Source organism: Streptomyces sp. NPDC046308 (genome assembly GCF_055588065.1).
This window is the reverse complement of the sequence record NZ_JBVJFB010000002.1, coordinates 1,335,354-1,377,820: the sequence shown is the minus strand read 5'-3', so window position 1 is coordinate 1,377,820 and position 42,467 is coordinate 1,335,354. Positions and strand designations below refer to the sequence as shown.

Below are 42,467 nucleotides of genomic sequence, written 5' to 3'. Positions count from 1 at the left end.
GCGCCCCCCCCCCCCCCCCCCCCCCCCCCCCCCCCCCCCCCCCCCCCCCCCCCCTCCCACCCCCCCCCCCCCCCCCCCCCCCCCCCCCCTCCCCCTCCCCCTCCCCCCCCCCCCCCCCCCCCCCCCCCCCCCCCCGCCCCCGTTCCGCCGGGTGCCCTGCCGGGCGGGCGGGCGGGCGTGCGGCCGGGTGGCCGGGGGGCTGCCCTGCCGGGTGGGGTGGGGGCGGTTCCGGCGGGGCCGGGTGCGCGCCGGGGCGTCTCCTCGGGCGCCGAACGTGGCGGGGTGTCGGAGAACTGGGCGGAAGTGCGTTCGGCGCCCTGCGGGGATCGCCCCGGCACACACCCGACCCCGCCGAGACCGGCCGGGCGCGGGCCGCTTCGGGTGCTCCCGCCTGGGCGCTTTGCCACGATCGCCCCGGCTGCCGGCGGGGATCGCCCGGCACGCACCCGACCTCGGCGGAAGCGCCCGAGGGGGGGGCGGGCGGGCCGCTTTGGCTGCTCGCGCCTCGGCGCCCTGGGGCCCGGGCGCGTCGGAGTCGACCTGGGGGGTGGGGGTGGTCGGGTGGCCCCTACGCTTGGTGCGACTGCTGTCGATGCTCGAAGAGGCGACTGAAGATGAGCACGTACGGATCCTTCCCCGGCTCGCGGCCCCGCCGGCTGCGCACCACCCCGGCGATGCGGCGGATGGTCGCGGAGAACCGGCTGCACCCGTCGGACCTGATCCTCCCCGCGTTCGTACGGGAGGGCATCAGCGAGCCCCTGGCGATCTCGGCGATGCCCGGTGTCGTCCAGCACACGCGGGACACGCTGCGGAAGGCCGCCGTGGAGGCGGTCGAGGCGGGGGTCGCGGGGATCATGCTGTTCGGCGTCCCGGCCGACGAGAACAAGGACGCGCTGGGCACGGCGGGCACGGAGCCGGACGGGATCCTGCAGGTCGCGATCCGCGACGTGAAGGCCGAGGTCGGGGACGACCTGGTGATCATGTCGGACCTGTGCCTGGACGAGTACACCGACCACGGGCACTGCGGCGTGCTGGACGAGCACGGGCGGGTGGACAACGACGCGACGCTGGAGCGGTACGCCGAGATGGCGCAGGTCCAGGCCGACGCGGGCGTCCACGTGGTGGGCCCGAGCGGGATGATGGACGGCCAGGTCGGGGTCATCCGCGACGCGCTGGACGAGACCGGGCACGAGGACGTGTCCATCCTCGCGTACACGGCGAAGTACTCGTCGGCCTTCTACGGCCCCTTCCGGGAGGCCGTCGCCTCCTCGCTCCAGGGTGACCGCAAGACGTACCAGCAGGACCCGGCGAACGCCCGGGAGTCCCTGCGGGAGCTGGCCCTCGACCTGGAGGAGGGCGCGGACATGGTCATGGTCAAGCCGGCCGGCCCCTACCTCGACATCCTGTACCGGGTCGCGCAGGCGGTCGACGTCCCGGTGGCGGCGTACCAGATCAGCGGCGAGTTCGCGATGATCGAGGCGGCCGCGGAGAAGGGCTGGATCGAGCGGGACCGGGCCATCCTGGAGACCCTGCTGGGCATCAAGCGGGCGGGCGCCGACACGATCCTGACCTACTGGGCGACCGAGGTCGCCGGCTGGCTGCGCAACGCCTGACCCGCTCTACGGCCAGTCGACGAGGCCGTTGAAGACGACGAAGTCGAGGACGACCGCCGCCGGGGCGATGACGGCCAGCCACACCCTGGCGGCGGCGTGGCGCCGCTGCCAGGGCAGGGCCCATGCGGCGAGCAACAGGACCAGGACCGCGGCCAGGCCGGATCCGAACACGGGGAAGGCGATGCCGTACGAGGCGTCGAACCGGTCGCTCGCCGCCTCACCGCAGGAGTCGCACGCCATCGGCGACAGTCCGACGAAGAAGAACGCGGCCGCCGCGAGCGGCAGCGTGAGCAGGGTGGAGACGAGCGGCGCGACGAACGCACGGGGGTGGCGGGCGGTGTCCGGGGTCATGGATCCAGTGAACTCCTTGCGAAGACATGGAACATGAGTGCGCATACTCAGGTGACCTCGGTGCTCCACCTGCGAAAATCCTGAGTGTACGTACGTAGTTGGCGTGGCAGCGCCGAAGAGGGGGTGGACATGACGGACGGCGATCTGAGGGTCTCGAAGGACGGCCTCACCAAACTCGCGGACGACCTCGACGAGATGCAGGGTCATCTGGAGCGTCAGATCCGGAACATGGACCGCGTGGTCGACAGCATCGCGGCGGGCTGGCAAGGGCCCACGGCAACGGCGTACCGCGCCCTGCACCGGGGGGCCGCCGAGGACGCGGTCCGGATCCGGCAGGTGCTCGCCCTCCTCGAACGGGCGACCAGGGCTTCGCGTGACGGGTTCACGGCCCAGGAGCTGGAGGTCCTGGCCGCGTTCAGACGCGTCCAGAGCCAGGAGGACGTGACCGCGTCCGCCGCGGAGCTGACCGTGCCGGACCAGCCGGCCGCCCCGCACAGCCGTCTGCAGGACATCTGAGAGCAGCGAGGGACCGCACCACCATGTCGGACGACGACCGGATAACTGTCGATTTCGCCACCCTGCAGCGCCTGTCGGGGGATCTGGAGGACATCCTCAAGGACCTCAACGAGAAGCTGGAGCTGCTGTACGAGCGCTCCAAGAAGGCCGTTCTGAGCTGGGACGGCGAGGCCCGGCAGGCCTTCATCGACGAGCTGGACAAGTGGGACCGCTCGGCCCAGGACCTCAAGGCCGCGCAGGCCTGGCTGCACGAGGTCGTGGTCAAGGGTCACCTCAACTACGCCGCGGCGAACAGGTCCGTGCTCCAGGGCTGGGGAGGCGGCGCCTGATGGCCGGACCCACTCCGGGCCCCACCCCGGCGCAGCCGCCCGCCGCCGCCGGCGGCGGCAACATCGACGTCAAGCCGTCGAGCCTGTGGACCGTCTCCGGACGGGTCGCCAGTCAGCAGGACCCCATGATGCGCGGTGGGAACACGCTCGTGCAGGAGCTGCAGAAGTACCCGGACGCCGGCGGGGCGGGCACCGAGGCCGAGAAGTTCGCGGCGGCCTACAAGAAGATAGGCAACCGCTGGCTGGAGGTGCTGGGCAAGAGCGTGGTCAGCATCGGCGGTGTCGCCGTCGGCTTCACGGAGACCGCCAACGCCTACACCAAGGCCGATGCGGCGGCCCACCCCAAGCCCGGGCAGGCCCCGGAGCAGCGCCCGCTCCCCACGGTCATCGACAAGGACCCCAAGTTCGCCAGCGTTCCCGACATCAAGTGGGGTGACGACGACGGCGGTGACGACCTGATCCGCGGCGCGATGGAGGGCATACCGGAGATCGTCCGGGACGTCCTGCAGCCCGTCGCGAAGCACGTCTTCCGTGTCGGCAAGGTGGCGGACGTGCACCCCTTCCCGCAGCAGCACTACCTCAACTCGCACTGCCACAGCTGGATGAACGCCTCGGTCGTCCCGAGCAACACGGCGGCCGAGCTGACGATGATCATTGGCACGATCACCAACCACCAGAAGGCGGACTGGGAAGCGGCCATGCGGACGTTCTGCAGTGCGCTGTGGGGCGCGACGGACTGGGGGCAGTCCGGTCCGGCCCGGCACGGCTACCAGTGGGCGCATACCGCCGGTCCGCACGGGGCGAAGGCGCCCACGGGCAGTCAGCCGGTGATGAGCGTCCTGAACGACGTGGCGATCAAGATCAGCGACTGTCTGCGGGAGTACGCGGAAGCCGCCGTCGAGCTGAACCACGACGTCTTCGAAGAGCTCAAGCGGGCCATGAAGCAGGCTGCCATGAGCATCATCGAGGACTTGGAGAAGGCCAAGGAGAAGCCCAGCGTCAAGAGCATCGTCGGCGCGGTCACCAGCGTGGCCAGCGGGGTCGGCGGGGCCGCCGGGCTCCTGCTGAAGTTCGACGTCAACACGGTCCTGAAGCTGGACAAGGCCAAGCTCAACCGGATCGTGGACAAGTACACGGGCATCGTGGACGGCCTCACGACACGCATGAACGAGCTTGAGGGCGTCCTGGACGAAGCGCACCGGAGCGCCCCGAAGTTCGAGGCCGGCGTCGCCCGCGCCCACGGCTTCGGCGCCCGCTCGCTCAACGACTTCAAGCACGAGCAGCAGTGGACCGTCCCGGGGGCGAACGGCAACATGGCCTTCGACCTCGCGGCCAACGAGTACCTCGGCGGCGGCCACACCTTGGACAAGCACGTGGGCAAGACCGACGAGCAGCTGGCGCAGCGCCTGCGCGACCAGTCCCAGCCGGCCGCCACGTGGCCCGAGAACAGCAGGCCCACCATCGGCGGTTCGTCGAGCTTCAAGACGATGGCGGACGCGCAGCGGCTCACCGAGCAGAACATGCGGCTGACGCAGTCCGAGATCGACGCCTGGCTCGCCTCCAACCCGCAGGACGGCCAGAACAAGGCCTTCGTGAGCAAGACGCCCAACGGCGAGGCCAGCGGCAGCTACGTGTCCAAGCAGCCCACGCCCAACCAGGACGGGTCCCCCGGCACGATCCCGGGGACGGGCTACAAGGACCACGGCCTCAATGCGAAGGCGATCGACGTCCAGTACGTCAAGACCGTGCTCAAGTACGATTCCAGCCTCGATCCGCCGTACATCATCTACACGTCGATGCCCGCGCCCCGCCCGACCCCGTAGGGACCCTGATGAACGCCCCCGACAGCACCACCTGGGAAGCGGCGGTCCGGGACCTCTACGAGGACGGGTTCGCGTTCGTCGCCACCGGTCCGCGCGAGCGCGAGGACTGGCGGGCCGACGTGCTCGCCGTGATGGAACGGGCCGTCCCCGATCCGCGCGGATGGGCGGGGATCGACCCGATCGCGCACGAACGCACTGCGGAGCACCCCGCCGTCCCGTTCTGCCGCCCGGCCTTCAGGGACGATCCGCCCCGCCCGCTCACCCCGGCCGACATCGGGGAACGGACGCACGAGATCGACCGTGCGAGCGCCGAGAACCTCCTCCTCGCGCTCACCGACGGCGGCTGCACCCTGCGGAACCTCGAAAGGTTCACCGAGAGCTTCGACGAGCTGCAGAACATGGCCCGCACCATCCTCGCCCGCTACGGGGACACATTCACCGGCTACACCAACGTCACCGTCGGCGCGCGCAAGGACGACACGCTGGACTTTGGAGCGTCCCACTGGGGCTACACCCCGATGACCTACTACGTGGAGGACGCCGGCCTGGTCATCGTCTCCGACACCGAGGTCGGGCTGTTCTGGACATTCGACTGCTGAGCCCTAGAGAGGAAACCGTGCCGACGCAATCCACCGACGCCGCCACCTGGGACGCCGCGCTGCTGCGGCTCCTGGAGGACGTCTTCACCTTCGCCAGGAGCGGCCCCCGGTCGCACGAGGACTGGGCCGAGGACGTCCTCGCCGTCATGGAGCGGTCCGTCGCCGATCCGCGGGGCTGGTCCGCCCTGGATCCGGAGACGTTCGAGGAGGGACGGGAGGCCGGCTTCCCCTCCTACCCGTTCCGTGCGATGTCCGCCGAGGACCTGCGCGCGGGGCTCCGGCCGATCACGGCCGGCGCCGCCGTCGACCTGCTCGCCTCGTTCGCGCAGGAGTGGTTCTTCGAGGGCTTCCCGGTCCGGTCCCGGGAGGACCGGGACGCGGTGCTCGCGGACGCCCGGACCGTGCTTGACCGGTTCGGCGCCGATGCGGCGTTCTGGACCTCCTCCGACCTCGCCCGCGGCTGCGACGCTCCCGACTTCCTGGCACGGGACCTCGAAGGCGGGCACCCCTTCACCGACTACATGATGGACCTCGGCCTGATCGCGGTGTCGGCGGACGAGGTCGGCGTCTTCTGGTCGTTCAACGCGAATTGAGACAATGATCCGATGCTGACCCGATCCTCCACCTACCCCGACCGGGAGGCCGCGCAGTGGGCCACCCAGCAGGTGGTGACCGCCAACGAGCAGGTCATCCACCGCTGGCTCGCCCAGGGGACGCGGGCGCGCCTCACCCTCGAGGCCGCCTGGCCGTCCCGTGAGGAGCCCGTCGGCCGGGTGCAGCTGGAGGCGATGCTGCTCGCCGGCCAGGGACCCGTCGACGTCCGCGCCGCCCGCGTCGTCCTGCGCCGTGAGCCCGCCAGCCCGTACGGATTCGTCGTCCTGACGACCGTCCCGTTCTACCCGTAGAGGCGACCGACCGTGTCCATGAAGCCCCTCGAACACGACCGGCGCTACGGCGAGCTCGACCAGGTGCTGCGCGCCTACCTCGGCCAGCCCGCCGACGACACGGCGGAGCAGCGCAGCCGTGCGCTGGACGCCTACCTGCGCCACACCTGGCACACCCGCCCCTGGGCCATCGCGGAGGCCGAGCGCCAGCTGCGCGAGTACGGCAGCAACCCTCCGGGGCGCCTGCGGATCGACCTCGGCGAGTTCTACGCCGTCCCCGACGTCGGGATCCCGCAGTCCGCGATCGGCGACTGGCTGTTCGTGCTCGCCGACCACCTCAAGCAGAGCATCGAGGACGGCGAGGTGCCGCCCCCGGCGAACCCGCAGACCCACTGGGAGTGGCACGCACGCTTCCCGGAGACCGCGCAGCTGCTGGGCGGCTGGTTCTCGCAGGACATCGTCGACGAGTTCCCCGACCACGAGGCCGCGGTCGCGGACTACGCCGCCACCACCGACCCGCAGATCGTCGCTCGCCTCGTCGGCGAGCTCCACGAACTGATCGCGCTCCCGATGGACGAGGGCGACTACGCCCTGGCCGCCGCGGAGCTCGGCATGGAGGTCAACCCGCCCGAGCCGTTCTCGTACGGGGCGTGGTTCCGGACGGTGGCGGCGGCCCTGACCGCCGGCTGACGGCCGGGGGCCGGCGGGCTCCCGGCTCGCGCCGGCCCTGCCGCGGGCGCACCCTGGAGGGAAGGGTGACCCCCTGGAGGTGATGCACCATGGCCACGCTCGTCGGGTGGCATGTGGAGCTCGAATTCACCGAGGAGGGCCACCGCACCAGTGCGGCGGCCCTGGTCAGACTCGGGGACGGCTCCGAGATCAAGGCGCGGGGCTACGCCCTGCGTCACCCCTCCGACCCGGAGCAGCTGAGGGTCGGGGAAGAGATCGCGGGTGCTCGCGCGCTCATGGATCTCGCGTCGCAGATGCTGCAGAAGGCCCACGCCGAGATCGACGAGGCGACGGGCCGGCATTCCTACCCGCTCAACAGCTGAGCGGGTACGCGCCGTCGGCGTGCCGAGGGGCTTCTCCGGGTGAGGAGCCCCTCAGCGCGTCCTGCCGCGGAACAGGACCGCCGACAGGACCACGGCCGCGGCCGTGATGCCCGCGCACCAGGTCAGGGCCACCCAGGGCGCGTCCCCGGCGGGCTGTGCCAGGAGCAGGGCGCGCAGGGATTCGATCACGGGGGTCAGCGGCTGGTGGTCGGCGAAGCCGTGCAGCCAGCCGGGCATGGTGTCGATGGGGACGAAGGCGCTGGACGGGTACGGCAGGAACATCATCAGGAAGGTGAAGCCGCCCGCCGCCTCCGGGGACTTGGCGAGCAGGCCCAGTGCGGCGGCCAGCCAGGAGATCGCCGTGATGTACGCCAGCAGCAGGCCGGCCGCGGCGAGGAAGGCGGCCGGGCCCGCCTGGGGCCGGAAGCCGATCGCGAGGGCCACGGCGAGGACCAGGGTGGTGGAGAGCAGGTTGCGCAGGACCGAGGCCGTGACGTGTCCGGCGAGGATCGGGACGCCGCCGATGTCGAGGGAGCGGAAGCGGTCGATGACGCCGTTCGTCATGTCCTCGGCGACGCTGACGGCGGTGCTCGCCGCGCCGAAGCCCGCGCAGAGCAGCATGGCGCCGGGGACCACGTACGTCACGTACGTCGTGCCGGTGTCGATGGCCCCGCCGAAGAAGTAGACGAAGATCAGCATCAGCATGACGGGCAGCATCAGGGCGGCGATCAGCGCGTCGGGCCGGCGGCTGCTGATGCGCAGGCTGCGGCCGGCCAGGGCGAGGGCGCTCACGGGCACGGCGGTCATCGGTCGGCTCCCGTCAGGGTGAGGAACACGTCGTCGAGGGTGGCGCTGCGGACCGTGAAGCGGTCCACGGCGGTGCGGTCCGGGTCGAGTTCGTCGAGCAGGCTCCGGACGTGGGCGGCGGTGCCGTCGGTGGGCAGGCCGAGGGTGAGTGCGTCGGGGTCGAGGTGGACGGCGCGCGGGGCGAGGGCCTCGTAGGCGGCGCCGGTGGCGAGGGTCAGGTCCAGGCGGTGTCCGGCGACGCGCGCCTTCAGTTCGGCCGGGGTGCCCTCGGCGGCGATGCGGCCGCCGGAGAGGACGGCGACGCGGTCGGCGAGCCTGTCGGCCTCCTCCAGGTACTGGGTGGTCAGCAGCACGGTGGTGCCGTCGGCGCGCAGTTCCCGTACGAGGTCCCACAGGTCCTGGCGGCTGCGCGGGTCGAGGCCGTTGGTCGGCTCGTCGAGGAAGACGACCTCGGGGCGGGAGACGAGGCTCGCTGCGAGGTCGAGGCGCCTTCGCATGCCGCCCGAATACGTCTTCGCGGTGCGGCCGGCGGCCTCGGCGAGGCCGAAGCGGGCGAGCAGCTCGTCGGCGCGGGCGCGGGCCGTACGTGGGGAGAGCCCGGCGAGCCGGCCCATCATGCGCAGGGTCTCGCTGCCGGTCAGGAGCTCGTCGAGGGCGGCGAACTGGCCGGTGAGGGAGATCCGTTCGCGGACGCGGGCCCGTGCGGTGTCCGTGTCGTGTCCGGCGACGCGGACGGTCCCGGCGTCGGCGGCGGTGAGGGTGGCGAGGATCCGGACGGTGGTGGTCTTTCCGGCGCCGTTGGGCCCGAGGAGGGCGAGGACGCTGCCGCGCGGGACGGCGAGGTCGATGCCGTCGAGGACGCGGAGGTCGCCGTAGGCCTTGGTCAGACCGGTGGCGTGGATGCCGAGGTCGCCTGGGGCGTGCGTGGTCATGGGGATGTGCTCCCTTCCCGACTGCTTCTGCGTATGCCATACGCTCTTCTGCGTAAGTAATACACAGAACTAGGATGGGGGTCAATCGAGGAGCGGGCGGACATGGCGGACGAGGACTGCGGGACAGGGCTCCCGGCGAGCCTGGAAATGGCCTGGGGCCTACGCGAACGCCCCGCCAAGGGGCCGCGCCCCACGCTCACCCTGCCGAAGATCGTGGAGGCGGCGGTGGCGCTGGCCGCCGCCGAGGGAGTAGACGCCGTCTCCATGGGCCGCGTGGCCAAGGAACTGGGCGTCTCGACCATGTCCCTCTACCGGTACGTCGCCGCGAAGGAGGAGCTCTACGTCCTGATGGCGGACGCGGGCGTCGGCGCCCCGCCGCCGCTGCCGCCCGAGGCCGAGGGGTGGGGCTGGCGTGAGCTGCTGACGCACTGGGCGTACGCGCAGCGGGCCGTCCTGATGGCCAACTCCTGGATCCTGCGCATCCCGATCACCGCCGCGCCCGTCTCCCCGAACCAGCTCGCCTGGATGGACCGGGGCCTCGCCTCTATGGCCGGCACGGGCCTGAACGAGAGCGAGAAGCTGTCGACGATCATCCTCATCGGAGGCCTCGTACGGAACGAGGCCACGATGGCCGCCGACATGATGGACGCCATCGTGAAGTCCGGGGTCGCCCCGGAGCAGGCGCTCGGCCAGTACGTCCGCACGCTGCGGCTCATGACCGGACCGGACAGCCACCCCGCGGTGACGCGGCTGCTGGCCTCGGACGCGTTCGGCGGCTCCGGCGAGCCGGACTTCCAGTTCCGCTTCGGCCTGGACCGCATCCTGGACGGGCTGACTCCGCTGGCGGCGGCTCCGGGGCGGTCAGACGGGCGGCAGTAGATCACTCTCGCTGACGGTGTACGTCAGCGGAGGGTAGAGGAAGTCCGTTTCCTCGTTCTCGCGGCGCCGTAGGCGGTAGAACTCGCGCCTCTGCTCGTCGTCGGCCGCTGTGAGGCGCGCTCCCTGCGGGAGGTACGCGTGTCCGTCGCGAAACCGGACGAGGGTCTTCGACGTCCGGAACGTCACGCCCAACCACTGGTTGTCCGCCGCCGGGACGGGCGCGTCCAGCACGATCTTGTGCTTGAACCGCCGATTCGAGTCGACGGAGAACGCGACGACACTGTGGTGGGTGAGAGGGATCTCGAACGTGTCGACGCCGGACTCTTTCGACTCGAACATCAGCTTCCGCGGTGGACCCGCTTCGGGATGCCGGTAGCAGGAGAACACGGCGATGAAGGACTCGGCGGCCAGATCCAGAGCCTGGTCGGAATGGCCGCCCATGGTCCGGTAGGCATTGGTGTAGCTCTCGATGAGAGCGTTGTTGAAGCCGACCGGTATCGCCGCATGTTCCTGGATCTGCTGCGCCAGCCGCTCGTGCACCGTGCGGAAACGTTGCGCCGGGCTGCCGTATCGAGTGGTGGTCCGTACGAGAGGCACACCCCCCGACTCGTCGATCCTGGCGAGCACGGCACCTTGCCGGCCCTTTCCCACGTCTTCCAGACGAACCGAGGCGGACAGCTCCGCGAAGAGATCCGGTGCGGCCGGCAACGAGTACGAGATGATCTCGTCGGAGATCCTAGATCCGGGGGGCAACGTAGTCTCCCGTGTTCATGCTGAAGAGGAATGCGTCGCCGTAGTCGATGAAGGACGAGGTCCTGTTCTCCTCGGCGTACAGCCTGCGCAGCTCGTCCATGCCCTCCGGCGTGGGCGGCCCCAGCTTCACCAGGTCCCCGGCCGCTTTGAGGAACGTCTGGCCGTCCTTGTGAACGGCCTCGGCGCTCGAACAGCGCACCACGTACCCCAGGCGGGTCGGGAGGGTTTCGGCGTCCAGCGTCGAAGGCCGGATCTCGTGGGTGTACAGACGGTTGGTGGACAGCGGCATGAAGAACACGGAGCCGGGATAGAGCGTCAGGTCGAACTGCGGGGGGAGTTCTACCCCCTCGCCTTCCCCGATGGGCTCCTTGAGGCGGAAGCGGAGTCTGGTCAGCCCGCTGGCGCGCTTCACGCCGTAGTCGAAGGCGTCTTCGGCCAGCGGGCGCAGCTTTTCGAGCCCGTCGTAGAAGGTGCAGAAGGCCATGACGCCGTTGACGGGCATGTCCTTGGTCTTGTCGGCATGCGCCGAAATCCTGGCCTTGGACTGCTTGCGGTCGGCCGTGGCAAGGGTGTTGTGGTAGATCTGCGCGAGAACGTGGTTCAGCGGTGCGTGGCCCCGGAAGACGGTGGCGGCCTCGCGATTCAGCGCCTCGACGATGCGGGTGTCGGTCGCGCGGAAGCCCTCGGTCGGCCCCGAGAGGTTCGTGGAGCACCGCAGCAGGCGGAAATGCAGCTCGTCGCCGTTCTGCTCGACGGGCGTCAGATAGATGCCGCTGCGGTGGGCCGTTCCGGGCTTGGTGGACTCCGTCAGGGACTGGAAGGCGTGCTCCGCGCGGATCCGTCCGAAGTGATCGGCGTCGAGGTCGAAGAAGCGCCGGTAGTACACGCCTGCGCCGTGCACCCGGACGGGAACGCGGCCGACACCGACGGGGGCCCAGGGCGTGTCGGCGTAACCACGCGACAGCTCCCGGACGACGAACACCCGCCCAGCCGAGTCCAGTTGGCCGCTGTGGAGTGTGGCTACGTCGCCACACAGGTAGACGGTCTTGCGCGCAAGGTCGGGTGCACCGGAGGCGAGGTCCTGCGGCGTGATCACGGACCCGAAGAAGTCCCTGACCAGGTCGTGGTCGTGCAGCGTCGACGGCGCGACCAGTACGTTGCTCGCATCATCGATGCGGGCTTCCGTCATCGAGCCAGCCAGCCGGTGAGCGCCGCCCAGCTCGCCGGGGCGAGGCCCAGGACGGGGCCGTCCTGGACCTTCGAGTCCCGCACGTGCACCTGGCTCACGCCTTGGGCGACCTCTACGCACTGGTCGCCGTCGGGGCTGCTGTAGCTGGACTTGAACCACTTCAGTGTGGTGCTCATAGCTCTCCTAGCATGCGCTCCAGCAGGCCCTTTGTTTCAACAGGGTTGAGGGCCTGGGTTCGCAGCATGGCATACCGCTGCGCCAGGATGCTGACGTCGTCGGGGTCGGTGACGAGCTTGCTGCCACGCTGACCTTCGAAGTAGCCGCGGTGCACGTGTTCAGGTGTTTCCAGCATGGTGAATGAGCCGGAGAGGGCCGGATGGTACGTCTGGCCGAGCGGCAGAATCTGCATGGTGACGTGGGGAAGCTCCATGCAGGCCAGCAGGTTGCGCACCTGTTCGGCCCAGACCGCGTCGCCGCCGATCCTGTCGCGGAGTCCCGTTTCCGAGATCACGAAAGAGACGCTCGGCGGGTGTTGCTGATGCAGCATCTGCACCCGGGAGAGTCGTCGGACGATCAGCGCCTCGATCTCCTCTGGGAGGAAGGCCGGTACGCGGCAGCGGAATAGAGCCCGCATGTAGTTCTCGGTCTGGAGGACTCCCGGAATGACCATGCTCTCGTACCAGTTGAGGGCAACGGCCTGCTTCTCGAGATCCATGTACTCCTCCGACCAGGGAGGGCTCGCATCCCGCTCGGGCATCTCGAGCGCCGCCACGGTCAGCAGACCCGGCAGGCCCAGGTGCAGGTCCATCAGCTCCGCGACGGGAGGCATAAGAGTCCGCCGGCCCTGTTCGATGGAGGCGATGGTCTCCGCATCCAGCCGGACCAGCTCTCCGAGCTGTTTCTGGGTCAGGTTCTTGGCGATGCGGGCGGCGGCCACCTGCGCTCCGACCATCTTCATGGTCGTCGCGTTCGGCCGTGCTCGTTTCCTCGGTGGCATGACAGCGAACTCCCCACCCACGTGCGCGGAATACCCCGTGCGGACCCGTACTCATCAAGGAGTACGGGTCGGCGCTCAGCCACACGCTAGTCACGCAACGCGACGATCGTCCCGTGAATCCAACTATTCAGGCGGCGCTCATGCGCGAGCGTCTCTACCTGCGCTCACCCCGATCCGTCGCAGCTGCACGGCACTTCACACATGACACCTTGCGGGCGTGGGGGGCCACCGAACGTCTCGACGACATGTTGCTCTGCGTGAGCGAGCTGGCGACCAACGCGCTGCGGTACGGGGTCCCGCGCGGCCGCGGCTACCTGCTGCGCCTGTTCGGCATCGAGGACGGGACCGTCCGCATCGAGGTGCACGACACCGGGCCCGGGTTCTCCCGGATCACCGGGCGACCGCACGGGCACGGGCTGACGCTCGTCGCCGCGCTCTCCGACGACTGGGGAGCGCTGGCCCGGACGCCCGGGAAGGTCGTCTGGTGCGAGTTCCGCGGGGCTGCCTGCTAGCTTCGGATGCTCGGAAGACGCATCAAGGGGGGCCAGTGTCACGTCCGTTGCGGTGGGCTGTCGTCGTCGGGGGCACGGCGATCGTGTTCCTGCTCAGCTTCAGGCTGGGCCAGGCGGACCCCTTCGGCTGGTTGCCGGACAAGGACTCCGACAAGGTGGCGGCGGCCGCGGGCTTCGCCGGGGCCATGGCGGCGGCCTTCGGGCTCGCCGGGGCCTGGTGGGCGAGCAGCGGGCCGGGCGCCGCCGGCGTCGGGCAGCGCGTCGTACGGCAGCGGGCCCGAGCCTCGGGGACCGGTCAGATCAGCCAGTCCGGCGGAGGCTCGGCGCCGGACCTCGTGGACCAGTGGGCACGGGCCGACGGGGACTCCCGGGTGCGGCAGACCACCGACCCGACCCCCGGCACGGGCACGGGTACCACGGCCACCACGCCCACCACCCCCACCCCCTAGTGGGCAACGAGCAGTGGGCCCGCGCCGACGGGAACGCGCGGATCACCCAGGTCGCCGGCGACCACATCACCTACGCGCCCGGCGCCGGCCCCGCGCCCCGGGCGCTGCTCGGCCTGCCCGACGCACCCCCGGCCCTGGTCGGGCGCGACGGCCCGGTCAAGGAACTGGTGGGCCTGCTCGCGGAGGGCGGCCCGCCGGTCGTCGTGGTGGCCGGGCTGGCCGGCGTCGGCAAGAGCGCGCTGGCGGTGTCGACGGCCCACCGGGCGGTGGAGCTGGGCTGGTTCGGCGACCGCGTGTTCTTCCTGTCGCTGCGCGGCTACGCCCCCGACGGCGGGGTGAGCGGGTCGCAGGCGGTCCAGGAGGTGCTGCGCCACCTGGGCGTCCGTGACACGGACCTGCCGGAGTCGCCGGAGGGCCGGCTGGCGCTGTACCGGGCGAAGCTGGCGGCCTTCGCCCAGGCCGGGCAGCGGGTGCTGATCGTGGCCGACGACGCGGGTGCGGTCGGGCAGGTGCGCGACCTCGTACCGGCCGCCGACACGCACCGGCTCCTGGTGACCTCGCGGCACCGGCTCGTGGCGCCCGGGTTCGCGGGGCGGGTGCTCCCGCTGGACGAGCTGGCGGAGGGGCCCGCGGCGGAACTCCTCGCCGACGCGGTGCTGCGTGCGTGGCCGGACGACCCGCGTCCCGTACGGGAGCCGGAGGCCCTGGCCGACATCGCGCGGCGGTGCGGACGGCTGCCGCTGGCCCTCGCGGTGGCGGGGGCGGTGCTGGCGGGCGATCCCGGCCTGTCAGCGGGGGAGCTGGCACAGCGGCTGGCCGAAGCCCGGAGCCGGCTGGAGGCGCTGACCTTCGACGAGGGCGGCGTACCGGTGGGGGTGCGGGCCGCGTTCGACCTCTCGTACGCGCGGCTGCCCGCCGACCAGGCGCGGGTCTTCCGGCTGCTGACGGTGAACCCCGGCCCGGACTGCCGCACCGAGTACGCCGGCCTGCTCACCGGCGAGGGCGAGGACGTACGGCCCAAGCTGGCCGCGCTCGTACGGGCCAGCCTGCTGACCGAGCAGCCGGTGGGCTCGGGGCGGTGGCGGATGCACGACCTGCTGCGGCTGTACGCGCTGGAGCGGGGCGAGGAGTGCGCGGAGGAGGACGGGCGGGAGGAGGTGACGGACACCTTCCTGGCGAGCCTGTGCTTCGACACCGAAGTGGCCCAGGCGGTCCTGGGCGTGAACGGTCCGGGCAGCAGCGGGCCGGGACTGCCGACGGTGGCGCAGGCGCTGGACTGGCTCGACACGGAGCGTCCGACGCTGGTGGCCGCGGTGGGCTTCGCCGCCGACAGCGGCCGGCTGGACACCGCCGTGACGCTGGCCGACCTCCTGGCGCCCTACCTCCAGCTCTACGGGCACGGGCAGGAACGCTTGTTGATGGCCCGCCAGGTGCTCGCCCACGTGCGCACGGCGGGTACGCCCGACGACACCGGCGTCGCGTTGTGCGACCTCGGCAGTGCGCTCGGCCAGGCGCTGCTCTGGCCGGAGGCCGTCGAGCGGCTGACGGAGGCACTCGCCCTGCTCCGGGAGACCTCCCACAGGGAGGGGGAGGGCAGGGCGCTGAACCTGCTGGGCATCGCGTACGCAGCGACGAACCGTTTCGAGGAGGCACGGGAAGCGCACCAAGGGGCGCTGGACATCTTCCGTGAGCTGGGGGTCGTGCACGCGCAGGGCGCTGCGTGGGTGGGGCTGGCCGACAACCTCCAGCAACTGGGGCGGACGGACGAGGCGATCGAGGCCCACCGGCAGGGTCTCCTCGTCATGCGGGTGCTGGGGGACAGGCATCGCGAGGCCAGCGCTTTGCGGGCTCTCGGCAGCGCGCTCTGGCAGGTGGGGGAGCGTGAGGAGTCCTTGGCGGTGCTGGAAGAGGCGCTCGCCATCCTGAGGGCGCTGGGCAACCGGACCCGGATGGGGTGGACGCTGAACGCGATCGCTTCCTCGCTGCTGTCCACGGGGTCGTCGCGCGAGGTGCGGCCCCGTCTGGAGGAGGCGCTGAGCCTCTTCAGGGCGGCCGGTGACCGGCACGGCGAAGGCACGGTGCTCGTCAACCTGGGCGTGCTGCACCAGCTGGAGGGGCACTGGACGCAGGCGCTGGAGGCGCACGAGCGGGCATGCGCGCTGTTGGACCCCGCAGGGGACCAGGCCGACCGGGCCGGTGCGGTACGGGCACTGGCGGGCACCCTGGCCGGCCTGGGGCGCTTCACGGAGGCGGAGGAGGCCTTCGAGCGGGCCGCGGCGGGCTTCGCCGCGGCCGGGGACGCGGAGCGGGAGGCCAAGTGCCGACGGGAGGCCGCGGACGCGCGTGAGGCGGCCCGGCGCCGCTGGTGGCACCGGTTCACGAGGTGAGGGGCGCACGGGGGAGGGTTCCCCGTGCGCCGGGTGACATCAGGTCAGCTCAGTCGACCTGGTCCGGGGCGGTTGCCGTGATCACCGAGAAGACGCCGCCCTGGGGGTCGGCGAGGACGGCCATCCGGCCCGCCGCCATGTCGAAGGCCGGGGCCTTGACGCTGCCTCCGGCCCGTACGGCGGCGGCCTGGATCTCGTCGACGTCGTCCACGTGGAAGTACGGCATCCAGTGCGGCGGCACCCCCGCCGGCAGCTTGGTCAGGTCCATCATCCCGCCGACGGCGCGGCCGTCGACCTGGAACTCGGTGTAGTCGCCGGCGTCCGGCATCGTGGACCGGGCCGTGGTGACGGGCAGCACGGAGGTGTAGAACGCGGCCGCGGCGGGGACGTCGGCGGTGTTCAGCTCGCTCCAGATGAGGGCGCCGTGCTCGTTGACGATGCCGGCGCCGTCGAAGGTGCCGGCCTGCCACAGGCCGACGGCGGCGCCGGTGGGGTCGGTGATCACGGCCATCCGGCCGAGGTCCATGACGTCCATCGCGCCCATCATCACCGAGCCGCCGGCGTCGGTGACCTGCTTGAGGGTGGAGTCGAGGGAGTCGGTGGCCAGGTACGTGGTCCACACGGTCGGCGGCATCGGGTCCGGGACGGTGCCGTCGGGGTTGCTCGCCTTCATGATGCCGGCGACCGGCTTGCCCTTGAGGGTGCAGACGGAGTAGCCGCCCTGTTCGGCCGGGCCGATCTCGCCCTGCCAGCCGAAGAGGCCGCCGTAGAAGTCGAGGGCGGCCTGCTGGTCGGGGACCATCAGGTCGATCCAGCAGGGGGTGCCGGGCTTGTAGGGGCCGTTCATGTCGGGCACGGAGGCCTCCGGTGGTCGGATGGGGGAAGGACGGGCCGTCCCCTACCCGTGGCGCACGGACACAATCGGGCCGTTCGGGTGACGCCTGCGGGGCGCGGCGCGCCGCCGTCCAGGGGAAGCGGTCGACAGGGCAGACGGTTCTCCGCGACCGAGTCACGCCGCGATCATGTCGCGGCAGCGCAAGGAGTGCCGCCTACTGCCAGAAGATCTCCTCCACCACGATCTGGGGCTCGGCCACCCGGGGTAGGAACGTGAACAGGATCCACCCCCGGTAGCCGTCGAAGTACGCGATGTGCGGGCCGCGGGGCACCGTGGATCGCGCGGGCTCCACATGGTCGCCACGGTACGGATTCCGGGCGGTCCGCAACTCGAAGAGGGCTTCCCAGAGCGCCTTGCGGGGCGCGTCGGCGAGGGCGAGCCGGTACTTCTCGGCGTCCTGCGTGCAGTCCACCGCCCACGGCGGCCCGGTGAACTCCTCGCTCACTCGCCGGGCTCCAGGCCGCGCAGCTCGTGGCGGATGCGCGAGGCCTCGTCGAGGAGTTTGCGGGCCGCTTCGGCGTCCGTGGCCTCGGCTGCCCGGGCTTCGAGGTCATTGACGCGGCGGTCGAGCTCCGGGTCGCGGGCGAGAGCGTACTCACCCCACCAGCGGGCCATGAACGCGGGAACGGGCCCGATGTCGTACGTGTCGGCGATCTGCTGTCGCCAGGCGGCGTCGAAGTCCGGTAGGAGGGCCGGGGTGCGGGCGGCTATGGCGGCGCGCAGGGCCTTCGGCGTGTACTCCGGCATCGGCGGCACTGATCCGCCGGGCGCAGGCGTCGCGGTCGTCATTTCCGGTTCCTCCTCGGATCGGACGCCCTCCACCCTAGCCGTCGGGCTCGGACCCGGCCCGGAAAATGCGGCGGCCCCGCCACCCGTGTGGGTGGCGGGGCCGCCGGGTGTCGGCTCAGGCGGTGGTGCGGCGGCGGCGGCCGGTGCCCGCGACCAGGGCGGCGCCCATGGCGAGGGCCACGCCCGCGCCGCCGAGGGCCCAGGTGGTCGCCGCGTCGGCGCCGGTGGCGGCGAGTTCGCCACCGGTGTGGCCGGTGGTGTCGTCGACGATCGGCTTGGAGCCGCCGTTCGGCTTCGGCTGGTTGCCGTTGTCACCGGTGGCCGGGTCGGCAGCGACGATCTTCGTCAGGCGGGACTTGGAGTGCGACTGCGCCCACGGCTTCGGGGTCTCCGGGCCGACCTGGGAGGAGCCCCAGGAGGAGATGCGGAGGTCGCCGAGCGGCGCGTCGGCCGTCAGGCGGAGGCGGACCTGGATGTCGAAGCTCTGGCCGGCCGCGACGGGGCCGCCCGCGAGGTCGACCCCGAGGAACACGCCCTCCTCCTCGGACCGGATCTCGGCCTCGTGCCAGCCGGCCTTGCCGTTCTTGTCCTTGCTCAGGACCTCGACCTTGACCTGGGAGCCCTTCATCGGGACCCAGTCCGGCCGGGCCAGGACCAGGCCGACGTTGAAGCCGTCCAGGGCCTTCTTGCCGGAGTTGTCGACGCGGACGGACAGGTTGGTCCAGTCGCCGCCGGCCTTGACGGTCTCCGGTACGCCGTTCACCGTCAGCGCGGGGCCTTCGACGAACGGGTCCTCTTCGCCGTCCTCGGCGCCTTCGATCTTGGCGTTGTACCAGCTGGCGGGGCCCCAGTTCCAGCCGTCGGCGCTGATGCTCACGGCGTCGGTGTACATCTCGAAGTTGACGCGCGGGGCGTCCGCGGTGAAGCGGATCCGCACGTCGAGGTCGTAGCTCGCGCCACGGTCGAGGGTGCCGACGGTGCCGATGAAGTAGCCGAGCATGCTGGAGTCGTCGCCGTCTTTGCCGAGCGCCGTGGCGGGCCACCAGTAGCTGCTGCCGTCCGTGCGGACGATGCGGGTCTCGATCTCGTAGTGGCCGGCCTTCAGCTTGCCGTCGGCCTTGCCGATCGAGAGGTGCGGCTGGAGCCCGTTGACCCAGTCGCCGCCCGAGTTGTCGACGGTGACCTTCAGCTGGGTCCAGTCGCCGCCCGGCTTGAAGCCGTTCTTCGGGAGGCCCGAGACGGTGACCTCGGGGCCCATCATGATGCCGTCGGCGTCGACCTTCTGCTGGTCCGCGGCCGGCTTGACGTCCTTCGCGGGCTGCTCGGCGGGCGCCGGGGCCGGGGTGGTCGGCGCGGGCGACTCGACGACGGGCGCCGGCTTGTCCGCGACGGGCTTGTCGGCGACGGGCTTGTCCGCGGCGGGCTTGTCGGCGCCCGGCTTGTCGGCGACGGGCGTGGTCGGCGCACCGGCGTCGGCGGTGGCGTCGTCCTTCGGCGCCACATCAGGAACGATCACGGCCGGCTGGTCGGCGGCCATGGCGGGCGCGGCGGTCAGGACGGTCGGTCCGGCCACGGCCACCGCGGCGACCGCGGCCATGCGCTTGATCTTCTTCATTTGTTTCCCCCCACACATAATTTTGAACGTGATCAGATTAGTGGGGTCGGCGTGAAAGTTGATGGCTTGAACATCACGAAACGCCAACGACCCCGGCAGCGGCTGCCGGGGTCGTTGACCTTTGGTGCGTTGTGTCCGGAGTCCGGACGTCAGAGCTTCTCGGGCGTCCGGATCCCGAGCAGGGCCATGCCCTTGGTGAGGGTGCGGGCCGTCAGGTCGCACAGGAACAGCCGGTTCTCCACCTGCTGCGGGGTGTCCGCCTTCAGGACCGGGCACTCCGAGTAGAAGGTCGTGTAGAACGACGCCAGCTGGTAGAGGTACGCCGCCAGCTTGTGCGGCGCGTGCTCCGACGACGCCTCGGCGATGAGCTCGCCGAACTGGTCCAGGTGCAGACCCAGGGCACGCTCGGCCGGGGCGAGGGCCAGCTCCGGGTGGGCAGCGGGCTTCGCCTCCCCCGACTTGCGCAGGATGGACTGGATACGGGCGTACGCGTACTGGAGGTACACGGACGTGTCACCGGTCAGCGACACCATCTGGTCGAGGTCGAACTTGTAGTCGCGCGCCGCCGAGGTGGAGAGGTCCGCGTACTTCACCGCGCCGATGCCGACCTGGACCGCCCGCTCGCCGATCTCGGCCTCGGACAGGTCCTGGGCCTTCTCCCGTACGACGGCCGCCGCGCGGTCGATGGCCTCGTCCAGGAGGTCCACCAGCCGGACCGTCTCGCCCTCACGGGTCTTGAACGGCTTGCCGTCCTTGCCGAGGACGGTGCCGAAGGCCAGCTGCACGGCCTTGACCTCGTCGTTCAGCCAGCCCGCGCGGCGGGCCGTCTCGAAGACCATCTTGAAGTGCAGGGACTGCCGCGCGTCGACCACGTAGATCAGCTCGGTCGCGCCCAGGTTGGCCACGCGGTCGCGGATCGCCGACAGGTCGGTCGCCGCGTAGCCGAAGCCGCCGTCCGACTTCTGCACGATCAGCGGGGTCGGGTTGCCGTCCGGGCCCTTGACGTCGTCGAAGAACACGCACAGCGCGCCGTTGGAGCGGACGGCGACGCCCGACTCCTCCAGCAGCTTGCAGGTCTCCACCAGCATGTCGTTGTAGCCGGACTCGCCGACCACGTCGGGGTCCTGGATGTCCATGTCCAGCTTGTTGAAGACGGAGTAGAAGTAGATCTTCGACTCGTCCACGAACCGCTGCCACAGGGCCAGGGTCTCCGGGTCGCCCGCCTGGAGGTCCACCACCCGCGCCCGGGCCCGCGTCTTGAACTCCTCGTCGGAGTCGAAGAGGCCGCGCGAGGCCTTGTACAGGCGGTTGAGGTTGGACATGGCCTCCTCGCCGGAGACCTCCTCCTCGGACTTGTGGTCCAGCTCGTGCGGGTGCTCCAGCAGGTACTGGATGAGCATGCCGAACTGGGTGCCCCAGTCGCCGATGTGGTGGCGACGGACCACCTTCTGGCCCGTGAACTCCAGGATCTCCACCATCGCCGCACCGATCACGGCCGACCGCAGGTGCCCGACGTGCATCTCCTTGGCGACGTTCGGCTGCGCGTAGTCGATCACCGTGGTGCCCGGGTTCTCCGCGAGCGGCACACCGAGACGGTCGTCGAGCGCACGCGCCGCCAGCGTCTCGATGATCGCCCTGTCGGTGATGGTGATGTTGAGGAAGCCCGGACCCGAGACCTCGATCTCCTGGATCAGGTCACCGGTCGCGATGCCCTCGACCACGGTCGTGGCCAGCTCGCGCGGGTTGGCCTTCGCCTTCTTCGCGAGCGCCAGGATGCCGTTGGCCTGGAAGTCGGCCCGGTCGCTTCGTCGCAGCAGCGGGTCCGCGCCACCGGCCTCCGGCAGCGCGGAGGCAAGGGCGTCGGCGACGCGCTGGTTGACGGACGAAGCGAGCGAAGGGACCGAGGCCATGAGCTGCCGTTCCTGTGAGGTTCTGTACGTGGGCGGTACTTGGGTCTTCCGACAAGTGCCGAGTATCCCACGCGGGCGCCATCCGTTTCGCGGGATATCACTGGGCGGAAGCAACCCCGGAGCGGCCTGTTCCGTCTGGGAGAATGGCTGAAGCCAGCATTCGAGATAGAAGGACGTGTCGTGGCTCAGAGCAGCACCGAGACCGACTGGGTCTCCCGTTTCGCGGACGAGGTCATCGCCGAGGCGGAGCGCCGAGCACCCGGCAAACCTGTCGTCGTCGCGTCCGGACTCTCCCCCTCCGGCCCCATCCACCTGGGCAACCTCCGCGAGGTCATGACCCCGCACCTGGTCGCGGACGAGATCCGCCGCCGGGGCATCGAGGTCCGTCACCTCATCTCCTGGGACGACTACGACCGGTACCGGAAGGTCCCGGCCGGCGTGCCCGGCATCGACGAGTCGTGGGCCCAGCACATCGGGCGCCCGCTGACCGCCGTGCCCGCCCCCGCCGGATCCGCGTACCCGAACTGGGCCGAGCACTTCAAGGCGGCCTTCGTCGAGGCGCTGGCCGAGATGGGCGTCGAGTACGACCCCATCAGCCAGACCGAGCAGTACACCACCGGCGTCTACCGCGAGCAGGTCCTGTTCGCGATGAAGCACCGCGGCGACATCGACGCCGTCCTCGACCAGTACCGCACCAAGCAGAAGCCGGGCGGCAAGAAGCCCCAGCAGAAGCAGGTCGACGAGGCCGAGCTGGAGGCCGCCGAGGGCTCCGGCGCCGCCGCCGAGGACGACGGCAGCACCGGCGAGGGCGGCTACTTCCCGTACAAGCCGTACTGCGGCGCATGCGGCAAGGACTTCACCAAGGTCACCTCGTACGACGACGAGACCACCGAGATGACCTACGTCTGCACCGAGGACGAGTTCACGGAGACGGTCAAGCTCAGCGAGTTCAACCGCGGCAAGCTCGTCTGGAAGGTCGACTGGCCCATGCGCTGGGCCTACGAGGGCGTCATCTTCGAGCCCTCCGGCGTCGACCACTCCTCGCCCGGCTCGTCCTTCCAGGTCGGCGGCCAGATCGTGCACATCTTCGGCGGCGAACAGCCGATCGGACCGATGTACGCCTTCGTCGGCATCAGCGGCATGGCCAAGATGTCCTCCAGCAAGGGCGGGGTCCCCACCCCGGCCGACGCGCTGAAGATCATGGAGCCGCAGCTGCTGCGCTGGCTGTACGCCCGCCGCCGCCCCAACCAGTCCTTCAAGATCGCCTTCGACCAGGAGATCCAGCGGCTCTACGACGAGTGGGACAAGCTGGAGTCCAAGGTCGCCGACGGTTCCGTCCTGCCCGCCGACGCCGCCGCGCACACCCGCGCCGTGCGCACCGCCGCCGCCGAGCTGCCGCGCACCCCGCGGCCGATGCCGTACCGGACGCTCGCGTCCGTCGTCGACATCACCGCCGGCCACGACGAGCAGACCCTGCGCATCCTGACCGACCTCGACCCCACGCAGCCGCTCACCTCCCTCGACGAGGTACGGCCGCGCCTGGACCGCGCCGAGAACTGGATCACCACCCAGGTCCCGGCCGACCAGCGCACCCTCGTACGCGAGGAGCCCGACACCGAGCTGCTGTCGTCCCTGGACGACGAGGGCCGCGAATCCCTGCGCCTGCTCCTGGAGGGCCTGGACTCGCACTGGTCCCTCGACGGGCTGACCACGCTCGTCTACGGCGTCCCGAAGGTCATGGCCGGCCTGGAGCCCGACGCCAAGCCGACGCCCGAGCTCAAGGTCGCGCAGCGGACCTTCTTCGCCCTGCTCTACCGGCTCCTCGTGACCCGGGAGACCGGGCCGCGACTGCCCACGCTGCTGCTGGCCGTGGGCGCGGACCGGGTGCGCAAGCTGCTCGCCGTCTGACAGCGCGCAAACCATGCGGAAGGGCCCGCACCCCTCGGGGTGCGGGCCCTTCCGCATGGTCGGACGTCGTACTCGGCCGCTCAGGCGATGTGCTCCGCCTCGCGGTCCTTGTTGTAGCGCTGCTTGAACGCCGGGATCATCCGGCGGAGCAGGGAACCGCTGCGCGGATGGGTCACGCCGTAGCCGTCCGAGAGGTGTATGTCGAGGGCCTCGACCGACGGCCAGTCCTGCTTCTCGTCGGCCAGCGCGCAGAACACCTTGTACGCGACCTCGGCGAACTCGGCCTCGTCGGGCGTCTGCGGGCCCTCTTCCGGGGCCTGCTGCGCCTGGGGGCTTTGGGCGAGGTCGTCCTGGCGGGGCGCCGGGATCGGGAGGTCCTGCTGCACCGGCTGCTGCTCCTCCGGGCCCATCGGAGGCAGGACCGGAGTCGGCTCCAGCCCCTCGACGTACTGCGGGTTGTACCCGCCCTCATAGGCCGCCTGCGGCGCCTTCGGCGCGGCGAACCACGCACTGTTGTGCGCCGCCGGCATGGCCGTCGGCTCCACCGCGAACGGCGGCGGGCCGTGCACCACCGGGGGCGGCCCCGGCACCGCGCCCTGCGCCTCGGCGGCCTGCCGGGCCTGCTCCGCCTGCTGCGCCTCCTGCGCCGACCCCGGCGCGGCCGCCGCGGCCACCAGCGCCGGAGCGCCGGCCCCCGCACCCTGCTGATCCAGCGGGGGCAGCACCGCCGGCTCGATGCCCGTCACCGCCAGCGCCTCCGGGGCCGTCTCCTTGAGCGGCACACCGATCCGGGCCAGCTTCAGCGGCATCAGCGCCTCCACCGGCGCCTTCCGCCGCCAGGAGCGCCCGTACCGCGCCTGCAGCCGGGCCTGGTAGATCAGCCGGTCCTGCTCCATGCCGACCGCCTGCTCGTACGAGCGCAGCTCCCACAGCTTCATCCGGCGCCACAGCTTGAAGGTGGGTATCGGCGACAGCAGCCACCGCGTGATGCGCACACCCTCCATGTGCCGGTCCGCGGTGATGTCCGCGATCCGGCCCACCGCGTGCCGGGCGGCCTCCACCGTCACCACGAACAGGATCGGGATCACGGCGTGCATGCCGACACCCAGCGGGTCGGGCCAGGAAGCCGCACCGTTGAAGGCGATGGTGGCGGCGGTCAGCAGCCAGGCCGTCTGACGCAGCAGCGGGAAGGGGATCCGCAGCCACGTCAGCAGCAGGTCGAGCGCCAGCAGCACACAGATGCCCGCGTCGATACCGATCGGGAACACCAGCGAGAAGCTGCCGAAGCCTTTCTGCTCGGCGAGGGCGCGCACTGCGGCGTACGAGCCCGCGAAGCCGATCCCCGCGATGACCACGGCTCCCGCGACCACGACGCCGATGAGTATCCGGTGCGTACGAGTCAGCTGCATCGCGGCCACCCGCGATCCCCTCCCCTTGTCGAGCACATACCGAGCGCTGAAGTGCTTACCGAGCCTTTACCGAGCTGCGGCAGGCACAGCGTACGGGTGACTCGATGTCAGCGCCCCAGGAGGCCCCGCCCAGGGGCCTCCGCCGGGGCTGCGGCGACTACCGGGACTACTGGGGCTGCGGCGACTGCGGCTGCTCCGACGGCGACTGCGGCTGCTCGGCCTGCTGCTTGTTCGCGGCGTCGACCGAGGCCACGGCCTCCTTGGCCGCCGCCACGGCGTCCTGGAGCAGCTTCGCCTGGTCCGGAGCGCCCGCACCCTCGTACGCCGCGCCGTTGTAGTCGAGCGTGACCACCACGTTCTGGTTGCGCGCCACGATCGTCGTGTTGAAGAAGTCGACGTCCTTCTTGACCGTGTAGACGACCGACGTGCCCTGCTCGCCGATCCCCTCCGTGGCCTCGGCCTTCAGGTTCTGCGCGCCCTCGGTCGCCTTCGCCTTCTCGACCTGCTTCTTGTACTCCTCCTCGGCGCGCTTGTTGGCGCTGCCGAGCGAGGTGTGCGAGTCGGCACGGAAGAAGGAGAGCGACAGCCAGCGGTACTGCGAGCCCTTCAGGCCGTCCGACTGCAGGCCGTTCCAGGCACAGCCGGCACGGCTGGTCAGGTCGTTCGACTTGGTCCCCGTACCGTTCTTGTCCTTCGCCTCCGGGACGACCGTGTCTATCGTCGCCGACCCGAGCGCCTTGCAGGGGTCCGGAAGCGTGGCGAACGCCGCCTTCTCCAGCGGGGCGGACGACTTCGCGTTGGGCTTGGCCGACGAGGAGGAACTGGACTTCTTGCCGTCGTTCGAGCCCGAGTCCTTGCCCGAGTCGGACGAGCAGCCGGCGACGGTGAGGATCACCGGGACGGCTGCGCAGGCGAGAACGCGGGTGAGGCGCGAGGCTGATCGGTGCATGGTTCCTTCAGTGCGTGTGAGGGTCTGCTTCGGACGCGGGACCCGGGCAACGGTAGCCCGATCGGGTACCCGCCTGCTGTGCGCGGCGTCACGCCCGGCGGCGGCCGGCGCCGCTCACTCGTTGAAACGCTCCGCCAAGGCCTGCGCCAACTGCCTTGCCCTGTCCTGGGTTTCGGCGCTCGGCGGCACCGTACCGGGCAGGGCCGGCTGCACGCTGTACTCGACCTTGACGATGACATTCGAGGTACGGAACACAATCCGCACGGTGCGCGCCTGCGCGGCCGTGGCCCCCGCCGGGCTCAGCTTGTCCTCGATGAAGGCGTCGGTGCCGAGGCCCTCCAGGACCCGGGAGCCGAGCTCGACCGGGGCGGACGGGCTCGCGGCGGGCGTCGGCGCGCCGGGCGGCGGCGTGGCGGAGGCGGAGGGAGCTGCGGGATCGGCGGCGGGGTTGGCCGCCGTCGCGGGAGCGCCGGGACCCGGGCTCGCGCTCGTGGCCGGCCCGGGGAACGGCAGGTGGGCGTCGGTCAGCAGGCGCACGTACACCTGCTTCGCCTTGTCGTCGTCGCTGGCGGTGGCCCGGTCGTACGAGACCACGCGCTCGAATCCGACCGACAGCAGCCGCGTCTCCTCCGGCGACTGCGCGGTCCAGCGGCAGCCGACGTGCCGGTCGCCGTCGTACGAGGCGTCCGAGACGCCCGCGTACATCTGGTCGCGCTGCTCGGGGGTCAGGCTGTCGCCGGCCGGCAGCATGGCCCTGAGCTTCTTGCTGTCGACACCGGCCTTGCAGGGCGCGGGCAGACTGCGGTACTTCCCCGGCTGGGCGGGCACGGCGGGGTTGCCGCCGGCCTTCGAGTCGCTGGTGCCGCCGCCGCTGCTCCCGCCGGTGCACCCGGTCAGACCGAGCGCGCCGGCCGCGAGCGCGGTGAGCACCGCGATGCCTGGCAGGATCCGCGACCCTCGCCGTACCGCCTTGCGCTGCACGTCCACTGGCTCCCTTCGACCGCCGGGCCCCCGGTGGTCAGGAAAATACGTTGCCGCTGGTTGGTCACGGCTGGACACAATGTCTATCGCACACGCTGGTGCTGGCGCCGGTCCCCTGTCGTATTTGGGATCAAGAGCGAGGCTTTTTGCGCATTCTGACTTTTCTGTGGTTTTCGGGGGATTGATTCCGTATGTCGTATGTAGAGGTACCCGGGGCGAACGTCCCGATCCGGATGTGGACCGACCCGGCGTCGGTCGAGGACGGCGCGATGCAGCAGCTGCGCAACGTCGCCACCCTCCCGTGGATCAAGGGCCTGGCCGTCATGCCGGACGTCCACTACGGCAAGGGCGCCACGGTCGGCTCGGTGATCGCCATGAAGGACGCGGTCTGCCCGGCGGCGGTGGGCGTGGACATCGGCTGCGGCATGTCGGCCGTGAAGACGTCCCTGACGGCGAACGACCTCCCGGGGGACCTGTCCAAGCTCCGCTCGAAGATCGAGCAGGCGATCCCGGTGGGCACGGGCCTCCACAAGGAGGCGGTGGACCCGTCGCGGCTGTACGGCTTCTCGGAGGCGGGGTACGAGGACCTGTGGGCGCGCTTCGACTACCTCACCGACGCGGTCAAGTTCCGTCAGGAACGTGCCACGAAGCAGATCGGAACGCTCGGAAGCGGGAATCACTTCATCGAGTTCTGTCTGGATGAGGCAGGTTCGGTCTGGCTGATGCTGCACTCCGGGTCCCGGAACATCGGCAACGAGCTCGCCGCGTACCACATCGGCGTGGCCCGCAGCCTGGACCACAACCAGAACCTGGTCGACCGGGACCTGGCGGTGTTCCTGTCCGCGACTCCGGAGATGGAGGCGTACCGCAACGACCTCTTCTGGGCGCAGGAGTACGCCAAGTACAACCGTGCGGCGATGATGAGCCTCTTCAAGGAGGTCGTGCGCAGAGAGTTCCGGAAGGCGAAGGTGTCCTTCGACCGCGAGATCAGCTGCCACCACAACTACGTGGCGGAGGAGCGGTACGACGGCATGGACCTGCTGGTCACGCGCAAGGGCGCGATCCGCGCCGGCAGCGGCGACTACGGGATCATCCCGGGCTCCATGGGCACGGGCTCGTACATCGTGAAGGGCCTCGGCAACGAGAAGTCGTTCAACTCCGCCTCGCACGGCGCGGGCCGGAAGATGAGCCGGACGGCGGCCAAGAAGAAGTTCTCGGCGCGCGACCTGGTGGAGCAGACCAAGGGCGTGGAGTGCCGCAAGGACTCGGGCGTCGTGGACGAGATCCCGGGCGCGTACAAGTCGATCGAGCAGGTCATCGACCAGCAGACCGACCTCGTCCAGGTCGTGGCCAAGCTCAAGCAGGTCATCTGCGTGAAGGGCTGAGGCCCGGGCGGGGCTGTCGGGGGAGTGGAGGGGCCCGGACCGATCACGATCGGTCCGGGCCCCTCCGCGTGAGGTCAGTCCTCGTCACCGTCGAGGAGGAGATGCACGGGGAGATCGAGGGACACCCCGACGTACTCGGGGACCGTGATGGACTCGCCCCGCTTGTGGGACGTGCGGAGCCGGTAGGTGCCGCCCCGCGGGTCGCGGCAGACCACGACCTCGTCGTGGCGGCGGTCGGCGATGACGTAGAAGGGGATGTCGGCCTTGGCGTAGGCGTCGACCTTCGACCCGAGGTCATCCGACCAGTTCGAGGAGGTCACCTCGACGATGAGGCGGAAGACCTCGGGCGGGTAGCAGTTGTTGCGTCCCTTGGAGGCGAGGAAGTCCTTGTCGACGAGTGCGAAGTCCGGGACGGCGTAGTCGTCCGGGCCGGTGGGCAGCCAGATGCCGACACCCTGGACGTAGCGCAGGCCGGCCTTCTTGGCCCCGGCCTCGTAGAACTTCTCGATCAGCCAGCTCAGAGCGAGCGCGTGCGCCCCGTCGGCGGGTGGTGTCACGGTGAGCCTCCCGTGGAGAATCTCCACTCGGTGCCTGGGAAGCTCCTTGGAGAGTCGATCGGCGGCCTCCGCGATCGTGGTCTCGTGCTGTATCACGGCCATAGCTTCCTCCTTTTCGCGGCTCACGTTTTCGGAGGGTAGCCGCGCACGCTGACATTTCGCGTGGATTCACCCATACGGACCCCGGGGTGTGTGAGGCGTCAACTTCCGCTTGGTGCAGGAGGGTTGACGGTGCGAGTTGGTCTAGACCAGGGTGTGCGGCATGGGGAGAACGCGTGGGGTTCTGGCCGCTCTCGCGGCGTCGGCGCTTGCTTTGGGGGCCGCTGGGTCCGCGCAGGCCGGGGTGGGGTTGCCGGCTGTCGTGGCGCAGGTGCCGACGTCCGAGAAGGTCGTGTTCCTCACGATCGACGACGGGTGGAACCACTATCCCGAGGCGGCCCGGATCCTGCTGGAGAAGCGGGTGCCGGTGACGTTGTTCCTGCTGCCCGGGGCGACCTCGTACGACACCGGGTACTTCACCCGGCTCACGGAGGAGGGGCGGGCGAGCGTGGAGAACCACACCGTCAGCCACCCGGACCTCACCACGCTCGACGCGGTCGGCAAGGACGCCGAGATGTGCGGGGCGGGGGAGCGGATCGAGGAGGTGTTCGGGCGGGCGCCGAAGCTGCTGCGACCGCCGTACGGGGCCGTGAACGACGAGGTGCGGCTCGCGGCGAAGGCGTGCGGGGTGAAGGCGCTCGTGACGTGGACGCACGACTTCACCACCTGGGGCGAGACCCCGCCCACGCCGCGGCTGAAGGCCGGGGACATCGTGCTGCTGCACTTCACGCCGACGCTGGCGGCGGATCTGGAGCGGGCGCTGGGCGCGGCGCGGGCCGCGGGCCTGAAGCCCGCGGCCCTCCTGCCGCACCTCAGGGCGGCCGGGCTGGCCTAGAGCTCGCGGTGGACCTTCGTGTTCGAGGCCTGGGCGCGGGGGCGGACCACGAGGAGGTCGATGTTGACGTGGCTGGGGCGGGTCACGGCCCAGGTGACGGTGTCGGCGACGTCGTCGGCGGACAGGGGTTCCGCGACGCCCGCGTAGACCTTTTCCGCCTTCTCGGCGTCGCCGCGGAAGCGGGTCTTCGCGAACTCCTCCGTCTTGACCATGCCGGGGGCGATCTCGATGACGCGTACGGGCTGGCCGACGATCTCCAGGCGGAGGGTCTCGGCGAGGACGCGGGCGCCGTTCTTGGCGGCGACGTAGCCGGCGCCGCCCTCGTACGTGGAGTGGCCGGCGGTGGAGGAGAGGACCACGACCGTGCCGTCGCCGGAGGCGGTGAGGGCGGGGAGCAGGGCCTGGGTGACGTTGAGGGTGCCGATGACGTTGACCTCGTACATCGTGCGCCAGTCGGCGGGGTCGCCGGTGGCGACGGGCTCGGCTCCGATGGCGCCGCCCGCGTTGTTGACGAGTACGTCGACGGAGGGGTAGCGGTCGAGGGAGGCTGCGAAAGCGTCGACGGCGGCGCGGTCGGTGACGTCGAGGGCGTGGGCGGCCGCGGAGTGGCCGGCGTCGGTGAGCTCGGCGGCGAGGGCCTCGATGCGGTCCTTGCGGCGGGCGGTGAGGACGACGTGGTAGCCGGCTGCGGCGAGCTGCCGGGCGGTGGCCGCGCCGATGCCACTGCTCGCGCCGGTGACGACGGCGGTTCGGGTGGCCGGTGCGGTGCTCATCTGCGGGCTCCTCGGTCGTGCGTAGGTCGTTCGTACGGGCGATTACCCGCCAGCATAGGCGGGGCCCGGCGGCCTGCTGCCGATACTGATCAGCGTCCGCGCGGGGCGTACATGATCACGGCCATGCCGCCGAGGCAGACGAGGGCTCCGATGACGTCCCAGCGGTCGGGGCGGTAGCCGTCGGCGAGGACGCCCCAGAGAAGGGATCCGGCGACGAAGACCCCGCCGTAGGCGGCGAGGACGCGGGCGAAGTCGCCCTGGGGCTGGAGGGTGGCGACGAAGCCGTAGAGGCCGAGGGCGATCACTCCGGCGCCGATCCAGGCCCAGCCCCTGTGTTCGCGGACGCCCTGCCAGACGAGCCAGGCGCCGCCGATCTCCAGCAGGGCGGCGAGGGCGAACAGGGCGGCGGAGCGTGCGATCAGCATGGCCGGAAGCGTACGAGGGTGCGCGGGGCAGATGGGGGTACGGCCCGCCCTCATTCGTGTGATGGTCCGATCGGCCGTGGTCGCCGGTGGCTAGCCTCCGCGCGAGGAGGTGGTGGCGGTGCGCCGTGGTGCCGTACGGAGTGTGGTGGTGGCGGGGTTGCTGGCGCTGGGTGCGGGTGCGGGTGCGCCGCCCGGGTGGGCCTCGGCGCAGCCCGGCCCCGGGCCCGAGGCCGAGGCGGAGGCCGACGTGGCGTACCACGGCCGGGTGCACCTGTCGGGGGCGCGGCTGCGGATCTGGCTGGTCCCGGAGAACGACGGGCCGGCGGCGCTGGCGAACGCGACGTTGCGGGTGCGGCTGTCGTCGGAGCTCGCGGACCGGCAGCAGCTGGCGGAGGGCTGTGCGCGGGCGGGGGTGCGCGAGGTGGTGTGCGAGACGGGCCCGCTGCCGCTGCACGGGCGCGGCCGGCACATCGGGCTGGCGCTGGCGCTGCGGGAGCGGGTGCCGGAGGTGGTGGTGCGGGTCGACACGTGGTGGAACGGCGGTGCGACGGACCGGAACCACGTGAACAACGACCACGTGGTGCTGGCGCTGGACACGGGCGACGCCTACGCCTTCTGAACCCTGATGACGTCCGCCCGGGTCAGGCGGTGCCGAATTCGACGAGGGCGTCCTCGACGATCCGTTCCAGGCGGGCGTGGTGGGCGCCGCGCCAGTAGACGCGCTCGCATGCGGAGCACTGCGCGAACACGTCGTAGGAGCGGTGCGTGCCGTGTTCGAGGCGGTCGCCGACGCTCTCCTTGTCGGCCTCGTGGAGCGGGCCGTTGCAGGCGGTGCAGCGGGTCCACGGGGCGAGGGCGGGCGCGAACCGGCTGAGCACGTCGCGCAGTTGCTCGTCGGGGTTGTCGCTGTAGACGTACGCGCCGGCGAACAGCTCGCGGCGGCGCAGCAGTCCGCGGTCGCGGGAGAGCAGGACGCGCTGCTCGGCGGCTGAGCGGGTGGCGAGGGCGGGGTCGCCGATGTCCTCGTTCTCGTAGGCGGCGTCGACGCCGAGCAGGCGCAGGCGGCGGGCGAGGGTGCCGAGGTGGACGTCGAGGAGGAAGCGGAGCGGGGCGCCGGGGATCCGCTGCGGGCGTTCGACCCCGAACACCTCGACGTCCTGGCCGTCTTGGGGGACGTAGGAGACGGGCACCTCGTGGCCGTCGACGAGGAGGCGGCCGACTTCGGTGAGCGGGACGCCGGCCGATTCGACGACGTGGCCGAGGCTGGAGGCGCCGTCGGTCGTGGTCGGTACGCGGTCGGCGCGCCGGCTGGGCGGGGCGAAGAGGCGCAGTTCGGGGGCGAGGGTGAGCTGAATGCCGGGTCCGTTCACCCTGCCAGCATGCCACTGCCGGGGCGCCGGCCGCGGCTGAATTTACGAGGTCCCGGTGGCCTGGTCGTACGTGTCGCGGTGGGCGCTGACCTCGTCGAAGTGGTTCTCGGCCCAGAGCTTCACGGAGGAGAGGAGGCAGCTGAGGCTGCCGCCGAGGTCGGTGAGCCGGTAGTCGACGCGGACCGGGACGGTGGGGGTGACGGTGCGGTCGACGAGGCCGTCGCGTTCGAGGGAGCGCAGGGTCTGGGTGAGCATCTTCTGGCTGACGCCGGGGATCTTGCGGCCGAGGTCGCTGTAGCGCAGGGACCGGTTTTCGGCCTCGGCGAGGGCGCTGACGATGAGACCGACCCACTTGTCGCTGATGCGGGCGAGGAGCTGGCCGGTGGGGCACTCCTTGAGGAAGGCGTCGTAGCCGGCGCGGGCTTGCGAGCGTCGGGCTGCGGCGGTGCTGGTGGCCACGGGTCCCCCACTTCCGGGTCGGGTACGCACTTTGGAGTGCGTACTTACGGAAAGAGAGTACCTCTCCTTAGGTTAGTGCTCAACGAACTGGCCGATACCCAAGGGGAGATGGCGACATGAGTGACGAGCGGACGATGCTGGCGGTCGTGGTGAACGAGTTCGGTGGGCCGGAGCGGGTCGAGCTGGCCGAGGTCCCGGTGCCGCGGCCGGCGGCGGGCCAGGTCCGGATCCGGGTCCGGGCCGCCGGGGTCAACCCGGTGGACGGAGCGGTCCGCGCCGGTGTCTTCGGCGGCGCCGGGCAGCGGATCGGGCTCGGCTGGGAGGTGGCCGGGGAGATCGACGAGGTGGGCGCGGACGTGACCGGCCACCGCCGCGGCGACCGGGTGGTGGGGCTGCACTACGGGGCGGTGAAGCCGCTCGGCGCGCACGCGGAGTACGCGGTGCTCGACGCCTCCGCCGTGGTGGCCGCGCCGACGACCGTGGACGCCGTGGCGGCGGCGGGGCTGCCGCTGGCCGGGCTCACCGCGGCCCGCGCGGTGGACCTGCTGGGCCTCGCCCCCGGCGCCTCGGTGCTCGTCACCGGCGCGGCGGGCGTGGTCGGCGGGCTCGCGGTGCAGCTCGCGGCGCGGGCCGGACTGGTGGTGACGGCCCTGGCGGCCGAGGGGGACGAGGCGTTCGTACGGTCCCTGGGCGCGGCCGGCTTCGTCCCGCGCGGCGCGGCTCCGGCCGGGCCGGTGGACGGGGTCCTGGACACGGCCGTACTGGGGGAGCCCGCGCTGGGCTTCGTCCGTGACGGCGGGGTCTACGTCGGCGTGATCCCCGGCGCGGCCCCGGCCGCGGAGCGGGGGATCCGGGTCGAGGAGCAGGAGGTCGCGGCGGACGGGGAGCACCTGGCCCGTCTGGTGGCCCTGGTGGACGCGGGTGAGCTCACGCTCCGGGTCGCGGACACCTTCCCGCTGGCCGACGCGTCGAAGGCGCACGACCGCCTCGCCACCGCGGGCGTCCGCGGCCGCATCATCCTGACGGCGTGATCCCGGCCTGCGGCGTGGTTGCGGGGCGTCGCCCCACCCGGTAGCGCCAGTCGATGCTCGGGTGGGGCACGCCGGGCGGGTACTCGAAGTCGACCTCTCCCAGGTTCTCGAACCCCGCCCGCCGGCAGACCGCGTTCGACGCCGGGTGGTCCGTCCCCGGGAAGGCGTGGACGCTGTCGCGGGTGCCGTGGACGCGGACGTACGCCAGCAGTTCCGTGAGGGCCGCCACCGCCAGCCCCCGGCCCTGGAACTCGGGCAGCACGCCCCAGCCGGCCTCGTAGACCGGCTCGCCGCGCCACTCACGCTCCCAGAAACCGACGGAGCCGACGCTCTCGCCGGACGGTTCCCGTACGACCCGGAACATCCGCCCGGCGGACGGCTCCCGCGCGCTCAGGGCCTCGTACCGCCGCTGCCGCTCGACGAGCTTCTCCGGGGTCTCCGGGCCGCCGAGATGCCCGGTCATCGCGGGTTCGTTCGTGCGCTCCAGCAGCCGGAAGTCCCCGTCACCCCACGGCTCCAGCCGCACCCGTGTCTCCATGGGGACCCACGGTATGCGGCGGCCGGGCCGGGCGGGCCCACCCGGCCCCGTCAGCTTCGTTGGAAGAACTCCACCTCCGCCAGGGCGAGATGACGGTCCGGGGCCGCCCCGGCGGGCGCGTCGAGGGTCAGGCGGATGGTGGCGGCGTCGCTGATGCCGGTGGGGAAGGTCTGCGGACCGGGCTTGTCACTCAGGGCGAGCCGCTTGTGGACCTTCCGGCCGTCCTTCGACGTCACCTCCATGTCGATCTGGAGCGCGCGGGCCTGCTTCGCGTACTCCTCGGGCGAGGAGGAGGCGCCGTTCGTGACGATCACGGCGACCAGGCGGAAGGGCTTGGCGAAGGTGTACGTCACCGAGGCGCCGGGGGCGGGTGCGCCCCAGTAGCGGTTGCTCAGCCCGTCCGTGCTGTTGCCCACCGGATGCCCTTGCACTTCGGCGCTCGCCTCGACTCGGGTGGCGGTCACCGCCTTGGCCTTGCCGAGCTTGTCCCGGGTGTCCTCGATCAGGTGACGTCCGGCCGGCAGCAGCAGGAAGCCACCGGCGCACAGCGCCAGTACGACGGCCAGGACCACCAGGAAGCGCACCAGGCGGCCCGAGCCGGCGCGGGTGCGGCGGCGCAGTGGCCAGATCGTCCGCCACCAGGGGAGGGGCGGCGGTGCGGTGGCGGGCGTGAGCGGAGCCGCGCAACGGCGGCAGAAGCGGCGGTCCGGGGGGTTGGGCGTGCCGCAGGAGGGGCACGGCACGCCGGCGACGACGTCGCTCACCGGGGCGGGCCGCACGACGGGGCGCGGCGCGACCGCCCTGGCGGGCTGCACGGGCTGCGGGGACGCTGCCGCCACGGGCTCGGGCGCGGCGGGTCGCCTGGCGGCGGGCGAAGCGGTGTCCGGCCGCGCCGGCGGCGCCGTGGGCGCCGTGGCGGGACCGGACCCGGGGTCGGCGGGCGCGGCCGGGTCCGGCGCGGAGCCGGGGGGCGCGGGCGGGGTGGGCGGCGCGGACCGTCCCCGAAGCCAGGGCCACCGCCGGGCCGCCCCGGAGGGCACGGGCAGGCCGGACTCCGCCTGGGTGGGCGCGGCCGGCGCGGCGGGGTGGGCGGACCCGTTGTGCGGCCCGGTAGGCGCCTGCCGCTCTGCGGCGGCTGCCGAGGGTGGGGCGGACTCTGCCCGGGTGGGTGTGGGCGCGCCGAACTCCGCCCCGGCGGGCGAGGATGAGGCCGGCTCGGCGCCGGTGGAGGCGGACGGGCCGTGCTCGGCCCTGGCGGCCGATCCGTTGCGCAGTCCGGCAGGGGCCCGCCCGGCCTGCGCGCCGGCGGGCACGGACGGGCTCGACTCCGCCCCGGCGGACGCGGACAGGCCTGGCTCGGCCCTGGCGGGCGCGGGCGGGGCGTGCTCGGCCCCGGCCGCGGTGGGCGGGTTGGGCTCGGCCCCGGCCGGTGTGGGCGGGTTGGGCTCCGCTCCGGCGGGCGCGGACAGGCCTGGCCCCGCCCCGGAGGGCGCGGGCGGGGTCGGCTCGGCCCTGGCGGGCGTGGGCGGGGCCGGCTCTGCGCGGGTGGGCGCGGGCGGGGCGTGCTCGGCCCCGGCCACGGGGGGCTGGTTGGGCTCGGCCCTGGGGGGCGTGGGCGGGGTCGGCTCCGCCCCGATGGGTGCGGTTGGGGCGTACCCGGCCCCGGGCGGGTTGGGCTCCGTCCTGGTGGGCGCGGGTGGGGTGGACCCGCTGCGGGGCTCGGCGGGGGGCTGCCGGTCTGCCCCGGCCGGTGTGGGCGCGTGGCGCGGCTCCGTGGGCGCCTGCCGGTCCGCGTCGGTCGGCTCGGTGGGGGTGGGGTCGGACCAGCCCAGGTAGGCGCCGCAGTTGCCGCAGAAGTCGTCCGTCGCGCCGTTGGACGCGCCGCACACGGGACACGCACGCATCGCCGTCACCTTCCTTCACCCGCGGGCGGCCCGGGCAGGACCTCCACGCGGCAGACCGTGTGGACGGGGCACAGGGTGCGGACGAGTGCGCGCACCCGGTCCGCGTCGACCGCGTACGCGTCGCCCTCGCGCCCCGGCCACACCCGGATCAGGACCTCGTCGGCCGGCGGTGGCGGCAGGTCCGCGCCCGCCGTGCGGGACCAGGTGGCCCCGCCGTCCCCGCTGACCTCGGCGGACACGCCCAGGACCAGCCGCAGGGCCTCGGTCAGGCCGCGCCGGGTGCCGCGCCAGCGGTGCAGTTCCACCGCGCGGGCCACCGCCTCGCGCCGCAGCGCGGTCGGCCACCGGGGGTCGTCGATGCCGCCCACCCAGGACGCCAGCCAGGGCAGGAAGTCGGCCGGGGCGAGCCGGGGGTCGAAGTAGGAGGGCAGGTTGTCGAGGGTGGTGAACACCGGGGCCAGGACCGTGTCGAGGCCCGCCGTGAACCGCTGGGCGAAGTCGTCGTCGGCGTACAGCGCGGGCAGTTGCCCGCCGATCGGGTGCGGGCTGGGGAGGCCCGGGACGGCGGCCCGGCTCATCCGCGCACCCCCGGCTCCGGCTCCGTCACGACGACCTGGTGCTGGTAGGAGAAGACGAGCGCGCCCGCTCCGATGTCGAGCCGGTCGACGGGGGCGCCGCGCCGCCCGGTGATCGGGTCGGCGGCGAACATGCGGATGTCCTCCACCAGGACGTCCCCGACGGCGCGTTGCACCACGCCGAACACCTCGCCGTACTGCACGGGCCGCCCGAACGGCCAGCCGGTGCCGTCGGGTCCGCCGTGCAGCGGGTTGAGGTGGCGGAACAGCGCGGCGAGCGCCGCCTCGCGCACCCGGTCGGCGTCCGCGGCGGGTGCCGACAGCCGGGCCACCACGGTGACGCCCTGGTAGACGGGCGGTTCGACGACGAGGCGGGTGCCGATCAGGCGCCGTTCGTCGAGGCTGGCGGTGATCGCGGTGAGCACCTGGTCGGAGGGGATCAGCTGCTCGAAGCGGAGCCGGTCGTCGCCCTCGTCGGCCACCGCGTCCGGCACCACCAGGACGCGGACCGCGCCCGCGCCGGCGGAGCCGTCCGCGGCGGGCAGGCAGCGGACCCGGCGCACCGAGGGCGCCGCCTGGCGGGCGATGATCTCGTAGTCCTCGGCGGTCACCGCGCGTTCCTGCATGCGCAGGGTCTCCGGCGCCCGCAGCTTGGCGTTGTCGACGGTCTCCCCGGCGACGCCGCCGCGTGCCGCCTCCCGGTTGGTGACGCGGGCGACGTAGGGGACGGAGCTGCGCAGGACGGAGATCGCGCCGCGGGAGACGTTGCCCGCGGGGCCGCCGCCGGTGCGGTAGTGGGCCACGCGGACCTGGGCGCCCTTGGGCGGTACGGCGCCGCAGGCGCGCAGGGTGCCGTCGGCCTCGCGCAGCACCGGCGGGAAGCCGAACTCGCCGGTGGTGGCGTTCACGCGGACGTGCCGGTCCTCGGGGGCGGAGCGGCCGAAGTGGTCCACGACCTCCCAGCGCTGCCATCCTTCGGGCGAGGACACCTCGACCACCGGCGGCTCCCCGTCGAGCAGTACGGGCGGGCGGCCGAGCCGGAAGGTCTGCCCGGCCACCCCCTCCGACTGGCCGAGCGGTACGTCGGTCACGCGTTCCGCGTGTTCCACGGTCATCGTGCCGCCGACGGTGAAGACGGCGGCCTCGCGCACGGTCGGGGACTCCGAGTAGAACGGCTGGCCGGGCTCGGGCTCGGTGACCCGGCAGCGCAGCCAGCCGGCGCGGGTGCCGCTGATCAGCGACGCGGTGTGCCCGGCCGGCACGTACACGATGACCTCACCGGGCCGGTTGAGGCCGCCGGTGCTGTCGGAGTCGGTCTCGCAGTGCTGCCACCGGCCGCCGTCCCACGCCTCCCACACCAGCGGGGGCTGGCGCGGGTCGACGCCGACGCCCTCGACGCGGCTGTCGAGGCGCACCGCGACCACGCAGCGCGGTACCGCCGTCGGCAGGCCGAACAGCAGGGCGTCGCCGGGTTCGGGCGTCGCCTGGAAGCACGGTATGTCGAGGCCCTCGGTGAGGGCGCCGGTGCGGTCGGTCTGCTCGCCGGTGCGGGGTGCGGTGACCAGGCGCGTCAACTCGCTGGGCACGATGCGCAGATCGTCGGTGGTCGCGAAGACCACGGCTTCCTCGCTCTCGCCGGTGGCGGTCGTCACCTCGGTGCCGGCGGGCAGCGTCAGCGTCTCGGGCTGCGGGGCGGACAGCCAGAAGTCGACGTCGGCGACGGCGGCCGACGGCGGGTACAGCCGGATGTCCAACAGGTCCAGGAACGCGAGGTAGTTCTTCTCCGGGACCCGGTTCAGCCGGTAGAGCAGCTGGTCCACGAGGTAGGCGAACGTCTCGATCAGGGTGACGCCCGGGTCGGAGACGTTGTGGTCGGTCCATTCCGGGGCGCGCTGCTGCACGTACCGCTTCGCCTCGTCGACGAGTTGCTGGAACCGGCGGTCGTCCAGGTTGGGGGAGGGCAGGGCCATCAGTCCGCGACCATTTCCTCGGCCCCCTCCTCGGAGGGGATCGTGTAGAAGGGGAAGACCAGGTTGCGCCGGTCGTTGGTGGTGCGCACCGTGTAGTGCACATCGATGTAGAGGGTGCCCGCGTCGACGGCGTCGAAGGCCACGACGACCTCGTCGACGGCGATGCGGGGCTCCCAGCGCTCCAGTGCCTCGCGCACCTGCTGGGCGACCCGCCCGGCGGTGTCGCCGTCGCCGGGGGCGAAGACGTACTCGTGGATGCCGCAGCCGAACTCCGGGCGCATCGGGCGCTCGCCCGGAGCGGTGCCGAGGACCAGCCGGATGGCCTCCTCCAGTTCGCGTTCCCGCTCGACCATGGCGATCCCGCCGGTCGGGCCGACCCGCAGAGGGAACGCCCAGCCGCGCCCGATGAACCGTTCGCTCATCACACACCGCCGATCAGGACGTTCATGGCGCCGGTGAGGATCATCGCGCCGCACGAGGTCTGGTCGCGGGCGCGGGCGGCGGGCAGCCCGCCGATGAGCACCGTGCCCGTGGCGAGCGCGGCCGGGTTCGGCATGACGACGTTGCCCGGGCCCAGTGCGGCGTGCGGCGGGACCACGCAGACGTGCAGGCTGCCGACGACGGCGGCGGGCAGGCCGCCGATCAGCACCGTCGCCACCGACGCGGCGGCGCCGGGCGGTGGCGTGGCGATCCGGCCACCGTGGTTGGTGGGGTCGCCGGTACGGGCTGCGGCTGGCATCGGGTCCTCCTCGGGGAGAGCGGTCGTGGTCGAGTGGGCTTGGCAGGGGGTCAGTTGATGCGGATGAGCCGGGCCTTGAGGGTGGCGAGCAGGCCGCCGTTGACGGTGACGTCGGCGGTTCCGTTCACCTTCACCGAGCGGCCGCCGATGCTGACCCCGGCGGTGCCGTCGATGTCCACCTGGCGGCCGGACACCTTCACCGTGCCCCGCCGCGCGTCCAGGGTGATGCCGGTCTTGTCCAGGAGGACCGAGGTCAGCGGGCGGCCCCGCCCCGCGTACACGGTGAGCTCGATGCGGTCCCGGCGGTCGTCCATGCGTACTTCGAGCCGCTCGTCGCCGGTCACCAGCCGCAGCCCGGAGGGGCCCGGCGCCGGGGCGTCGAGCAGCTCCACGCGGTGGCCCGAACGCGACACGATGGAGCGGCGGTTGACCTTCCCGCTGGTCTTGTCGATCAGTGGTACGTCGTGCGGGGAGGGCTGGTCCACACCGTTGTAGAGCCCGCCGAGGACGTACGGGCTGTCGAGCAGGCCCTGCTCGAACCCGACGAGCACCTCGTCGTTGACCTCGGGGCTCACCACGCCGCCGCCGCCCTTGCCGCCCCACTGGACGGTGCGCACCCAGTCGGAGACGTACGTGTCGTCGAGCCAGGGGAACTTCAGGCGCACCGCCCCGCGCTGGGAGCCGTTCGGTTCGCGGACGTCCGTGACCACGCCGATCGCCAGCCCCGGGAGGCGCGGGCCGCGGCCCGGCGCGTTGGCGCCGGTGACCAGGCCGGCCAGGGAGCGGTCGGGGCTGGAGCTGACCCACACGGTGGTGCGGTAGCCGCCGTGCGGCTCCAGGACGTGCTGCACGGCGGTCGCCGTGTACCGGCCGGAGAAGGCCTGCCCCACGTTGCCGAGCGCGATGGCCTTGCCGGCCCGCAGCAGCGGGTTCCCCTCGGCGACGGCCTCCAGTTCGCCGAAGCCGGAGCTGACCTCGTCGGCCGCCGCCTTCGCGACGGCCGTCGTCTCGGCCTGCGTACGGTACGGGGTGTCGGTGACGGCCAGGGCCGACTTGCCGAAGCGTGCGGCGAACTCGGGGCTGAGGCCGGGCACCACCGTGTCGCTGACCACGGAGGGCTGCTCGGCGACCAGCGGCCGCTTGGTGGTCACGTCCCAGCCGCGCACCTGCACCTTGGAGACGCCGTCGGCGGCCGACAGCGCGGCCCGCAGGGCGAGGAGGTTGCGCCCGTACTCCAGGACCATCGGGTTGCGCTCGGCCGACGTCGACGGGGCGGGCGCCCCGGACGCCTTCACGGGCCGGGTGAACTGGAGCAGTCCCTTGTCGTCGACGCGCACCTGCGCGCCGCTCTCGCCCGCGAGGAACTGCAGGAAGTCCCAGTCGGAGACGTTCGCCTGGGACAGCTGCTTGTACGTCACCGGCGCCGCCTCCACCTTCCCGACGGCGAGGCCCGCTCCGGCGGCCACCTTGCGGACGATGGCCGCGGCCGTCATGTTGCGGTACGCCACGACCTTGCGGCCGCGCTGGAGGCGGTGCGCCTTGGAGTAGGCGCGCACGACGGTGAACGAACCGGTGCGGTCCCGGTCGATCTCCAGGGCCGTGACCTCGCCGTTGAACAGCCGCTCCCGCGCCTGCCCCTTCACGGTCATCACCGACACCCGCAGCGGCGAGCCGATGGTGATGCCGGTGGCGCGCAGGAACTCGTGGTCGGGGTCGCGGTAGGTGAGCACGGCGGTGTCCGGCAGGCCCACGTTCTCGTCGACGACACAGCTCACCAGCTGGGCCGCCCAGATCGGCGGCAGTTCGCCGGGTGCTTCCACGATCGGGTCGGCCGCGAACGACCGGCCTCCGGGTTCTGATCCGCTCACCGCTGCTCCTCCTCGCCGTGCTGGTCCTGCAGGGCCGGCACCACGATCTCGGTGCCGGGGACGAGCGCCATCGGGTCGTCGATCCCGTTGGCCTCGGCGATGGCCCGCCAGGCCGTCGCGTCGCCGTACTCGCGCCAGGCGAGCATCGCCAGGCTGTCGCCCGCCACGACGATGTGCGTGCTGCGGGCGGTGCGTGCGCCGGAGGTCGGGTTCTGGCCCGGCGGGTCGACGCTCGCCTCCTCGATGGACAGCGAGCAGGTGGCCCGTAGCGGCTTGCCGTCCACGTCGAAGAGCGTGTACGACACCGACAGGTTCGACAGGACCCCGTCGAAGGACGTCGTCCGCGCGCTGCCCCACTCGAAGCGCACCCAGGGGCTCGCCGGCTTCTTGCGACCGAGGCTCGCGGGGGTCGGCACGCACGCCTTCATCAGCTTCTCCACCGCCTGCTCCACGGAGTTGTCGTGGGTGGCGGTGGCGTCCAGGAACACCTCCAGGCTGAGCGTGCGCGGACCGCTGCCCACGAACTCGGGCAGCGCCGACTGCCCCGCCATCCGGGACGGGGAGCGCCGCCACTCGGTGGTCTTGCCCAGTTGCAGGGTCGAGGGGTTGAACTGGAGGTCGAGCTTGGCGATCGTCCCGCCCGGCTTGGCGCCGACGGAGGTCGGTGGCTCCTTGAGGGTGAGCTGGGCCCTGGCGCGGCTGGCGCGTGCCGATGAGGCCATGGCGTGGACTCCCTTCCGGAGCGGGGACGAGGGACGGGACGGATACGGGCGGGCGGGTGTCGGGTGGCGCCGGGTGGTGCGGGCGGCGGCGGGGTCAGGAGGGCAGCAGGCCCTGGTGGGCGATCTCCAACGTCTCCACGGCGGCGGCGGAGTTGGCGGGGTCGAAGGACGGCCCCTGCCAGCGCACGGGGACGATCCCGAACACCTGCCAGCTGATGATCCGGCTGAGGTCGGGCCGCAGGGCCACGATCTCCCCGTCCTTGGGCTCGACCCGCCGCAGCGTCTCGTCCAGCCAGCGGCCGATCTTCGCCGTGTCGGCGGTGACGGGCCGGGTGAGGGTGATGTTCGACCAGGTCACGCGGCCCGGCAGCTGCCACGTGAAGCCGTTGTTGCCGCCCTCGGCGTAGCTCTCCATCTCGACTTCGGCGCCCATGCCGGAGCAGGTGTGGAAGGCGCCCAGGTCGTTGCCGCCGATCGCCAGCCGGAAGAACACGCTGGTCGCGAAGATGTTGTCCGTCATCGGTCCGTCGTCCGTTTCTCGTGTACGTGGTCTCAGCGACGGCCGTCGAAGGGCCGGCCCGCGCGTTCCCGGCCGCGCCGCAACTCGGTGCGCAACAGGCGGGAGACGGGATCCAGCAGACGGCGCGCGAGATCGTCCAGATCGGCGTCGGGGACCTGCGGGGCGGCGT

General features: G+C 72.1%; 48 protein-coding genes (1 of these 48 only partly in view). 18 read left to right on the top strand and 30 right to left on the bottom strand.

From position 1 onward, the window contains the following. The first annotated feature begins 614 nt into the window (after positions 1-614). A complete protein-coding gene (gene hemB / locus ACZ6JT_RS13785) occupies positions 615-1,613 on the top strand; it encodes a porphobilinogen synthase (RefSeq protein WP_362401935.1) in 999 nt (332 codons plus the stop codon). A gap of 6 nt (positions 1,614-1,619) precedes the next feature. Here the strand turns inward: hemB and ACZ6JT_RS13780 are convergent, their stop codons facing one another. Further along, entirely contained in the window at positions 1,620-1,964 is a 345-nt protein-coding gene (locus ACZ6JT_RS13780) for a hypothetical protein (RefSeq protein WP_469209544.1), read from the bottom strand. A gap of 129 nt (positions 1,965-2,093) precedes the next feature. Between ACZ6JT_RS13780 and ACZ6JT_RS13775 the strand changes: the two genes are divergently transcribed. From ACZ6JT_RS13775 to ACZ6JT_RS13740, 8 genes are all read left to right on the top strand, one after another. Continuing rightward, on the top strand, positions 2,094-2,480 hold the full coding sequence (locus ACZ6JT_RS13775) for a WXG100 family type VII secretion target (protein ID WP_030721301.1): 387 nt from the start codon (positions 2,094-2,096) through the stop codon (positions 2,478-2,480). A 23-nt stretch (positions 2,481-2,503) separates the two neighbouring features. Then, positions 2,504-2,809, top strand: coding sequence for a WXG100 family type VII secretion target (locus tag ACZ6JT_RS13770; RefSeq protein ID WP_469209541.1), 306 nt, complete (start codon positions 2,504-2,506; stop codon positions 2,807-2,809). Beyond that, the gene (locus tag ACZ6JT_RS13765) at positions 2,809-4,632 is read left to right on the top strand and encodes an RNase A-like domain-containing protein (protein ID WP_469209539.1); all 1,824 of its coding nucleotides are present in this window, start codon (positions 2,809-2,811) and stop codon (positions 4,630-4,632) included. The genes ACZ6JT_RS13770 and ACZ6JT_RS13765 overlap by 1 nt, the downstream gene beginning before the upstream one ends. An 8-nt stretch (positions 4,633-4,640) precedes the next feature. Next, a complete protein-coding gene (locus ACZ6JT_RS13760) occupies positions 4,641-5,231 on the top strand; it encodes a hypothetical protein (RefSeq protein WP_469209537.1) in 591 nt (196 codons plus the stop codon). Positions 5,232-5,248: 17 nt separating this feature from the next. Further along, complete coding sequence (locus tag ACZ6JT_RS13755; RefSeq protein WP_469209535.1) at positions 5,249-5,824, top strand: hypothetical protein; 576 nt, start codon at positions 5,249-5,251, stop codon at positions 5,822-5,824. Between the two features lie 12 nt (positions 5,825-5,836). Next, entirely contained in the window at positions 5,837-6,136 is a 300-nt protein-coding gene (locus tag ACZ6JT_RS13750; RefSeq protein WP_469209534.1) for an RNase A-like domain-containing protein, read from the top strand. Positions 6,137-6,148: 12 nt separating this feature from the next. After that, the gene (locus ACZ6JT_RS13745; RefSeq protein ID WP_469209532.1) at positions 6,149-6,805 is read left to right on the top strand and encodes a contact-dependent growth inhibition system immunity protein; all 657 of its coding nucleotides are present in this window, start codon (positions 6,149-6,151) and stop codon (positions 6,803-6,805) included. An 89-nt stretch (positions 6,806-6,894) separates the two neighbouring features. Then, a complete protein-coding gene (locus ACZ6JT_RS13740; RefSeq protein ID WP_030722627.1) occupies positions 6,895-7,167 on the top strand; it encodes a DUF1876 domain-containing protein in 273 nt (90 codons plus the stop codon). Positions 7,168-7,218: 51 nt separating this feature from the next. Here ACZ6JT_RS13740 and ACZ6JT_RS13735 read toward each other — a convergent pair whose 3' ends face one another. Both ACZ6JT_RS13735 and ACZ6JT_RS13730 read right to left on the bottom strand, forming a co-directional pair. Further along, entirely contained in the window at positions 7,219-7,974 is a 756-nt protein-coding gene (locus ACZ6JT_RS13735; RefSeq protein WP_469209530.1) for an ABC transporter permease, read from the bottom strand. Next, positions 7,971-8,906, bottom strand: coding sequence for an ABC transporter ATP-binding protein (locus ACZ6JT_RS13730; protein WP_469209528.1), 936 nt, complete (start codon positions 8,904-8,906; stop codon positions 7,971-7,973). Before ACZ6JT_RS13730 ends, ACZ6JT_RS13735 begins: the two co-directional genes overlap by 4 nt. Before the next feature lie 102 nt (positions 8,907-9,008). Here ACZ6JT_RS13730 and ACZ6JT_RS13725 point away from each other — a divergent pair, with 102 nt between their 5' ends. Then, on the top strand, positions 9,009-9,785 hold the full coding sequence (locus ACZ6JT_RS13725) for a TetR/AcrR family transcriptional regulator (protein ID WP_469209526.1): 777 nt from the start codon (positions 9,009-9,011) through the stop codon (positions 9,783-9,785). Here ACZ6JT_RS13725 and ACZ6JT_RS13720 read toward each other — a convergent pair. From ACZ6JT_RS13720 to ACZ6JT_RS13705, 4 genes are read right to left on the bottom strand one after another with little or no spacing between them, the layout of a single operon-like run. Beyond that, positions 9,768-10,538 (bottom strand): alpha-ketoglutarate-dependent dioxygenase AlkB, encoded by a 771-nt coding sequence (locus ACZ6JT_RS13720; RefSeq protein ID WP_469209524.1) that lies wholly within the window; start codon positions 10,536-10,538, stop codon positions 9,768-9,770. The genes ACZ6JT_RS13725 and ACZ6JT_RS13720 overlap by 18 nt on opposite strands. Next, positions 10,522-11,727, bottom strand: a complete 1,206-nt coding sequence (locus ACZ6JT_RS13715; protein ID WP_469209522.1) for a hypothetical protein — start codon at positions 11,725-11,727, stop codon at positions 10,522-10,524. The genes ACZ6JT_RS13720 and ACZ6JT_RS13715 overlap by 17 nt, the downstream gene beginning before the upstream one ends. Further along, the gene (locus ACZ6JT_RS13710) at positions 11,724-11,903 is read right to left on the bottom strand and encodes a DUF397 domain-containing protein (RefSeq protein ID WP_469209520.1); all 180 of its coding nucleotides are present in this window, start codon (positions 11,901-11,903) and stop codon (positions 11,724-11,726) included. The genes ACZ6JT_RS13715 and ACZ6JT_RS13710 overlap by 4 nt, the downstream gene beginning before the upstream one ends. Continuing rightward, positions 11,900-12,685, bottom strand: a complete 786-nt coding sequence (locus ACZ6JT_RS13705) for a helix-turn-helix domain-containing protein (RefSeq protein WP_469209519.1) — start codon at positions 12,683-12,685, stop codon at positions 11,900-11,902. Before ACZ6JT_RS13705 ends, ACZ6JT_RS13710 begins: the two co-directional genes overlap by 4 nt. A gap of 179 nt (positions 12,686-12,864) precedes the next feature. Between ACZ6JT_RS13705 and ACZ6JT_RS13700 the strand changes: the two genes are divergently transcribed. Genes ACZ6JT_RS13700 through ACZ6JT_RS13690 form a run of 3 tightly spaced genes read left to right on the top strand, consistent with a single transcriptional unit; the run spans position 12,865 to position 16,072 of the window. Beyond that, on the top strand, positions 12,865-13,236 hold the full coding sequence (locus ACZ6JT_RS13700; RefSeq protein WP_469209675.1) for an ATP-binding protein: 372 nt from the start codon (positions 12,865-12,867) through the stop codon (positions 13,234-13,236). 35 nt (positions 13,237-13,271) lie between these two features. Further along, complete coding sequence (locus ACZ6JT_RS13695; protein WP_469209518.1) at positions 13,272-13,685, top strand: hypothetical protein; 414 nt, start codon at positions 13,272-13,274, stop codon at positions 13,683-13,685. Next, positions 13,685-16,072 (top strand): tetratricopeptide repeat protein, encoded by a 2,388-nt coding sequence (locus ACZ6JT_RS13690; protein ID WP_469209517.1) that lies wholly within the window; start codon positions 13,685-13,687, stop codon positions 16,070-16,072. The genes ACZ6JT_RS13695 and ACZ6JT_RS13690 overlap by 1 nt, the downstream gene beginning before the upstream one ends. 49 nt (positions 16,073-16,121) lie before the next feature. On the opposite strand, the gene ACZ6JT_RS13685 is transcribed toward ACZ6JT_RS13690, so the two are convergent. The 5 genes from ACZ6JT_RS13685 to argS form a co-directional block, all read right to left on the bottom strand. Next, positions 16,122-16,919 (bottom strand): VOC family protein, encoded by a 798-nt coding sequence (locus tag ACZ6JT_RS13685; protein ID WP_469209673.1) that lies wholly within the window; start codon positions 16,917-16,919, stop codon positions 16,122-16,124. A 202-nt stretch (positions 16,920-17,121) separates the two neighbouring features. Further along, positions 17,122-17,412: a hypothetical protein gene (locus tag ACZ6JT_RS13680; protein ID WP_469209516.1), complete on the bottom strand. Its 291-nt coding sequence runs from the start codon at positions 17,410-17,412 to the stop codon at positions 17,122-17,124. Then, a complete protein-coding gene (locus ACZ6JT_RS13675) occupies positions 17,409-17,756 on the bottom strand; it encodes a DUF6247 family protein (RefSeq protein ID WP_388475414.1) in 348 nt (115 codons plus the stop codon). The genes ACZ6JT_RS13680 and ACZ6JT_RS13675 overlap by 4 nt, the downstream gene beginning before the upstream one ends. A 115-nt stretch (positions 17,757-17,871) precedes the next feature. Beyond that, the gene (locus ACZ6JT_RS13670; RefSeq protein ID WP_469209515.1) at positions 17,872-19,371 is read right to left on the bottom strand and encodes a hypothetical protein; all 1,500 of its coding nucleotides are present in this window, start codon (positions 19,369-19,371) and stop codon (positions 17,872-17,874) included. 149 nt (positions 19,372-19,520) lie between these two features. Continuing rightward, on the bottom strand, positions 19,521-21,281 hold the full coding sequence (argS, locus tag ACZ6JT_RS13665; protein WP_469209514.1) for an arginine--tRNA ligase: 1,761 nt from the start codon (positions 21,279-21,281) through the stop codon (positions 19,521-19,523). A gap of 180 nt (positions 21,282-21,461) precedes the next feature. Between argS and lysS the strand changes: the two genes are divergently transcribed. Further along, the gene (gene lysS, locus ACZ6JT_RS13660; protein ID WP_469209513.1) at positions 21,462-23,189 is read left to right on the top strand and encodes a lysine--tRNA ligase; all 1,728 of its coding nucleotides are present in this window, start codon (positions 21,462-21,464) and stop codon (positions 23,187-23,189) included. 80 nt (positions 23,190-23,269) lie between these two features. On the opposite strand, the gene ACZ6JT_RS13655 is transcribed toward lysS, so the two are convergent. The 3 genes from ACZ6JT_RS13655 to ACZ6JT_RS13645 all read right to left on the bottom strand — a co-directional run bounded on the left by ACZ6JT_RS13655 (position 23,270) and on the right by ACZ6JT_RS13645 (position 26,528). Continuing rightward, positions 23,270-24,607, bottom strand: coding sequence for a DUF2637 domain-containing protein (locus tag ACZ6JT_RS13655; RefSeq protein ID WP_469209512.1), 1,338 nt, complete (start codon positions 24,605-24,607; stop codon positions 23,270-23,272). Between the two features lie 157 nt (positions 24,608-24,764). Continuing rightward, positions 24,765-25,547 (bottom strand): DUF3558 domain-containing protein, encoded by a 783-nt coding sequence (locus ACZ6JT_RS13650; RefSeq protein WP_469209511.1) that lies wholly within the window; start codon positions 25,545-25,547, stop codon positions 24,765-24,767. Positions 25,548-25,661: 114 nt separating this feature from the next. Next, positions 25,662-26,528, bottom strand: a complete 867-nt coding sequence (locus ACZ6JT_RS13645; protein ID WP_469209510.1) for a DUF3558 domain-containing protein — start codon at positions 26,526-26,528, stop codon at positions 25,662-25,664. Between the two features lie 191 nt (positions 26,529-26,719). Here ACZ6JT_RS13645 and ACZ6JT_RS13640 point away from each other — a divergent pair, with 191 nt between their 5' ends. Beyond that, on the top strand, positions 26,720-27,913 hold the full coding sequence (locus ACZ6JT_RS13640) for an RtcB family protein (RefSeq protein ID WP_469209509.1): 1,194 nt from the start codon (positions 26,720-26,722) through the stop codon (positions 27,911-27,913). Between the two features lie 74 nt (positions 27,914-27,987). On the opposite strand, the gene ACZ6JT_RS13635 is transcribed toward ACZ6JT_RS13640, so the two are convergent. Beyond that, the gene (locus tag ACZ6JT_RS13635) at positions 27,988-28,572 is read right to left on the bottom strand and encodes a Uma2 family endonuclease (protein WP_469209508.1); all 585 of its coding nucleotides are present in this window, start codon (positions 28,570-28,572) and stop codon (positions 27,988-27,990) included. A 268-nt stretch (positions 28,573-28,840) separates the two neighbouring features. Between ACZ6JT_RS13635 and ACZ6JT_RS13630 the strand changes: the two genes are divergently transcribed. Continuing rightward, positions 28,841-29,404 carry a polysaccharide deacetylase family protein gene (locus ACZ6JT_RS13630; protein WP_469209507.1) on the top strand — a complete coding sequence of 188 codons (564 nt, stop codon included), beginning with the start codon at positions 28,841-28,843 and terminating at the stop codon, positions 29,402-29,404. On the opposite strand, the gene ACZ6JT_RS13625 is transcribed toward ACZ6JT_RS13630, so the two are convergent. After that, positions 29,401-30,177 (bottom strand): SDR family NAD(P)-dependent oxidoreductase, encoded by a 777-nt coding sequence (locus ACZ6JT_RS13625; RefSeq protein WP_469209506.1) that lies wholly within the window; start codon positions 30,175-30,177, stop codon positions 29,401-29,403. The genes ACZ6JT_RS13630 and ACZ6JT_RS13625 overlap by 4 nt on opposite strands. A gap of 89 nt (positions 30,178-30,266) precedes the next feature. Further along, the gene (locus ACZ6JT_RS13620) at positions 30,267-30,602 is read right to left on the bottom strand and encodes a YnfA family protein (RefSeq protein ID WP_469209505.1); all 336 of its coding nucleotides are present in this window, start codon (positions 30,600-30,602) and stop codon (positions 30,267-30,269) included. A gap of 118 nt (positions 30,603-30,720) precedes the next feature. On the opposite strand from ACZ6JT_RS13620, the gene ACZ6JT_RS13615 reads away from it, so the two are divergent. Then, positions 30,721-31,221: a hypothetical protein gene (locus tag ACZ6JT_RS13615; protein WP_469209504.1), complete on the top strand. Its 501-nt coding sequence runs from the start codon at positions 30,721-30,723 to the stop codon at positions 31,219-31,221. 22 nt (positions 31,222-31,243) lie between these two features. Here ACZ6JT_RS13615 and ACZ6JT_RS13610 read toward each other — a convergent pair whose 3' ends face one another. Both ACZ6JT_RS13610 and ACZ6JT_RS13605 read right to left on the bottom strand, forming a co-directional pair. Further along, complete coding sequence (locus ACZ6JT_RS13610) at positions 31,244-31,972, bottom strand: Mut7-C RNAse domain-containing protein (protein WP_469209503.1); 729 nt, start codon at positions 31,970-31,972, stop codon at positions 31,244-31,246. 42 nt (positions 31,973-32,014) lie between these two features. Beyond that, the gene (locus ACZ6JT_RS13605) at positions 32,015-32,431 is read right to left on the bottom strand and encodes a winged helix-turn-helix transcriptional regulator (protein WP_469209502.1); all 417 of its coding nucleotides are present in this window, start codon (positions 32,429-32,431) and stop codon (positions 32,015-32,017) included. A gap of 134 nt (positions 32,432-32,565) precedes the next feature. On the opposite strand from ACZ6JT_RS13605, the gene ACZ6JT_RS13600 reads away from it, so the two are divergent. Next, positions 32,566-33,462, top strand: a complete 897-nt coding sequence (locus ACZ6JT_RS13600) for an NADP-dependent oxidoreductase (RefSeq protein ID WP_469209671.1) — start codon at positions 32,566-32,568, stop codon at positions 33,460-33,462. Here the strand turns inward: ACZ6JT_RS13600 and ACZ6JT_RS13595 are convergent. From ACZ6JT_RS13595 to ACZ6JT_RS13550, 10 genes are all read right to left on the bottom strand, one after another. Next, complete coding sequence (locus ACZ6JT_RS13595) at positions 33,446-34,000, bottom strand: GNAT family N-acetyltransferase (protein ID WP_469209501.1); 555 nt, start codon at positions 33,998-34,000, stop codon at positions 33,446-33,448. The genes ACZ6JT_RS13600 and ACZ6JT_RS13595 overlap by 17 nt on opposite strands. A 50-nt stretch (positions 34,001-34,050) precedes the next feature. Then, complete coding sequence (locus tag ACZ6JT_RS13590; protein ID WP_469209500.1) at positions 34,051-35,904, bottom strand: NADase-type glycan-binding domain-containing protein; 1,854 nt, start codon at positions 35,902-35,904, stop codon at positions 34,051-34,053. 5 nt (positions 35,905-35,909) lie between these two features. Beyond that, the gene (locus ACZ6JT_RS13585; RefSeq protein ID WP_469209499.1) at positions 35,910-36,482 is read right to left on the bottom strand and encodes a phage tail protein; all 573 of its coding nucleotides are present in this window, start codon (positions 36,480-36,482) and stop codon (positions 35,910-35,912) included. After that, positions 36,479-38,449: a putative baseplate assembly protein gene (locus ACZ6JT_RS13580; protein ID WP_469209498.1), complete on the bottom strand. Its 1,971-nt coding sequence runs from the start codon at positions 38,447-38,449 to the stop codon at positions 36,479-36,481. The genes ACZ6JT_RS13585 and ACZ6JT_RS13580 overlap by 4 nt, the downstream gene beginning before the upstream one ends. Continuing rightward, a complete protein-coding gene (locus ACZ6JT_RS13575; RefSeq protein WP_030388067.1) occupies positions 38,449-38,871 on the bottom strand; it encodes a GPW/gp25 family protein in 423 nt (140 codons plus the stop codon). The genes ACZ6JT_RS13580 and ACZ6JT_RS13575 overlap by 1 nt, the downstream gene beginning before the upstream one ends. Next, positions 38,871-39,188, bottom strand: a complete 318-nt coding sequence (locus ACZ6JT_RS13570; RefSeq protein WP_469209497.1) for a PAAR domain-containing protein — start codon at positions 39,186-39,188, stop codon at positions 38,871-38,873. Before ACZ6JT_RS13570 ends, ACZ6JT_RS13575 begins: the two co-directional genes overlap by 1 nt. Before the next feature lie 50 nt (positions 39,189-39,238). Beyond that, positions 39,239-41,056, bottom strand: a complete 1,818-nt coding sequence (locus tag ACZ6JT_RS13565) for a VgrG-related protein (RefSeq protein ID WP_469209496.1) — start codon at positions 41,054-41,056, stop codon at positions 39,239-39,241. Further along, positions 41,053-41,778: a CIS tube protein gene (locus ACZ6JT_RS13560; protein ID WP_469209495.1), complete on the bottom strand. Its 726-nt coding sequence runs from the start codon at positions 41,776-41,778 to the stop codon at positions 41,053-41,055. Before ACZ6JT_RS13560 ends, ACZ6JT_RS13565 begins: the two co-directional genes overlap by 4 nt. 94 nt (positions 41,779-41,872) lie before the next feature. Next, complete coding sequence (locus tag ACZ6JT_RS13555; protein WP_030710062.1) at positions 41,873-42,298, bottom strand: phage tail protein; 426 nt, start codon at positions 42,296-42,298, stop codon at positions 41,873-41,875. Positions 42,299-42,330: 32 nt separating this feature from the next. After that, positions 42,331-42,467 carry the 3' portion of a hypothetical protein gene (locus tag ACZ6JT_RS13550; RefSeq protein WP_469209494.1) on the bottom strand. 2,647 nt of this gene lie beyond the right edge of the window, so only the last 137 of its 2,784 coding nucleotides appear in the window; its start codon lies off the right edge, out of view; its stop codon occupies positions 42,331-42,333.

Excerpts from the sequence above, each read along its gene's own strand:
- hemB (WP_362401935.1), top strand. The coding sequence starts at position 615 with ATGAGCACGTACGGATCCTTCCCCGGCTCGCGGCCCCGCCGGCTGCGC.
- ACZ6JT_RS13780 (WP_469209544.1), bottom strand. The coding sequence starts at position 1,964 with ATGACCCCGGACACCGCCCGCCACCCCCGTGCGTTCGTCGCGCCGCTC.
- ACZ6JT_RS13775 (WP_030721301.1), top strand. The coding sequence starts at position 2,094 with ATGACGGACGGCGATCTGAGGGTCTCGAAGGACGGCCTCACCAAACTC.
- ACZ6JT_RS13770 (WP_469209541.1), top strand. The coding sequence starts at position 2,504 with ATGTCGGACGACGACCGGATAACTGTCGATTTCGCCACCCTGCAGCGC.
- ACZ6JT_RS13765 (WP_469209539.1), top strand. The coding sequence starts at position 2,809 with ATGGCCGGACCCACTCCGGGCCCCACCCCGGCGCAGCCGCCCGCCGCC.
- ACZ6JT_RS13760 (WP_469209537.1), top strand. The coding sequence starts at position 4,641 with ATGAACGCCCCCGACAGCACCACCTGGGAAGCGGCGGTCCGGGACCTC.
- ACZ6JT_RS13750 (WP_469209534.1), top strand. The coding sequence starts at position 5,837 with ATGCTGACCCGATCCTCCACCTACCCCGACCGGGAGGCCGCGCAGTGG.
- ACZ6JT_RS13740 (WP_030722627.1), top strand. The coding sequence starts at position 6,895 with ATGGCCACGCTCGTCGGGTGGCATGTGGAGCTCGAATTCACCGAGGAG.
- ACZ6JT_RS13735 (WP_469209530.1), bottom strand. The coding sequence starts at position 7,974 with ATGACCGCCGTGCCCGTGAGCGCCCTCGCCCTGGCCGGCCGCAGCCTG.
- ACZ6JT_RS13730 (WP_469209528.1), bottom strand. The coding sequence starts at position 8,906 with ATGACCACGCACGCCCCAGGCGACCTCGGCATCCACGCCACCGGTCTG.
- ACZ6JT_RS13725 (WP_469209526.1), top strand. The coding sequence starts at position 9,009 with ATGGCGGACGAGGACTGCGGGACAGGGCTCCCGGCGAGCCTGGAAATG.
- ACZ6JT_RS13715 (WP_469209522.1), bottom strand. The coding sequence starts at position 11,727 with ATGACGGAAGCCCGCATCGATGATGCGAGCAACGTACTGGTCGCGCCG.
- ACZ6JT_RS13710 (WP_469209520.1), bottom strand. The coding sequence starts at position 11,903 with ATGAGCACCACACTGAAGTGGTTCAAGTCCAGCTACAGCAGCCCCGAC.
- ACZ6JT_RS13705 (WP_469209519.1), bottom strand. The coding sequence starts at position 12,685 with ATGAAGATGGTCGGAGCGCAGGTGGCCGCCGCCCGCATCGCCAAGAAC.
- ACZ6JT_RS13700 (WP_469209675.1), top strand. The coding sequence starts at position 12,865 with ATGCGCGAGCGTCTCTACCTGCGCTCACCCCGATCCGTCGCAGCTGCA.
- ACZ6JT_RS13685 (WP_469209673.1), bottom strand. The coding sequence starts at position 16,919 with ATGAACGGCCCCTACAAGCCCGGCACCCCCTGCTGGATCGACCTGATG.
- ACZ6JT_RS13675 (WP_388475414.1), bottom strand. The coding sequence starts at position 17,756 with ATGACGACCGCGACGCCTGCGCCCGGCGGATCAGTGCCGCCGATGCCG.
- ACZ6JT_RS13670 (WP_469209515.1), bottom strand. The coding sequence starts at position 19,371 with ATGAAGAAGATCAAGCGCATGGCCGCGGTCGCCGCGGTGGCCGTGGCC.
- argS (WP_469209514.1), bottom strand. The coding sequence starts at position 21,281 with ATGGCCTCGGTCCCTTCGCTCGCTTCGTCCGTCAACCAGCGCGTCGCC.
- ACZ6JT_RS13650 (WP_469209511.1), bottom strand. The coding sequence starts at position 25,547 with ATGCACCGATCAGCCTCGCGCCTCACCCGCGTTCTCGCCTGCGCAGCC.
- ACZ6JT_RS13640 (WP_469209509.1), top strand. The coding sequence starts at position 26,720 with ATGTCGTATGTAGAGGTACCCGGGGCGAACGTCCCGATCCGGATGTGG.
- ACZ6JT_RS13635 (WP_469209508.1), bottom strand. The coding sequence starts at position 28,572 with ATGGCCGTGATACAGCACGAGACCACGATCGCGGAGGCCGCCGATCGA.
- ACZ6JT_RS13625 (WP_469209506.1), bottom strand. The coding sequence starts at position 30,177 with ATGAGCACCGCACCGGCCACCCGAACCGCCGTCGTCACCGGCGCGAGC.
- ACZ6JT_RS13620 (WP_469209505.1), bottom strand. The coding sequence starts at position 30,602 with ATGCTGATCGCACGCTCCGCCGCCCTGTTCGCCCTCGCCGCCCTGCTG.
- ACZ6JT_RS13600 (WP_469209671.1), top strand. The coding sequence starts at position 32,566 with ATGCTGGCGGTCGTGGTGAACGAGTTCGGTGGGCCGGAGCGGGTCGAG.
- ACZ6JT_RS13595 (WP_469209501.1), bottom strand. The coding sequence starts at position 34,000 with ATGGAGACACGGGTGCGGCTGGAGCCGTGGGGTGACGGGGACTTCCGG.
- ACZ6JT_RS13590 (WP_469209500.1), bottom strand. The coding sequence starts at position 35,904 with ATGCGTGCGTGTCCCGTGTGCGGCGCGTCCAACGGCGCGACGGACGAC.
- ACZ6JT_RS13585 (WP_469209499.1), bottom strand. The coding sequence starts at position 36,482 with ATGAGCCGGGCCGCCGTCCCGGGCCTCCCCAGCCCGCACCCGATCGGC.
- ACZ6JT_RS13580 (WP_469209498.1), bottom strand. The coding sequence starts at position 38,449 with ATGGCCCTGCCCTCCCCCAACCTGGACGACCGCCGGTTCCAGCAACTC.
- ACZ6JT_RS13575 (WP_030388067.1), bottom strand. The coding sequence starts at position 38,871 with ATGAGCGAACGGTTCATCGGGCGCGGCTGGGCGTTCCCTCTGCGGGTC.
- ACZ6JT_RS13570 (WP_469209497.1), bottom strand. The coding sequence starts at position 39,188 with ATGCCAGCCGCAGCCCGTACCGGCGACCCCACCAACCACGGTGGCCGG.
- ACZ6JT_RS13560 (WP_469209495.1), bottom strand. The coding sequence starts at position 41,778 with ATGGCCTCATCGGCACGCGCCAGCCGCGCCAGGGCCCAGCTCACCCTC.
- ACZ6JT_RS13555 (WP_030710062.1), bottom strand. The coding sequence starts at position 42,298 with ATGACGGACAACATCTTCGCGACCAGCGTGTTCTTCCGGCTGGCGATC.